The sequence below is a fragment of the Alloalcanivorax marinus genome, from assembly GCF_016906305.1.
Classification (GTDB): Bacteria; Pseudomonadota; Gammaproteobacteria; order Pseudomonadales; family Alcanivoracaceae; genus Alloalcanivorax; species Alloalcanivorax marinus.
Window position 1 is genome coordinate 56,092 of the sequence record NZ_JADDOL010000012.1, and the last position, 56,010, is coordinate 112,101.

At 66.1% G+C, this 56,010-nt stretch carries 54 protein-coding genes and 1 tRNA gene (1 of these 55 only partly in view); 35 read left to right on the top strand and 20 right to left on the bottom strand.

The features are described from left to right. Positions 1–1,003: the 3' portion of a xanthine dehydrogenase family Fe-S subunit gene (locus IM760_RS11570; protein WP_204429428.1), read on the top strand. Its footprint begins 161 nt before the window's first position; 1,003 of the gene's 1,164 nt are visible here — the last part of the coding sequence; its start codon lies off the left edge, out of view; its stop codon occupies positions 1,001–1,003. A 25-nt stretch (positions 1,004–1,028) separates the two neighbouring features. Here the strand turns inward: IM760_RS11570 and rnk are convergent, their stop codons facing one another. Next, positions 1,029–1,409, bottom strand: a complete 381-nt coding sequence (gene rnk, locus IM760_RS11575; protein WP_204429429.1) for a nucleoside diphosphate kinase regulator — start codon at positions 1,407–1,409, stop codon at positions 1,029–1,031. A 321-nt stretch (positions 1,410–1,730) separates the two neighbouring features. Between rnk and IM760_RS11580 the strand changes: the two genes are divergently transcribed. The 4 genes from IM760_RS11580 (at position 1,731) to queF (ending at position 5,046) form a co-directional block, all read left to right on the top strand. Then, on the top strand, positions 1,731–2,405 hold the full coding sequence (locus IM760_RS11580; RefSeq protein WP_204429430.1) for a histidine phosphatase family protein: 675 nt from the start codon (positions 1,731–1,733) through the stop codon (positions 2,403–2,405). A 63-nt stretch (positions 2,406–2,468) separates the two neighbouring features. Next, the gene (locus IM760_RS11585) at positions 2,469–3,416 is read left to right on the top strand and encodes an ABC transporter ATP-binding protein (protein ID WP_204429431.1); all 948 of its coding nucleotides are present in this window, start codon (positions 2,469–2,471) and stop codon (positions 3,414–3,416) included. Then, the gene (locus IM760_RS11590) at positions 3,413–4,186 is read left to right on the top strand and encodes an ABC transporter permease (RefSeq protein WP_204429432.1); all 774 of its coding nucleotides are present in this window, start codon (positions 3,413–3,415) and stop codon (positions 4,184–4,186) included. The genes IM760_RS11585 and IM760_RS11590 overlap by 4 nt, the downstream gene beginning before the upstream one ends. A 20-nt stretch (positions 4,187–4,206) precedes the next feature. After that, positions 4,207–5,046 (top strand): NADPH-dependent 7-cyano-7-deazaguanine reductase QueF, encoded by an 840-nt coding sequence (queF, locus tag IM760_RS11595; protein WP_204429434.1) that lies wholly within the window; start codon positions 4,207–4,209, stop codon positions 5,044–5,046. 39 nt (positions 5,047–5,085) lie between these two features. On the opposite strand, the gene IM760_RS11600 is transcribed toward queF, so the two are convergent. After that, entirely contained in the window at positions 5,086–6,564 is a 1,479-nt protein-coding gene (locus IM760_RS11600) for an AbgT family transporter (protein ID WP_204429436.1), read from the bottom strand. A 16-nt stretch (positions 6,565–6,580) separates the two neighbouring features. Continuing rightward, positions 6,581–8,119: an adenylate/guanylate cyclase domain-containing protein gene (locus IM760_RS11605; RefSeq protein ID WP_204429437.1), complete on the bottom strand. Its 1,539-nt coding sequence runs from the start codon at positions 8,117–8,119 to the stop codon at positions 6,581–6,583. 155 nt (positions 8,120–8,274) lie between these two features. On the opposite strand from IM760_RS11605, the gene IM760_RS11610 reads away from it, so the two are divergent. From IM760_RS11610 to IM760_RS11620, 3 genes are all read left to right on the top strand, one after another. After that, complete coding sequence (locus IM760_RS11610; RefSeq protein WP_204429439.1) at positions 8,275–8,838, top strand: nitroreductase family protein; 564 nt, start codon at positions 8,275–8,277, stop codon at positions 8,836–8,838. Further along, a complete protein-coding gene (locus IM760_RS11615; RefSeq protein ID WP_204429440.1) occupies positions 8,831–9,301 on the top strand; it encodes a YiiD C-terminal domain-containing protein in 471 nt (156 codons plus the stop codon). The genes IM760_RS11610 and IM760_RS11615 overlap by 8 nt, the downstream gene beginning before the upstream one ends. Positions 9,302–9,590: 289 nt before the next feature. Then, positions 9,591–9,678: transfer RNA gene (locus tag IM760_RS11620), tRNA-Ser, on the top strand. A gap of 251 nt (positions 9,679–9,929) precedes the next feature. Here IM760_RS11620 and IM760_RS11625 read toward each other — a convergent pair. From IM760_RS11625 to IM760_RS11655, 7 genes are all read right to left on the bottom strand, one after another. Next, complete coding sequence (locus IM760_RS11625) at positions 9,930–10,280, bottom strand: helix-turn-helix domain-containing protein (protein WP_204429441.1); 351 nt, start codon at positions 10,278–10,280, stop codon at positions 9,930–9,932. After that, positions 10,258–10,524 (bottom strand): type II toxin-antitoxin system RelE family toxin, encoded by a 267-nt coding sequence (locus IM760_RS11630; RefSeq protein WP_204429443.1) that lies wholly within the window; start codon positions 10,522–10,524, stop codon positions 10,258–10,260. Before IM760_RS11630 ends, IM760_RS11625 begins: the two co-directional genes overlap by 23 nt. Before the next feature lie 165 nt (positions 10,525–10,689). After that, positions 10,690–13,080 (bottom strand): TonB-dependent receptor, encoded by a 2,391-nt coding sequence (locus tag IM760_RS11635; protein ID WP_204429445.1) that lies wholly within the window; start codon positions 13,078–13,080, stop codon positions 10,690–10,692. Positions 13,081–13,218: 138 nt separating this feature from the next. Then, entirely contained in the window at positions 13,219–14,157 is a 939-nt protein-coding gene (locus IM760_RS11640) for a FecR family protein (protein ID WP_204429447.1), read from the bottom strand. Positions 14,158–14,178: 21 nt separating this feature from the next. Continuing rightward, a complete protein-coding gene (locus IM760_RS11645) occupies positions 14,179–14,688 on the bottom strand; it encodes an RNA polymerase sigma factor (protein ID WP_204429449.1) in 510 nt (169 codons plus the stop codon). A 32-nt stretch (positions 14,689–14,720) separates the two neighbouring features. Continuing rightward, positions 14,721–15,701, bottom strand: a complete 981-nt coding sequence (locus IM760_RS11650) for a formate/nitrite transporter family protein (RefSeq protein WP_228234852.1) — start codon at positions 15,699–15,701, stop codon at positions 14,721–14,723. Between the two features lie 97 nt (positions 15,702–15,798). Continuing rightward, entirely contained in the window at positions 15,799–16,890 is a 1,092-nt protein-coding gene (locus tag IM760_RS11655; RefSeq protein WP_228234850.1) for a sodium:calcium antiporter, read from the bottom strand. Between the two features lie 110 nt (positions 16,891–17,000). Here IM760_RS11655 and IM760_RS11660 point away from each other — a divergent pair, with 110 nt between their 5' ends. Beyond that, complete coding sequence (locus tag IM760_RS11660; RefSeq protein ID WP_204429451.1) at positions 17,001–17,972, top strand: OmpA family protein; 972 nt, start codon at positions 17,001–17,003, stop codon at positions 17,970–17,972. A gap of 27 nt (positions 17,973–17,999) precedes the next feature. On the opposite strand, the gene IM760_RS11665 is transcribed toward IM760_RS11660, so the two are convergent. Together IM760_RS11665 and IM760_RS11670 are read right to left on the bottom strand one after the other, a co-directional pair. Further along, positions 18,000–18,974 carry an alpha/beta fold hydrolase gene (locus IM760_RS11665; RefSeq protein WP_204429453.1) on the bottom strand — a complete coding sequence of 325 codons (975 nt, stop codon included), beginning with the start codon at positions 18,972–18,974 and terminating at the stop codon, positions 18,000–18,002. An 18-nt stretch (positions 18,975–18,992) separates the two neighbouring features. After that, a complete protein-coding gene (locus IM760_RS11670) occupies positions 18,993–20,624 on the bottom strand; it encodes a long-chain-fatty-acid--CoA ligase (RefSeq protein ID WP_204429454.1) in 1,632 nt (543 codons plus the stop codon). Between the two features lie 792 nt (positions 20,625–21,416). Here IM760_RS11670 and IM760_RS11675 point away from each other — a divergent pair. From IM760_RS11675 to IM760_RS11740, 14 genes are all read left to right on the top strand, one after another. After that, positions 21,417–22,637, top strand: a complete 1,221-nt coding sequence (locus IM760_RS11675) for a branched-chain amino acid ABC transporter substrate-binding protein (RefSeq protein ID WP_204429455.1) — start codon at positions 21,417–21,419, stop codon at positions 22,635–22,637. A 71-nt stretch (positions 22,638–22,708) separates the two neighbouring features. Further along, positions 22,709–23,650 (top strand): branched-chain amino acid ABC transporter permease, encoded by a 942-nt coding sequence (locus tag IM760_RS11680; protein ID WP_204429456.1) that lies wholly within the window; start codon positions 22,709–22,711, stop codon positions 23,648–23,650. 20 nt (positions 23,651–23,670) lie between these two features. Further along, entirely contained in the window at positions 23,671–24,921 is a 1,251-nt protein-coding gene (locus IM760_RS11685; protein ID WP_239549773.1) for a branched-chain amino acid ABC transporter permease, read from the top strand. After that, entirely contained in the window at positions 24,918–25,664 is a 747-nt protein-coding gene (locus tag IM760_RS11690) for an ABC transporter ATP-binding protein (RefSeq protein WP_204429458.1), read from the top strand. The genes IM760_RS11685 and IM760_RS11690 overlap by 4 nt, the downstream gene beginning before the upstream one ends. Then, entirely contained in the window at positions 25,664–26,359 is a 696-nt protein-coding gene (locus IM760_RS11695) for an ABC transporter ATP-binding protein (RefSeq protein WP_204429459.1), read from the top strand. Before IM760_RS11690 ends, IM760_RS11695 begins: the two co-directional genes overlap by 1 nt. 166 nt (positions 26,360–26,525) lie before the next feature. Continuing rightward, on the top strand, positions 26,526–27,749 hold the full coding sequence (locus IM760_RS11700) for a branched-chain amino acid ABC transporter substrate-binding protein (RefSeq protein WP_204429460.1): 1,224 nt from the start codon (positions 26,526–26,528) through the stop codon (positions 27,747–27,749). A 279-nt stretch (positions 27,750–28,028) separates the two neighbouring features. Next, positions 28,029–29,255, top strand: a complete 1,227-nt coding sequence (locus IM760_RS11705; RefSeq protein ID WP_204429462.1) for a branched-chain amino acid ABC transporter substrate-binding protein — start codon at positions 28,029–28,031, stop codon at positions 29,253–29,255. A gap of 66 nt (positions 29,256–29,321) precedes the next feature. Further along, positions 29,322–30,263: a branched-chain amino acid ABC transporter permease gene (locus tag IM760_RS11710; protein ID WP_204429464.1), complete on the top strand. Its 942-nt coding sequence runs from the start codon at positions 29,322–29,324 to the stop codon at positions 30,261–30,263. Next, a complete protein-coding gene (locus IM760_RS11715; protein WP_204429466.1) occupies positions 30,260–31,501 on the top strand; it encodes a branched-chain amino acid ABC transporter permease in 1,242 nt (413 codons plus the stop codon). Before IM760_RS11710 ends, IM760_RS11715 begins: the two co-directional genes overlap by 4 nt. Next, entirely contained in the window at positions 31,498–32,247 is a 750-nt protein-coding gene (locus IM760_RS11720; protein WP_204429468.1) for an ABC transporter ATP-binding protein, read from the top strand. The genes IM760_RS11715 and IM760_RS11720 overlap by 4 nt, the downstream gene beginning before the upstream one ends. Then, complete coding sequence (locus IM760_RS11725; RefSeq protein ID WP_204429470.1) at positions 32,247–32,942, top strand: ABC transporter ATP-binding protein; 696 nt, start codon at positions 32,247–32,249, stop codon at positions 32,940–32,942. The genes IM760_RS11720 and IM760_RS11725 overlap by 1 nt, the downstream gene beginning before the upstream one ends. Continuing rightward, positions 32,927–34,531, top strand: a complete 1,605-nt coding sequence (locus tag IM760_RS11730; RefSeq protein WP_204429471.1) for a carboxylesterase/lipase family protein — start codon at positions 32,927–32,929, stop codon at positions 34,529–34,531. Before IM760_RS11725 ends, IM760_RS11730 begins: the two co-directional genes overlap by 16 nt. Further along, on the top strand, positions 34,528–36,093 hold the full coding sequence (locus IM760_RS11735; RefSeq protein WP_204429472.1) for an AMP-binding protein: 1,566 nt from the start codon (positions 34,528–34,530) through the stop codon (positions 36,091–36,093). Before IM760_RS11730 ends, IM760_RS11735 begins: the two co-directional genes overlap by 4 nt. A 37-nt stretch (positions 36,094–36,130) precedes the next feature. Continuing rightward, entirely contained in the window at positions 36,131–36,859 is a 729-nt protein-coding gene (locus IM760_RS11740; RefSeq protein ID WP_204429473.1) for a TetR/AcrR family transcriptional regulator, read from the top strand. 170 nt (positions 36,860–37,029) lie between these two features. Here the strand turns inward: IM760_RS11740 and IM760_RS11745 are convergent, their stop codons facing one another. From IM760_RS11745 to IM760_RS11765, 5 genes are read right to left on the bottom strand one after another with little or no spacing between them, the layout of a single operon-like run. Further along, the gene (locus tag IM760_RS11745; protein ID WP_204429474.1) at positions 37,030–38,232 is read right to left on the bottom strand and encodes an acetyl-CoA C-acyltransferase; all 1,203 of its coding nucleotides are present in this window, start codon (positions 38,230–38,232) and stop codon (positions 37,030–37,032) included. 20 nt (positions 38,233–38,252) lie between these two features. Beyond that, complete coding sequence (locus IM760_RS11750) at positions 38,253–39,173, bottom strand: SDR family oxidoreductase (RefSeq protein ID WP_204429475.1); 921 nt, start codon at positions 39,171–39,173, stop codon at positions 38,253–38,255. An 11-nt stretch (positions 39,174–39,184) separates the two neighbouring features. Beyond that, positions 39,185–39,652, bottom strand: coding sequence for a MaoC family dehydratase (locus IM760_RS11755; protein WP_204429476.1), 468 nt, complete (start codon positions 39,650–39,652; stop codon positions 39,185–39,187). 24 nt (positions 39,653–39,676) lie between these two features. Next, positions 39,677–40,762: an acyl-CoA dehydrogenase family protein gene (locus IM760_RS11760; RefSeq protein WP_204429484.1), complete on the bottom strand. Its 1,086-nt coding sequence runs from the start codon at positions 40,760–40,762 to the stop codon at positions 39,677–39,679. A 25-nt stretch (positions 40,763–40,787) separates the two neighbouring features. After that, entirely contained in the window at positions 40,788–41,972 is a 1,185-nt protein-coding gene (locus tag IM760_RS11765; protein ID WP_204429492.1) for an acyl-CoA dehydrogenase family protein, read from the bottom strand. Positions 41,973–42,231: 259 nt separating this feature from the next. Here IM760_RS11765 and IM760_RS11770 point away from each other — a divergent pair, with 259 nt between their 5' ends. Then, positions 42,232–42,858 carry a TetR/AcrR family transcriptional regulator gene (locus tag IM760_RS11770; protein WP_204429493.1) on the top strand — a complete coding sequence of 209 codons (627 nt, stop codon included), beginning with the start codon at positions 42,232–42,234 and terminating at the stop codon, positions 42,856–42,858. A 111-nt stretch (positions 42,859–42,969) separates the two neighbouring features. Here the strand turns inward: IM760_RS11770 and IM760_RS11775 are convergent, their stop codons facing one another. Then, entirely contained in the window at positions 42,970–43,743 is a 774-nt protein-coding gene (locus tag IM760_RS11775; RefSeq protein ID WP_204429494.1) for an enoyl-CoA hydratase/isomerase family protein, read from the bottom strand. A gap of 176 nt (positions 43,744–43,919) precedes the next feature. On the opposite strand from IM760_RS11775, the gene IM760_RS11780 reads away from it, so the two are divergent. The 7 genes from IM760_RS11780 (at position 43,920) to IM760_RS11810 (ending at position 50,562) form a co-directional block, all read left to right on the top strand. Continuing rightward, positions 43,920–44,597, top strand: a complete 678-nt coding sequence (locus IM760_RS11780) for a histidine phosphatase family protein (RefSeq protein WP_204429495.1) — start codon at positions 43,920–43,922, stop codon at positions 44,595–44,597. A gap of 49 nt (positions 44,598–44,646) precedes the next feature. Next, on the top strand, positions 44,647–45,855 hold the full coding sequence (locus IM760_RS11785) for an acyl-CoA dehydrogenase family protein (protein WP_204429500.1): 1,209 nt from the start codon (positions 44,647–44,649) through the stop codon (positions 45,853–45,855). Between the two features lie 121 nt (positions 45,856–45,976). Continuing rightward, positions 45,977–47,008 carry a phosphotransferase gene (locus IM760_RS11790; RefSeq protein WP_204429502.1) on the top strand — a complete coding sequence of 344 codons (1,032 nt, stop codon included), beginning with the start codon at positions 45,977–45,979 and terminating at the stop codon, positions 47,006–47,008. A 130-nt stretch (positions 47,009–47,138) separates the two neighbouring features. After that, complete coding sequence (locus IM760_RS11795; RefSeq protein ID WP_204429504.1) at positions 47,139–47,906, top strand: SDR family oxidoreductase; 768 nt, start codon at positions 47,139–47,141, stop codon at positions 47,904–47,906. Positions 47,907–47,928: 22 nt separating this feature from the next. Then, the gene (locus tag IM760_RS11800; protein WP_204429505.1) at positions 47,929–48,708 is read left to right on the top strand and encodes an SDR family NAD(P)-dependent oxidoreductase; all 780 of its coding nucleotides are present in this window, start codon (positions 47,929–47,931) and stop codon (positions 48,706–48,708) included. A gap of 108 nt (positions 48,709–48,816) precedes the next feature. Then, positions 48,817–49,617 (top strand): SDR family NAD(P)-dependent oxidoreductase, encoded by an 801-nt coding sequence (locus IM760_RS11805; protein ID WP_204429506.1) that lies wholly within the window; start codon positions 48,817–48,819, stop codon positions 49,615–49,617. Between the two features lie 24 nt (positions 49,618–49,641). Beyond that, on the top strand, positions 49,642–50,562 hold the full coding sequence (locus tag IM760_RS11810; RefSeq protein WP_204429507.1) for an SMP-30/gluconolactonase/LRE family protein: 921 nt from the start codon (positions 49,642–49,644) through the stop codon (positions 50,560–50,562). A 39-nt stretch (positions 50,563–50,601) separates the two neighbouring features. Here IM760_RS11810 and IM760_RS11815 read toward each other — a convergent pair whose 3' ends face one another. Together IM760_RS11815 and IM760_RS11820 are read right to left on the bottom strand one after the other, a co-directional pair. Continuing rightward, the gene (locus tag IM760_RS11815; protein ID WP_204429508.1) at positions 50,602–51,450 is read right to left on the bottom strand and encodes a crotonase/enoyl-CoA hydratase family protein; all 849 of its coding nucleotides are present in this window, start codon (positions 51,448–51,450) and stop codon (positions 50,602–50,604) included. 13 nt (positions 51,451–51,463) lie between these two features. Continuing rightward, the gene (locus tag IM760_RS11820; protein WP_204429509.1) at positions 51,464–52,891 is read right to left on the bottom strand and encodes an aldehyde dehydrogenase family protein; all 1,428 of its coding nucleotides are present in this window, start codon (positions 52,889–52,891) and stop codon (positions 51,464–51,466) included. 315 nt (positions 52,892–53,206) lie between these two features. Between IM760_RS11820 and IM760_RS11825 the strand changes: the two genes are divergently transcribed. The 4 genes from IM760_RS11825 to IM760_RS11840 all read left to right on the top strand — a co-directional run bounded on the left by IM760_RS11825 (position 53,207) and on the right by IM760_RS11840 (position 55,999). Further along, positions 53,207–53,995 (top strand): SDR family NAD(P)-dependent oxidoreductase, encoded by a 789-nt coding sequence (locus IM760_RS11825; RefSeq protein ID WP_204429510.1) that lies wholly within the window; start codon positions 53,207–53,209, stop codon positions 53,993–53,995. Positions 53,996–54,170: 175 nt separating this feature from the next. Beyond that, complete coding sequence (locus IM760_RS11830; protein WP_204429512.1) at positions 54,171–54,977, top strand: IclR family transcriptional regulator; 807 nt, start codon at positions 54,171–54,173, stop codon at positions 54,975–54,977. 21 nt (positions 54,978–54,998) lie between these two features. Continuing rightward, positions 54,999–55,469 (top strand): PaaI family thioesterase, encoded by a 471-nt coding sequence (locus IM760_RS11835; protein WP_204429514.1) that lies wholly within the window; start codon positions 54,999–55,001, stop codon positions 55,467–55,469. A gap of 101 nt (positions 55,470–55,570) precedes the next feature. Then, positions 55,571–55,999, top strand: a complete 429-nt coding sequence (locus IM760_RS11840; RefSeq protein WP_204429516.1) for a host attachment protein — start codon at positions 55,571–55,573, stop codon at positions 55,997–55,999. Positions 56,000–56,010: the final 11 nt, after the last annotated feature.

Sequence of the window (56,010 nt, forward strand, 5' to 3'; positions counted from 1 at the left end):
CACGGTGGAGATGGACGGCCAGCCGGTGCGCGCCTGCATCACCCTGGCCAAAGCCTGTGAAGGGCGCAGCGTGCGCACCATCGAAGGCGGTGACGACGACCCGCTGATGGGCGCGCTGCAAGACGCCTTCATGGAGTTTCACGGCCTGCAGTGCGGCTTCTGCACACCGGGCATGCTGGTGGCCTGCCGCGACATCATCCTGCGCCACCGGACCTTGACCGACGAACAGATCCGCATCGCCCTGGGCGGCAATATCTGCCGCTGCACCGGCTATGTGGGCATCGTCAACGCGGTGCGCTCGGTGTTCGAGCGCCGCGATCAGCTGCTGGCCGGCGACCAGGCCCAGGTCACGCCGCCGGCCCAGCCGGACTGGAGCGGCGCGCGGCTGGTGACGTTCAAACGCACCGCCGGCCATATGGAGGCGGTGGAAGCGGCGCCGTCCGACGGCGCCGGCGGTGACGACCAGACCCTGCGCGAAACCATCACCGTGGAGAAGCCGGTGGACGAAGTGTGGGCCTTCCTTAGCGATGTGGAACGGGTGGTGCCCTGCGTGCCCGGCGCCCGGCTGCTGTCGGTGAACGGCAACGAGCTGGAAGTGGAGATGGAAATTTCCCTGGGCGCGATCCGTGCGCGCTTTCGCGGCACCGGCCGTTACCGGTTCGACGACGAAAGCCGAAAAGGCCGCATGGAAGGGGAAGGCCGGGACGCGCGCAGCGGCTCCAGCGCCGCCGGCGGCCTGGACTTCGCGGTGATCGGCGACGAGTCCGGCAAGCGCTGTCGCATCGAGTTCGTGGCGTCCTACAGCGTCACCGGGCCGCTGTCCCAGTTCAGCCGGGGCGGCCTGGTGAAGAGCTTCGTCGGCGCCATGGCCCGCATGTTCGCCGACAACGTGCAGCGCGTGCTGTCCGGCGGCCAGGTCTCCGACAAGGGCAGCCGGCTCAGCGTGGTGCAACTGACGCTCAATGTGGTCAAGTCCTGGTTCCGGGCCCTGTTCGGCAAGTAGCGCGGCGGCCTCCCGGCGGCCGGCGTCAGGCCTGCGCCACGCCGGTCAGCCGCAGGTGCAGGGTCTTGCCCTTGCTCGGCCATTCGATGGTGGCGCCCACGCTGAGGCCGAGCAGGGCGGCGCCCACCGGGCTCAGGATCGACAGCCGGTCGTCGCCGGCGCTGGCCTCGGCGGGCATGGAGAGCACCAGCTCATAGGTTTTGCCGCTGTCCTCGTGCAGGAAGCGGGCGCGGCTGTTGAGGCGTACCACGTCGTCGGGCATGGCCTCCGGTTCCAGGAAGCGGGCCCGGTCCAGTTCGTCGTAGAGGTGGTCCACCACCTCCTGGTCGCCGGGGTGTTTTTCCAGCAGCGCATAGAGGCGCTCACGGTCCAGGGTGGAAACGGTAATCGGGGGCAGGGCGGTCATGGCGCGCTCCGTTCAGTATTCAAACAAGGTTCGGGGGAAATCATCGGTGAAACCGGGTGTTCGGGTCGCCGGACCCCCGGGACGATACTGAACGGGATCCGGCGCTAGGCGAGGAAGGCGCGCGGGCGCGCACCGGCGCGCAGGGCGCGGGCCGGAACCGGAAAGCGGGCGGGGTCGCTCGGGCGGCGACGCGTGAAGGGGGTGTCAAACATGCTCTCACCATAGCAGGCCGCGCGGCTTTTGCCAGCGCTTTCCGGCGCCGGGCGGTTGGCATCGGCGTCCCCGCTCCGTAAGATAACCGGGCACTCGAGACGAGTAGACATGGCCCGATTACATCCCCGCCTCCACGACGCGCTGCAATTGCTTCCGGCCGACCGGCCGGCCCATCTGCTGACCCGCCATTCCGTGCGCGAGCTGGCCAAGAACGGTTTCGCCGATTACCGCCTGCCGCTGACGCCGGAAGGGATCACCATGGCGCGGGACTGGGGCGCGCGGCTGGAGCGGCCGGTGTCCGCTTTCTATTCCAGCCCGGTGGGGCGCTGCGTGGACACCGCCCGGGCCATGGCCGAGGGCGCCCGCGAGGCCGGCCTGATCGATCACCAGCCGGACGTGATCACCGACGACACCCTGGTGGAACCGGGCTGCTACGTGGAAGACCTGAACCGGGTCGGCCCCACCTTTCTCAAGATGGGCGCGCTGCGTTTTCTCAACGCCCATCTGCGCGAGCCGTTCGACGGCATGCTGACCCCGGCGGCGGGCCGCGCCAAACTGGCGGGCTACCTGCGGGACCGGGAGCCGGCGCCGGGGGCGCTGGCGGTGCACGTCACCCACGACACCATTCTGGCGGTGCTGGTGGCGGAGCTGGAAGGCCGCGACGCCATCGACGAGGAGCACTGGCCCTGGATGATGGAAGGGCTGTGGCTGTGGTTCGATGAGCGGCATCTCAACTGGGTATGGCGTGGCGAACACGGCCGGCGCCCGTTCTCCGGGGCTTGAAAGCGGGCCCGGCGGCCCCATCTGGGTCGTTTTCTTGACCTTTTTCCGACGGCGAGGTGACTTTTGTCCGCCCTGACCATTCGTAACCTGAAAAAAACCTACGGCAACGGCGTGGAAGCCCTGAAGGGCATCGAGCTGACGGTGGAGAAGGGCGACTTCTTCGCCCTGCTGGGCCCCAACGGCGCCGGCAAGTCCACCACCATCGGCATCATCAGCTCGCTGGTCAACAAGAGCAGCGGTCAGGTGTCGATTCTCGGCCACGATCTGGACACCGAGCGCGCCCTGGCCAAGCAGAAGATCGGCGTGGTGCCCCAGGAGTTCAACTTCGGCCAGTTCGAGAAGGTGTTCGACATCGTCGTCACCCAGGCCGGGTTTTACGGGATTCCCGCCTCGCTGGCCCGCCAGCGGGCGGAAAAGTACCTGCGCCAGCTGGGCCTGTGGGACAAGCGGAGCAACCAGGCCCGCACCCTGTCCGGCGGCATGAAGCGGCGGCTGATGATCGCCCGCGCCCTGGTCCACGAGCCGGACCTGCTGATTCTGGACGAGCCCACCGCCGGGGTGGACATTGAGCTGCGCCGGTCCATGTGGGATTTCCTGATCGGCCTGAACGAAGAAGGCCGCACCATTATTCTCACCACCCACTACCTGGAAGAAGCGGAATCCCTGTGCCGCAACATCGCGATCATCGATCACGGCCAGATCGTCGAGAACACCGACATGAAGTCGCTGCTCGAGAAACTCCAGGTGGAGACCTTCATTCTCGATCTGGCGCGGCCGGTGACGGCGGCGCCGTCTCTGTCCGGGTTCCAGGTGCGGCTGCGTGACGCCACCACCCTGGAGGTGGAGGTGCCCAAGACCGAGAACCTCAACCGGCTGTTCACGGAACTGGCCGAGCAGAATTTTCAGGTGATGAGCATGCGCAACAAGTCCAACCGTCTCGAGGAGCTGTTCGTGCGGCTGGTGGAGCAGAATCTGCCCGGCCAGGCGCAGCCCGCGGAGGCCACCTCATGAGCGGTTATCAGCAATGGGTGGCGTTCTGCACCATCGTGATCAAGGAAATCCGCCGCTTCACGCGCATCTGGCCGCAAACCCTGCTGCCGCCGGCGATCACCATGACCCTGTATTTCGTGATCTTCGGCAATCTGGTGGGCCAGCGCATCGGCGACATGGGCGGCTTCGATTACATGCAGTACATCGTGCCCGGCCTGATCATGATGAGCGTGATCACCAACAGTTATGGCAACGTGGTCAGTTCGTTCTTTTCCACCAAGTTTCAGCACTCCATCGAGGAGATGCTGGTCTCGCCGATGCCCAACTATGTGATTCTCACCGGCTTCGTGGTGGGCGGCATGGCCCGTGGCATGGCGGTGGGGCTGATCGTCAGCCTGCTCAGCCTGTTCTTCACCCACCTGTCGCTGCAGCACCTGTGGATCACCGTGTCGGTGGTGGTGATGACCTCGGCGTTGTTTTCCCTGGGCGGCTTTCTCAATGCGCTGTTCGCCCGCAACTTCGACGACATCAGCATCATCCCCAACTTCGTGCTGACGCCGTTGACTTACCTGGGCGGGGTGTTCTATTCCCTGGATCTGCTGCCGGACTTCTGGCGGGCGGTGACCCTGGTGAACCCCATCGTCTACATGGTCAACGCCTTCCGCTACGGCGTTCTGGGCGTCAGCGACGTCAATGTGTACGCCTCCCTGGGCGCGATTCTGGTGTTCGTGGTGGTATTCTTCGCGCTGTCGCTGTGGTTGCTCAACCGCGGCACCGGCATTCGCAGCTGAGCTGAGAGGAGAGTCGCGTCATGAGTTATCTGAAGGACACGCCGCTGGGCCGCAACAGCGCCTTCATCGACCAGTACACGCCGTCCCTGCTGTGCCCGGTGCCGCGCTGGGACGCCCGCGAATCCCTGGAACTGGACGACACGGCGCTGCCGTTCCACGGCCAGGACATCTGGAACGCCTACGAACTGTCCTGGCTCAACGAGAAGGGCAAGCCGGAGGTGGCGCTGGCGGAACTGGTGGTGCCCTGCACCTCGCCCAATATCATCGAATCCAAGTCGCTGAAGCTGTATCTCAACAGCTTCGCCAACAGCCGCTTTGCCGGCCGCGACCGGGTAGTGGAAACCATCGCCCGGGATCTGGGACAGGTGGCCGGGGCGCCGGTGGACGTGCGGGTCCTGACGCTGCGCGAAGCCCGTCAGCAGCCGCTCTGGGAAGAGCACGTCCGGGAAGAACCGGGCGAGCTGGTGGACAGCCTGGACGTGGCCTTCGAGCACTTCGAATACCGGCCGGAGCTGCTGCTCACCGACCAGGGGCCGGAGCGCACCGGCGTGCTGGTTTCCCATCTGCTGCGCAGCCACTGCCCGGTGACCAACCAGCCGGACTGGGGCACCGTGCAGGTGCGCTACACCGGCCGGCCGATCAGCCCGGCCAGCTTTCTGCGCTACGTGGTGTCCCTGCGCAACCACCAGGGGTTCCATGAGCAGATCGTCGAGCAGATGTTCGTGGATCTGCGCCGCCACTGCGGCCCCCGCCAGCTGTCCGTGTACGGGCGCTTCACCCGCCGGGGCGGGCTCGACATCAACCCGTTCCGCTCCAACTACGAGGACGCGCCGCTCAACGCCCGCACCGTGCGCCAGTAGCAGCGGTCGTGCGACCGCGATTCAGGATGCGGGCCGCCGTCAGGCCCCCAGCGGCCAGCCGAAGCCGATCCACACCGCCAGCAGGATCGACCAGCCGAGCAGCAGCGCCAGGCTGTAGGGCAGCATCAGGGCGATCAGGGTGCCGATGCCGGTGTCCGCCCGGTAGCGGCGCGCGAAGCCCAGCACCAGCGCGAAATAGGGCATCAGCGGCGTGATGATGTTGGTGCTGGAATCGCCCACCCGGTAGGCGGCCTGGGTCGCCTCCGGCGCGATACCCACCAGCATCAGCATGGGCACGAACACCGGCGCCAGGATCGACCACTTGGCTGAGGCGCTGCCGATCATCAAATTGATGGACGCGCTCAGCACCACGAACAGCAGCAGCAACAGCACCGTGGGCAGCTCCAGCCCGCCCAGCCAGGCGGCGCCCTTCACCGCCAGTACCAGACCCAGCTGGCTGTAGCCGAACCAGGCCACGAACTGGGCGGCGAAGAACATCAGCACCAGATAGCCGGACATGGAGGCCATGGTGGTCTCCATTGCCTCGATCACGCCGGCGGCGGAGCGGAAGCCGCCGCTCAGCCGCCCGTAGACCACCCCGCAGGCCGCCGCCAGCAGCGCGATCAGCACCACCAGCGAACTCATGAACGGGGATTGCAGCACGGCGCCGTCGTCGCCGCGCAGGGGCGCGCCGGCGGGTACCACCAGGGCGGCGATGGCGAGCAGGCCCACCCCCAGGGTCGCCAGCGTCCAGCGGGCCGCGCGCCGATCCAGGCGTGGCGCCTGGTCCTCATCGGCCACGTCCTGGTCCGCCGGCGCCACCCGCCGTTCGGTAATCCTCAGCGTGATCAGCGAGACCAGCGTGGTGACCAGCAGGGTGGAAACGATGATGAACCAGTAGTTGCCCGCCGCCGACACGGTGCGCTCGGCGTCCACCAGCCGGGCCGCCTCGGTGGACAGGCCGGCCAGCACCGCGTCCACCGGCCCGAGCAGCAGATTGGCGCTGTAGCCGCCGGAGACGGCGGCGAAGGCGGTGGCGATGCCGGCCAGCGGCGAGCGCCCGGCCAGCTGAAACAGAAAACCGGCCAGCGGAATCAGCACCACATAGCCGGCGTCGAAGGCGATGCTCGACATCACCCCGGCGAAGGCCACCGCCACCACCAGGGTGCGGTGGGAGGCACGGCGCACCAGCGCCGCCAGGCTGGCGCCCAGCAGCCCGGAATGTTCGGCGATACCCAGCCCCAGCATCGCCACCAGCACCACGCCCAGCGGCGCGAAGCCGGTGAAGTTGCCGACCATATGGGTGAACACATAGCGCAGCCCCTCGCCATCCAGCAGCGAGCGCACCGCCACGGTCCGGTCCTCCAGGGGATGCTCGGCGGTGACGCCCAGCACCGCCAGCACCGCGCTCAGCGGCACCATCAACGCGCACAGCCAGACGAACAGCAGGGTGGGGTGGGGCAGGCGGTTGCCGGCGCGCTCCAGCCGGCCCAGCCAGCCGGAAGACGTTTCGTTCATAAGCGTTCCCCTCCGATCACATTCGCACCCGGTCCTGAATCTGCCGCGCCGCCTGGCCCAGCATCTCCACCACCTTCTCCCGGTCGCGCTCGCGCAGACGCTTGTCGTCCATATACAGCGCGAACCCTTCGGTCTCGTACTCCACCGCCGCCGGCTCGGCCTTCTTCAGCTCCGTGGCGCAGCGGGCCAGGGCCTTGAGAATCGCTTTCTTGTCGTAGTTGTGGATGCGTTCCAGGTCCACGTGCAGTCCCAGGCCGGGGCTGTCGAGGGTGACGAAGCGCCGTTTGCTGCCGGCGTTGCGCTTCAGTTCGTGGGCTTCATAGACGGTAATCGGGCGATGGAAGCCCTTGACCTGAATTTCGCCCACGCTGCGGCAGCGCACCCGGTCCTTGACCAGGCCGTAGGTGCTTTCCGAGATCAGCACCTGACCCGGCCGGCAGGCGGATTCCAGCCGGCTGGCCAGGTTCACGTCGGTACCGAGGATGGTGTAATCCATGCGGCTGTCGGTGCCGAAGTTGCCCACGGTGACGAAGCCGGTGTTGATGCCGATGCGGATCTCCAGCTTTTGGTCGATGCCCTCGCGGCGCCAGCGCAGGCGCAGAAAACGCATGTATTCCTGCATCTCCACCGCCATCGCCACGCAGCGGAAGGCGTCTTCCTGGGCGCCGGCGCTTTTCGGATCGCCAAAGAACACCATCACCGCGTCGCCGATGAACTTGTCGATGGTGCCGCCGTAGCGCAGCGCGATGCGCGTCATCTCGCTCAGATAGGTATTGAGCATTCTGGTCAGCGTGTCCAGGGGCAGCTCCTCGGACACGGTGCTGAAGCCGCGGATGTCCGAGAAGAAAATGGTCAAACGTTTGCGGCGGGTTTCCAGCTTGGCGTCGCGCTGGCCGGAAAACAGCGAGCCCCACACCTGGGGCGGCAGATACTTGGCCAGCTTGCGCGACAGCTCCACCGCCTGGCGCTGCTGCTCGCGCACCCGTTCCTGGGTTTGCTGCAGATAGCGGGTCTGCCGGTTGGCGAAGAACGAACTGGCGCCCACGTGCAGCCCCAGCCCCACCAGCGACAGCACCGACAGCGGCAGCGGCACCGTGGTCACCTGCAAGGGGACGCGCAGCAACCACAGCGCCAGGCCGGCGCCGACGGCGGTGCTCAGCAGGTTCAGCAGCCAGGCGCGCAGGCCGCCGTGGCTCACCGAATTGGCGTGCACGATGATCAGCAGCACCAGGCTGGGGATCACCGCGAAATGCAGCAGCGCGCAGGCCACCCCGATCACCGCCGCGTCCAACTGCATCAATACCGGGGCGGCGCGCTCGGTGCGCCGGTCGCGGCGCTCGGCCATCACCAGCAGGGTCTGTACCAGCAGCGGATAGGCCAGCAGTCCGGCCACGCCGAGCAGGTAGGTTTGGGGAAACAGAGACAGGCCGATGCCCGCCAGCAGAATGCCGGCCGCCACCGCGAAGGCGAGGAGGCGAATGGAATTGCTCAGCCGGCGGGCCCGTTCCCTGGGATCCAGGTAAGGGCGCCGGGGGCGATGCTTGCTTGCGGTCATCAACGGCAATCTGGACGTGGCGTTCGAGGGAGCTTACCCAGTTGTGCGTTCAGAAAAAAGACTGATTCGACTTTCGTCGGCGATGCGCCGCAACGGGGGGATTCGTTCGCGCCCGGGCAAGCGGTTACACTGGCGATCCCGAAACAGGAGCCACCATGGACACCCTTACCGCCCTGACCCAGCGCGTTTCCGTGCCCCGCCTCACCGAACCCGGCCCCACGCCGGAGCAAGTGCGTCAGTTGCTGGCCGCGGCGATCCGCGCGCCGGACCACGGCATGTTGCGACCCTGGCGGTTCATCGTCCTGGAAGGGGCGGATCGGGAGCGGCTCGGCGACATCATGGAATGGCGCCTGCTGAAACGGCAGCCGGACGCCGACCGCAAGGCCCGTGACAAGCTGCGCGCCAAGGCCCTGCGCGCGCCCACCCTGATCGTGGCGGTGGCGGAGATCACCGAGCACCACAAGGTGCCGGCCTGGGAGCAGGTGCTGGCGGTGGGCGCGGCGGTGCAGAACATCATGGTGGCCGCCCACGCCCTGGGGCTGGGCGCCATGTGGCGCACCGGCGACCTGGCCAACGACCCCAGCGTCAAGGCCCGGCTGGGCTTCGCCGACAAGGATCAGGTGGTGGGCTTTATCTACCTGGGCACGCCGGCGGTGGAACCCAAGGCGCTGCCCGACGAAACCCCGGAACAGTTTCTCCGCGAGCTGCCCGATGACTGAGCTGGAACACCTGGCCGAGCGGGTGCGCGACGCCATCCCCCTGACCCGGCACCTGGCGTTCCGCTTCACCGGCTTCGACGGTGCCACCCTGACCCTGACGGCGCCGTTGGCCCCCAACCACAACGACAAAGGCACCTTCTTCGCCGGCAGCCAGGCGGCGCTGCTGACCCTGGCCGGCTGGGCCTGCACCACCCTGCTGGCCGAAGCGCTGGTAGCGGAAACCGTGGATATCCAGGGCCCGGTGGACGTGGTGGCGGTGGAAGGCAACCAGAACTACCGCCTGCCGCTGAATCACGACCTCACCGTGCTCGCCACCGTCACCGACGACGACCGCCGACGTTTCCGAGAGCGCCTCGCCCGACGCGGCAAGGCCACCCTGACCGTGCGGGCCGGCGCCTTGAACCCGGCCGGCGACACCGTCTGCGAGTTTGAGGGGCTATACCTGGCCCGCCTGGGTGGCTAGCGCCACCGGTTGTACAAACCGTCGCCACTCGACCCGCTCCCGGCTTGCCTCCGGGCCGACCCTCGGGTACCCTACGCGCCCTCTGTACCGGTCCCAGCCGACCACTAACGGTACGGAGCACAATCAGTTTTGGTGAGGTGTCCGAGTGGCTGACGCCTTGCCGCAGGCAAGCGAACGTTGCTGCGCAGCAGCGACGGCCCCGAAAGGGGTGAGGGCCGCAGGCCCGAATAGCGAGCACGCTTGCGTGCGACTGGCAGAGCAGTCGCAACTGGTAGTGACAATGAGTTTTGGTGAGGTGTCCGAGTGGCTGAAGGAGCACGCCTGGAAAGTGTGTATACGGCAACGTATCGAGGGTTCGAATCCCTCCCTCACCGCCAAATAAAAAACCCCGCTTGCGCGGGGTTTTTTATTTGGCGGTGAGGCAGGCCTTGATAAGAACCCTCCGGTTCGACAAGCCGGCCAGAGGCCGGCGCAGGACGCCGCCGGCAGGCGGCGCCCCGAAGGGGTGAGACGGCGAAGCCGGCGAATCAATCCCTCCCTCACGACGCTGCCGCACAGCACGGCCTCTGATCATGGACTGGCCGGTGAGGCAGGCCTTGATAAGAACCCTCCGGTTCGACAAGCCGGCCTACTCCGTCAACTGCGCCACCTCACACTCCAGCACCCGCGCCCAGGCGCGCAGGGTTTCGATGTGGGGCTTGTTGCCGCGCTTCTCCGCCTGGGCTACGGCGCCCTGGGTGACGCCCAGCTGTTCGGCCAGGCGCGCCTGGGACAGGCCCCGGTATTTGCGCCACGCCGCCATCGGGCTCAGGTCTTTTTCGATCATCAGCGCCACCACGTCATGGGGAAGCGTGACGCGGCTGTCGGCATCCAGCAGCGCCTGATACTCCTCGAACGGCACCACCGCATACAAAGGGTTGCCCTGGTTATCCCGAATAATCTGCGCCTTGTCGGCGTCAGCCTTGGTATGTCCGCTCATCTCGCTTTTTCACCTCTTGCACGGTGAGAATCCGCACACCGTCGTCCACATCGAACAGCACCCGATAACGGCCCACCCGAAGCCGGTAGCCCGCCCGGTGCCCGCGCAGGGCCCTGACACTGGCGGCCCGGGTCGGGCAACGGGCCAGCGCCTTGACCGCGTCAAGAATCGCCGTCCGTTGTTTCGGAGGCTGAATTCCTCGCAGCTGCTTCACCGCCGTTTTCGTCCATTCGATATCGTACATACGCCGTCCATTGGCGAATTTCTAATTAATCGATGAATAATATTAGTTTTATAGGCTTTATGCTAATAAAACGCAAGCAGGAAAAGGGCAAAGAGAGGGTAAAGAGCAAGAGTGCCGCCCTGGGCGGGCGGCACCGGTGGAAGACTCAGGCGAGCAGCCGTGGCATCAGAAATCCACCTCGTAGCCCAGGGTGTACACGCGCCCGCGACCGGTGAAGTAGAAATCGTTGCTGGCCCGGCCGGCCTGGGAGTAGTAGCTCACGTAGTCCTTGTCGAACAGGTTCTCCACGCCGGCCTTGAGGCGGCCCACCGGCAGACGCTGTACCAGGGAGGCGTCCACCAGGGTGTAGCCGTCGAAGTCCAGGTCCGGCTGGTCGAAGCCGCGGTCGAAGTAGTGGTTCAGCTGCACCAGGGAGCGCAGGCCGTCGTTCCAGCGTGCGCTCCAGCGGGCGCCGAGCCGGTTGGGCGCCAGGCTGATGCCGCTCAGGGTGGTGTCCACGGTGCCGTCGCCGTCGGTGTCGGATTTTCCCTTCTGATGGGTGTAGGTGAGCCCCAGTTGGTGGGCCTCGCTGGCGCGCCAGTCCAGGGACGCCTCCACGCCCTTGATCTCCACCTTCTCCCGGTTGACCACGTAGACGCCGTTCTCCTCGCTGAGCCGCTCGCCGTAATCGGAGTCGGATTCGAAGTAGCTGATCTCGAAGCGGGCCCGTTCGCCGGTGAAGCGCAGGCCGGCTTCCCGGTTGTCGGTGACCACCGGCTTCAGGGCCAGCAGGGTGTCCACGTCCTGGCCGGGCTGGTCGATGCCGCGCAGCACCCGGCCCACGTCCGGCATGCCGAAGCCTTCGGAGTAGTTGGCGAACAGCTGCACGTCGTCGGCCACCTTATAGGTGAGACCGAGGTTGTAGAGGGTTTCCTCGAAGTCCGGGTCGCCGCCGTCCACCCGCACGGCGCCGTTGGCGGCCACGGTGCGGTAATCATCGACGTTCAGTTTGGCGTATTCGTGGCGGGCGCCCCCGGAGAAGGCCAGCCGCTCGGTGGGGCGCAGATCCAGCTGCAGGAAGCCGGCGTAGTTGCGGTATTCGGTTTCCGGCACATAGACCCGGTCGGTAAGCACCAGGCTCTGGCGGGTTTCGTCGCTGAGCGCGTCGAAGCCGGCGGCCAGATCCAGATGGTCATCGAACAGGCCACGCCGCTTCAGGGTGAACTGGCTGCCCAGTTTCTCGGACTCGTTGCGGGTCTGGTCCAGCAGCGTGCCCACCGGCGCCAGGGCCGGGTCCTGGAAGGAGCCGGAGCGCAGCGCGCCGAACTGGCCCTCGAAGTCCTGGTGATAGATCTGGGCGTCGATCTGGTTGCCCAGCCAGTTGCCGTGGCTGTAGCTGGCGCGCAGGGTGGTGACCTTGTTGAACATGGGGTCGCCCTCGGCGCCGCCTTTGGTGGCGGTGGTGGGGATGCCGGCGTCCCGGTCGCCGGGCACCGCCCGGTAGTCATGGTTGCCTTCCAGCTCGAAGCGGTTGGCGCTGACCGTGATGTTCTGGTTGTCGTCCAGCCAGTAGCCGGCTTTCAGAAACAGGTCGTGGCTGGTGGAGTCCTGGATCTCGCCGGGGTAGGCGAAGCCGATGATGCGGTCACGGCCGTCGTAGAACAGGCCCCGCTCCTGGCGGCTGGCGGCGGCGACGATGTCCCAGCGTTCGGTCTGGCCGGTGAAGCGGTAGTCCAGCTTGTGGCCCAGGCCGTTGCTCTGCACGTCGTCGTCGGTGGTCAGGCTGACGCCCACGTGCTGCTGGAAGCCGGGCTGTTCCGGGCGACGGGTGACGAAGTTGATGATGCCGCCGGTGGCGCCCAGGCCGTACTCGGCGCTGGCCCCGTGGATCACCTCGATACTCTCGACCATGCTCAGGTCGATGGTGTAGCTGGCGCGGCCGCCGTTGCGTAGCGGGTTGGACTGCGGCACCCCGTCGATCAGAAATTGCGGCGTGCGGCCCCGGAAGGTCTCGCCGGTGTTGGACAGCTTCTGGCGGCTGGGCGAGTAGGAGGGGATCAGGTTGGCCAGCACCGCGCCCGGATCGTCGCTGATCGCCATCTGCTCCTCGATCTGCTGGCGGGAGATCATGGTGATCTTGCGCGGCGATTTGCCGGCCACGGTATAGCTGCGGGCGGCGGACACCACCACGTCGTCCAGTTGGTGGGGGGCGGCGCTGGCGGCGCGGGCCTGGATCAGCCTCACCGTGAGGCGGCCGCCGTCGCGGGCCTCGGCCCGGTAATCCAGGCCGCTGCCGGCCAGCAGCGCGTCCAGGGCGGCGCGCACCGAATAGCGCCCGCGCAGGGCCGGGCTCCGGCGGCCTTCCAGATCCGCGTCACCGATGATCAGGTCGATGCCGGCCTGCTCCGCGAAGCCCGGCAGGGCGGTGCGCAGGGGTTGGGCGGGCAGGTCATAGGTTCGCTCGGCCACGCTGGCCGGCGGCGTGGCCGGGGCCGGGCTCCGGGCCTGTACGGCGGGGGCAATGAGCACCAGGGCAAGCCAGGCGCCGCCCAGGCAGCGCGAAAAATTGCGGGGCATAACCGTTCCATCCTTAGTCCGCGCAAGCGGACAATGAAAATGAGAAGCGTTGTGTTTGACGGCTATGACGTATGGGGCGGGAAAGCGAGTAAATTTTTCCGTCAGGGCCCGGTCCGGCCGGGTTGAGTGAGGGCGGGTTCAGTAGAGCAGCGTCAGTCCGGGCACTTCCAGGGTGCGCAGGCCCAGGCCGTTGGCCAGGGCCGGTACGCCCTGGTCCAGGCTGTCCAGGTGCAGCACGGCGCGCACCGGCGCGCCGGCGCGGGCGCGGTCGAGCAGCACCACCGGCCGCTCGCGGAAGGTGTTGATGCGGCTCAGCGCCTGGTCCAGCGGGACCGCGTCGAACACCAGCACGCCGCGGGCCCAGCCGGCGGCGCGGGCCGGGTCCAGGGTCAGCGGGCGGATCCCCGCCCGGTCGCTGAGGCGGGCGCTGTCGCCACTGGCCAGCAGCCGCTGGCGGCCGTCCGCCAGACGCGCCAGCACCCGGTGCTCCAGCACGCCCACGTGCTGCTCGTCCGCGCTCAGACGCCGTACCCAGAATTGCGTGCCGCGGGCGGTCAGGCGGGCGTCGCCGGCGCGCACCGTGAACGGCCGTGGCTCCGTCCCGGTCACCGGCGCCGGCCGGAACAGCGCCTCCCCGCGCAGCAAGGTCACGGTGCGGGTGCGGTCGTCGTAATCAAGACGCAGGGCCGAGTGGCCGGCCAGGGTGACGCGGCTGCCGTCGCTCAGGGTCAGGGTCTCCACCGCCGCGCCGGTGACCCGGTCCGCCCGAATCTGCCACCACCAGTGCGGTCCGCGCCAGACCAGCACCGCCAGCAGCACGCAGGCGGCGGCCAGCCACGGCGTCACCCGGCGCCGGGCCGGGGCCGGCCTGGCGGTTCGATGGCGGGACGGGCGATGCGCCAGCTCGCCGGCCAGGGCCCATTGCATTTCCACCGCCGCCAGCGCTTCGCCGTGGGCCGGGTCGCGGGCCAGCCAGCGCTCCAGGGCGCGCTCCTCGGCGTCGCTCAGCGGACCGTCCTGGCTACGCAGCCACCACTGCACGGCGTCGGCATGTCGGGAAGAAAAGGACAGTCTCATGGGCGGCGTTCCGTGCGGAGGTCAGTCATCGTCGGTGTGGGTCTGGTCGAGAATATAGCGCATCGCCAGGGCCAGATGTTTCTGCACCGAGCTCACCGACAGGCGCAGGGCGCGGGCCGCTTCGGGATAGGTGTGGCCTTCCACCCGGCACAACTGAAACACGCGCCGCGAGCGGGCCGGAAGCCGGGCCAGCGCGGCCTGGATGTCGTCCACCTTGCGCTGTGTTTCGTAGAGCACGTCCGGGCCGGCGCGGTCGTCGAGCAGGCTGTCCATCTCGTCCGGCGCCAGGGTGCCGGTCCGCCAGGTCTCGTGGCGCCGGCGGTGGTCGGTGAGCAGGTGGCCGGCCAGGGTGTAGAGATAGGGCAGGGGCCGCTCGATGGGCGCGTCGCCGTCGCGGGCCAGCAGTCGGGTGAAGCACTCCTGGGTCAGATCCGCCGCCAGCTCGGTGTCGCCGGTGCGCAGCCAGAGATAGCGCTGGATTTTGCGGGTGTACTCCGCGTACAGAGCCGGCGTCGGCGGTTGCGAGGTCATGGGCGGCCATGCGGGAAAACGAGCCGCAATTGTTATTGATTCTTATTTTTATGTCCAGGTGCGTGCTTGCGGGCAAAGCCCCAGGCGCCCCGGCGGCCCTGGCGCTGGATGTCCATGTCGTTGCGGATCTGCGCATGGCTGATCAGCGCGAAGATAAAGGTGCCGCCGGCGATATTGCCGGCCAGGGTGGGCAGGCCGAAGCGCAGGAAAAAGTCCGCCCAGCCGGTTTCGCCGGCGAACACCAGATAAAGGATCTCGCTGGCGCCGACGATGATGTGCGGAAATTCACCGATGGCCACCGCGTAGGTCATGATCAGGATCACCCAGGCCTTGGCCTGGTCGGCGGAGGGCATCACCCACACCATGGTGGCGATCAGCCAGCCGGCGACGATGCCCTTGGAGAACATTTCGAAGGGGCCGTTCTCCATCACCTTGTGGCCCAGTGACACGAACGATTCGGCCACCGCCGGCGAGAACATGGGCAGGTGCAGAAAGGTGAACGCGGCCAGCCCGGCGCCGACGATGTTGCCGGCCAGCACCACGCCCCACAGGCGCATCAGCCGGCCCAGATTGCCGGCGGTGGGGTGGCTCATGAACGGCAGCACGGCGGTCACCGTGTTTTCGGTGAACAGTTGCTGGCGGGCCAGGATCACGATCAAAAAGCCGAAGGTATAGCCGATGCTGCCCACCAGAAAGCCGGCGTCGCTGTCCGGCAGGTGCGCGTCCAGCAGGCCACGGGCCATGAACGAGGCGCTCATGGAAATGCCCGCGGCCACCGCCGACCACAGCAGCGCCATGGCGTCGCGCTCCAGCTCCTTTTCGCCGGACACCCGCAGCCGTTCGTGCACCGCCGCCGCCTTGGAGGGCAGGTAGCGTTCCTGCTTGTCGTCTTCCTCCTCGTCGTCGTGGTCGCCGTCCCGGGCCGCGTCGCGGCGTTCCCGTTTCACCGCGTCTTCCCAGGGGGTGCTGTCTTCGTCGTGGTGTTCAGGGTCTGAGGGTTGGTCGCGGTTCAAGCTGGCCTCCCGGCGGCGGTGGCGACCGGGCGGCGCCCGATTCCGTCCTCCGACTATAAACCGGACGCCCGGGGGCGATCATAAAAGGCAGGTAAAATCATGCGCCGTGCAGCACCAGGCCGATCCCCGTCGCATAGAGCAGCAGCACGGCGGCGCTTTCGAAGCCGATGCCACCGGGCCCCTGCTCCTCGCGACGGATCATGCCCATCAGCAGGGCGCCGGTCATCAGCACCGACAGCGCCACCCACAGCAGCAGGTCGTCGCCCATGCGCGCATAGATGCTGCCCTCCCGGTAGGCGATGTCGGACGCGGCCGTGAACAGCGTATCGAAGGCGTTGCCGCCGATGATGCCGCCCACCGCCAGGGTCAGTGCCCCCCGGCGCACCGCCGCCACCGAGGTCACCAGTTCCGGCAGCGAGGTCACCGTGGCGGTGAGCAGCAGGCCCACGGTGGTCTGCGCCAGGCCGGTCTGGTCGGCGAGGGCGGCGGCGGCGTTTTCCAGGGCCCAGCCGGACAGGCCGAGCAGGGCGCCCAGGGCGAGGAACAGCAGCACCAGTTTGCCCAGTGACAGGCGCAGGTTCTCTTCGTCGGGCACGTCTTCCCGGGTTTCGCGGGTGCGCGCCGGCCGCCACATGGGCTGAAGGCGGGCGTGGCGGATCAGGCGCAGGCCGTAACCGTACACCGCCAGCAGCACCAGAGTGGCCGGGTGCACGCCCCACACCGTGACCGGCGGCGAATAGGTGCCCACCAGGATCACCGCCATCAGGGTTACCAGCAGGGCACCCTGCATCAGGTTGGCGGCGGAGGCGGCGGCGTGTTCCAGGTTGGCGCGGCGGTAGAACAGGTCCGCCACCGCCAGGAAGGCGGTCTGCACGGCGATGCCGCCGAGGGCGTTGCTCAGCGCCAGGTCCGCGTTGCCTTTCAGGGCAGCGGTCACCGACAGCACGCTGCCGGAGAGGGAGGTGGTGGCGCCCAGCAGCACCGCGCCGGCCAGTGCCTCGCCCAGACGGGTGCGGTCCGCCAGCTCGTCCACCACGCCGGTGATTTTCACGCCGGCGGTGGCGATGACCACCACGCACAGGGCGAACAGGGCCAGACTCAGGCCCAGGGACTGCTGCAGGAACTCGATGGATACCTCCCGTCCGGGTTGCGCGAACGGCCAGTCTACCGGGCCGGGCGGGGGCAACAAGTACAGCGGGTTTACACTTTTTCTACACGCCTTCTACACGCTTTCCACAGTTTCGCCGGCCGCCGCTCGGCATTATGAACAGCAATTAATTTTATGGAGTGGGACGGGATATGCCCTCGGTAAAGCTGTGTTGTCTGGTGGGAGCCGCGATCGGGGCCGGGCTGGCGGTATTGACCTCGCCGGTGGCCCATGCCGACGGCGAACGGGCCGACCCGCGCGGCTGGAACGCCTCCGCCATGGGCGTGTATGTGTTCGAGGACCAGGATCGCAACGACGTGGACTACGGCACCGGGCTGCGCTTCGGTCTGGGCCGCCAGATCGGTGAGCACTGGGACCTGGAGTGGCAGGGCTTCGGCCATTCACTGGAGCGCGACCGGGCCTCGGGCCAGCACTGGCAGTACGGGTTGGGCGCCGACGCCCTGCGCTACCTGTACCGCGAAGGCCCCTCTCCCTATCTGCTGGTGGGCGGTGGCGGCATTTATACCGACTCCAACCGAGGCACCGACACCAATGCTTTTCTGAACGCCGGCGCCGGTCTGCATTTCCGGGACGTGTGGGGCAGCATGGGGCTGCGCATGGAACTGCGCTATGTGCTCGACTTTTCCGACGACGGCAGCGGCAACGAACCCTTCAACGACGTGCGCGCCCTGGTGGGTCTGACCTTCCCGTTGTTCGGCGGCGGCGATTACGAAACGCGCATCATCGAGCGCGAACGGGTGGTGGTGAAGCCGGTGCCGATGGCGCCGCCGGAAGTGCTGCACGGGGTCAACTTCGAGTTCGATTCGGCCCGCCTGACCCCCAACGCCAAGACCGTGCTGCGGGAAGTGGCGGAGCGGCTGCAGGCCTACCCGAACAGTGAAGTGGAGATCGGCGGCCACACCGACTCCACCGGGTCGGCGAGCTACAACCAGGCCTTGTCCGAACGGCGCGCCGCCTCGGTGCGTGATTTTCTGATCGACCAGGGCGTGGACCCGGGCCGCCTCACGGCGGTGGGCTACGGCGCCAGCCGGCCGGTGGACGATAACGGCACCGAGCAGGGCCGGGAGCGTAACCGCCGCATCGAAATGCGGCGGATGAACTGACGCGGATAAGACGCGACGGCGTCCGGCTCAGCCGGCGTCGTCGACCTGACGCAGAAAACGCCCCAGGTGCTCGTTGACGGTGTCGGCGGCTTCCATCTGCACCCAATGGCCGATGTCGTCCAGCATCACCGGCTCGGCGAGATCGTCCATCAGCTCCGGCATCCGCTTGAGCGCGCGGCCGGCGAACTGGATCACCGGGTCTTCCTTGCCGGCCAGGAAAAACGCCGGCGGGTGGATGCGTTCACGGCCGTCGGCGCGTTGCTGCTCCCAGGACAGATCCATGGCCCGGTACCAGTTGATCGGGCCGGTCATGCCGCTGCGTTCAAAGCTGTCCACGTAGACATCCAGATCCGCCTCCGTCATCCAGGACGGCTGCGCACCTTGCGGCGGCTGCAGAATGTCGAGCAGGCCGGTGGCGGTGCCATGGGTGCGGTGTTTCTCCTTCATGCCGGGGCCGGACAAGGCGTGGTACATGCGCCGCAGAAAGTCGCGCAGGTCCGCTTCCAGTTCCCGCTCCGGCACCTCCGGTTGCTGGAAGTACAGCTGGTAGAAAAAGCGGTCACCGAAGGCGGCGCGCATCTGCTCGGTGGGCGGCTTGGGGCCGATGCCCGGGTAGGGCACCGACAGGCCGGCCACGGCCACCACCCGGTCCGGCGCCTGGCGGGCCACCTGCCAGGCCAGGGCGCAGCCCCAATCGTGGCCCACCACCCGCGCCCGGGACGCGCCGAAGGCGTCGAGGATGCCCAGCACATCGCTGACCAGCACATCCTGCCGATAGGCCTCCACCTCCTTGGGCGCGGCGCTGCGGCCGTAGCCGCGCAGGTCCGGTGCCAGGACATGGAAGCCCTGGTCCGCCAGATAGGGCATCTGATAGCGCCAGGAATAGCCGCACTCGGGAAAACCGTGCAGCAGAATCACCGGCGGCGCCGACGGGTCGCCGGCGCTGCGTACCAGAAAGTCCAGGCCGTTGGCCTGCACCCGTTGTTCCTTGATATCCAACATTGAGCGTCCTTTTTTGATTTAGCCGGCGTCGGCCAGATGGCCGCCGAAACGGTCCCGAAGATGGCGTTTGGAGACCTTGCCGGTGGCGGTATGGGGCAGCTCGTCCACGAACAGCACGTCGTCGGGCAGCTGCCATTTGGCGATTTCCCCGGCCATGTGATCGAGCAGCGCCTGCTTGTCGGGCTCGCTGCCCGGGCGCGGTACCACGATCAGCAGCGGTCGTTCGTCCCATTTCGGGTGGGGCACGCCGATCACCGCGCACTCGGCCACGTCCGGGTGGGCGGCGGCCAGGTTTTCCAGATCGATGGAGCTGATCCACTCGCCGCCGGATTTGATCAGGTCCTTGGCCCGGTCGACGATGTGCAGGGTGCCGTCCTCGGTGAGCGAGGCCATGTCGCCGGTGGCGAACCAGCCGTCCTTGTCGAACGCCTTGGCGGTGGCTTCCTCGTTGTTGAAGTAGGCGCTGATCACGGTGGGGCCCTTCACATACAGTTCGCCCACCGCCTGGCCGTCCTGGGGCACTTCCCGGCCGTCGTCGTCCACCAGTTTCATGCGCACGCCGAACAGGCGGCGCCCGGCGCTGCTCTTGATGTCCAGCCGCTCTTCCAGGGGCAGCTGATCCTCGCCCTCCACCAGAATGCCCATGCTGCCGGTGGGGTTCATTTCGGTCATGCCCCAGCCCTGCATGGCTTCGATGCCGTAGTCGTTCTCGAAAGCGCGCAGCATGCTGCGCGGCGGCGCCGACCCGCCGATCAGCACCTGGCGCAGGCGACCGGGTTTGCGGCCGCGCTGTTTCATCTCGGTGAGCAGACCCATCCACACCGTGGGCACGCCCCAGGCGCCGGTCACCTCTTCCCGGTCCATCACATCAAACAGGCTGGCGCCGTCCAGGGCGGCGCCCGGCATGATCAGCGAACAGCCGGTGAGCGGCGCGGCATAGGGCAGCCCCCAGGCGTTGACATGGAACATGGGCACCACCGGCAGAATCCGGTCGCCGACCCGGAACACGCCGTTGGAGCCGGCCAGGGCGAACAGGGCCTGCAGCAAACAGGAACGGTGGGAGTAGAGCGCGCCCTTGGGATTGCCGGTGGTGCCGGAGGTGTAGCACAACGCGCAGGCGGTGTTTTCGTCCAGCGTGGGCCAGTCGTAATGCTCCGGCTGGCCGCCCAGCAGTTCTTCATAGCAGAGCAGGTCGTCGCCCTCCGGCATGTGGGCCCGGTCGGTCATCGCCACATAGCGGGTGTGGGCCGGGAACTGGTCGCGCAGCCCGGTGATCAGCGGGGTAAAGGTGGTGTCGAAGAAGATCAGGGTGTCGTCGGCGTGGTTGACGATGTAGGCCATCTGGTCCGCCGGCAGCCTGGGGTTGATGGTGTGGCAGACCGCGCCGATGCCGGCGATGGCATAGTACAGTTCCAGATGCCGGTAGGTGTTCCAGGCGATGGTGGCCACCCGGTCGCCGGGCTTCACCCCCTGCGCCACCAGAGCGTGGGCGAGCCGCGCCACCCGGCGGCGGGTCTGCCGGTAGTTCTGACGGTGCACGCCGCCTTCCACGGTGGCGGACACCACCTCCGCCTTGGGGTGCACCTGGGCGCCGTAATCGAGCACATCCATCAGGGTCAGCGGGGCGTCCATCATCAAGCCATTGAGCATGGTTCTCTCCCTAAGCGAATCTGTTTGTTTTTTTAAACGTCTGTTTTGAAAATCGTTGTGGAGCAATTCATACCGGCGCGCCAGAAAAGGGTCAAGGCGGTTCGGGAAAATTTCACACGCCGTGTTACCTGGGGTAACAGCACGCGGCGAAGATCAGCAAACAGCATCGCGTTTAAGGCAACAAAGCGCCATTTTTTTTGCCCCGGAAACGGGCATTTTTGGACGCTCGCGGCGCGTGCGGGGACGACGCCAACCGGCGGGAAAGCCGATTTTTCGCGGCCGTCGGGCGGGCAAAGGGGTGGGACGGTGCGCTGGCGTGATTGTCCGGTTGCCCGTCGCAATCGAACATTGCCGTGCCGGGCCGGCGCGTTCATGCTTAAAGCAGCACCACGCTTGGGATAGCGGCGAATTTAAGGAGTACCGGCTTGACCTAAGTGGGGCTTTCCAGCGGCACTTTTCGACCACGCCGTGAGGCGCCGGAAAAGACCGGAAATGTCACTGGACAGGATTATTTTCGTGCGCACATACTAAAAAGTATGTCGCCACCACCGGCGCCGAGGCGAACATCGTCGGCCCGGATTTTGATGACGGACTGATCGCGCAACAAAAACAATTCCTGCGCATGCGGAAAAAATGAGAAAGCGGACACCGGGTCGAGCAGAACGGTGCCCGCAAAAACGGTAAACAAAACGCATCAAGGCGTGCTGCCCCAGGGTGGCCGCCAAGGTGAAATGCCGGTCCGCTTCGCGACACTCGGGCGCCGGCAGAACAACAACAATCGTGGAGAGCGTCATGTTGAAATCCTTTTTCACTCTTATCGCTGCCTCGTTGCTGCTGGTGCAAACCGCCGGCGCCGCCGAGACCGTGAAACTTGCCCTGATCGATCCGCTCACCGGCCCCATGGCCGGCGCCGGCCAGCCGGCCCTGGAGCACCTCAAGTTCGAAGCCAAACGCATCAACGCCAACGGTGGCATCGCCGGCAAACAGCTGGAAATCGTCGGCCTGGACAACAAGGTGAACCCGCAGGAGAGCCTGGTCCAGCTGCAGAAAGCCATCGACGGTGGCATCCAGTACGTCACCCAGGGCAACGGCTCCTCGGTGGCCTCCGCGCTGATCGGCGCCGTTGAGAAGCACAACCAGCGTAACCCGGGTAAGGAAGTGATGTACCTGAACTACGCGGCGGTGGACCCGTCCTTCACCAATGAGCGCTGCTCCTACTGGCATTTCCGGTTCGACGCCAACGCGGACATGAAAATGAATGCGCTGACCAGCTACATCGCCGAGAACAAGGACATCAAGAAGGTGTACCTGATCAACCAGGACTACAGCTTCGGCCATGCGGTTTCCGAGGCGGCGCGCGAAATGCTGAAAGAGAAGCGCCCGGATATCGAAATCGTGGGCAACGACTTCCACCCGCTGGCGAAGGTCAAGGACTTCACCCCCTACATCTCCAAGATCCAGTCCTCCGGCGCCGACGCGGTGATCAGCGGTAACTGGGGCCAGGACATCACCCTGCTGGTGAAAGCCGCCGCCGAGTTTGGTCTGGACGCGCCTTTCTACACCTACTACGGCGCCAGCTCCGGCGTGGTCACCCAGCTGGGCGACAAGGGCGTGGACCGCATCTACCAGATCAACGAGTACTACGGTGACTTCGAAGACGAGGAAATGGCCAAGCGTCAGGTCAACATGTACAAAGAGACCGGCTGGGACTTCTACTACCTGCGTCTGAGCACCCTGCTCGACATGTTCAAGAAAGCCGCTGACAAGGCCGGCTCCACCGATCCGGTGGCGGTCGCCAAGGCGATGGAAGGGCTGAGCCTGGAAACCACCACCGGTGAAGTGGTCATGCGTGCCGAGGATCACCAGATCCAGCTGCCGATGTTCATCTCCGTGATGCAGGACGACATGGAGTATGGCGCCGAAGGCACCGACTACAACTTCCACAAGGTGGCACGCATCGACCGTGATGACGTGACCCTGCCCACCACCTGTCGCATGCGCCGTCCCAAATAACGACGGCCCCGCGACCTTCCGTGATCGTGCAGTAGGGCAGCGGCGTAAGCCGCTGCTCCGGGAGCCTTGTCATGCTCGAACTTGTGATTTTTTCGACCCTGAACGGTGTGTTGTACGGCCTGTTGCTGTTCATGCTGTCCAGCGGTCTGACCCTGATCTTCTCGATGATGGGCGTGCTCAACTTCGCCCATGCCAGCTTCTACATGCTGGGTGCGTATTTCGCCTATACCCTGGGCATGTACACCGGCTTCTGGCCGGCCCTGATTCTCGCTCCGCTGCTGGTGGGCGCGCTCGGTTCGCTGGTGGAGCGTTTCGGCCTGCGTCGCGTGCACGCCAACGGCCACGTGGCGGAGCTGCTGTTCACCTTCGGCCTGGCCTACGTCATCGACGAACTGGTGCAGATGGTGTGGGGCACGGTGGCGGTGGCCTATCGCGAACCGTCCTATATGCGCGAGCCGCTGTTCACGCTGTTCGGCACCGATTATTCGATTTTCCGCGGCGTGGTGATTCTGATCTCCATTCTGATGTTCATCGCGCTCTGGTACCTGCTCAAGAAAACCCGCGTCGGCATGATGATCCGCGCCGCCCTGACCCACGGTGAAATGGTGGGGCATCTGGGCCACAACGTGCCGCGGCTGTTCATGGGCGTGTTCGGGTTCGGTTGCGCGCTGGCGGCGCTGGCCGGCGTGATCGGCGGGCCGCTGCTGGCCACCGAGCCGGGCATGGCCGCCACCCTCGGGCCGATCGTGTTCGTGGTGGTGGTGGTGGGCGGCATGGGGTCGCTGCAAGGGGCCTTCTATGCGTCGTTGCTGATCGGCCTGCTGCAGACTTTCTTCGTCGCCATCGACGCCTCCCTGGCGGACGTGTTCAACGCCCTGGGCGCCAACCTGGACCCCTATGGCGAGGTGGGCCGTATTTCCCTGGCCACCCTGGCGCCGATGACGCCCTTTATCCTGCTGGTACTGATCCTGATCTTCCGGCCCCGCGGTTTGATGGGGGAACTTGAACCATGAGCCAGGACATTATCGCACCCATGCAACGTACAAAATCCCGCACCTCCCTGCGCGGTCTGGTGCCCTGGGTGGTGTTCGCCGCGGTGTTGCTGCTGTTGCCGGTGTTCTTTCAGGGCAACAGCACCGCCTTCACCCTGCTCAACGTGATCGGTATCAATATCGTGTTCGCGTTGTCCTACAACATGCTGCTCGGTCAGGGGGGCATGCTGTCCTTCGGCCACGCGGTGTTCTTCGGCCTCGGCAGCTACGCCGCCATGCACGCCATGATCGCCATCGACGAGGCGTCCTACGCCGGCGAGGGCTTCTGGGCCCATGTGCCGGTGCTGGGCATGCCGCTGGTGGGCATGATCGCCGGCGGGTTGGTGGCGCTGGTGCTGGGCTGGCCGTTCTGTCGCCGGGCCGGCACCGCCTTCGCCATGATCACCCTGGGTCTCGGCGAAATGGTGGCCGCGGCCGGTCAGATGTTCCCGTCGCTGTTCGGCGGCGAGGCCGGTATCTATGGCAACCGCATGGTCGGGCCGCAGTGGTTCGGCCTGGAGCTGGCGCAGTCCTCGGACGTGTACTGGTTCATCGCCTTCTGGACCTTCGCCGGGGTGTTCGCCATGTGGGCCTTTACCCGCACGCCGCTGGGGCGCATGTCCAACGCGGTGCGCGATAACCCGGACCGTCTGCAGTTCATCGGCTACCCGCCGCGCAACGTGCGTTTCATGATCTTTATCGCCGCCGGTTCCTTCGGTGGCCTGGCCGGCGGCATGGCGGCGGTGAACTACGAGATTATCACCCCGGAAGCCCTGGGTCTGATCCCGTCCGGCCTGGCGCTGCTGATGGCCGCGGTGGGCGGGCTCGGCGTGTTCTACGGGCCGATCGTGGGCGCCGTGGTGGTGACGCTGATGAACTCCATGCTCAGCGACTATACCGACGCCTCGATCCTGTACGTGGGGTTGGTGTTCCTGGCCATCGTGATGTTCGCGCCGCGCGGTCTGGGCGGCGGCATCGAGCAGGTGCGCGTGGCCTGGCGGGACGGCGATCTGGGCCGGCGCCTGCCGGGCTGGCTGAGCGGCGCCCTGGCGGTGGGTCTGATCATCGTCGGCCTGGTGGTTCTGATCGAACTGGCGTTCCAGGCCACCCATGGCAGTGACGAGTTCGCCCATGTGTTCGGCGTGGACTTCGACGCCGCGGGCCCCTGGGGCTGGCTCACCGTGGTGGTGCTGCTGGTGGCCGGCGGCCTGATCAAGCGTGCCACCAACAAGCTGCGGGAGGACCAGGCATGAGCGCACTGTCGATCAAGGGGCTGACCAAGAGCTTCGGCCCGGCGGAAGTGATCTGCGGCGTCGACCTGGACGTGGCGGAGAATGAAGTACACGCGGTGATCGGCCCCAACGGGGCCGGCAAATCCACCTTCTTCAACCTGCTCTCCGGGGCGTTCGCGCCCACCAGCGGGGAGATTTACCTGCACGGCGACAAGATCAACGGGCTGAGCCCGGACAAGATCCAGCAGCGCGGGCTGTCCCGGTCGTTCCAGGTCAGCAACGTGTTCGGCAACCTGTCGGTGTTCGAGAATCTGCGCTGCGCCTGCTTCAAGCAGGCCCATGCCGGCTATGTGTTCTGGCGGCCGGCGGCGCGGGTGCGCGAGGCCAACCGGCGCGCCGAGGAAGTGCTGGAGATGATCGGCCTGCAGGCGTTGCGCGATGTGCCGGCGGGGGCCTTGCCCTATGCCAGCCAGCGCGCGCTGGAAATCGGCATGACCATCGCCTGCGACGCCAAGGTGGTGCTGCTCGACGAGCCCACCGCCGGCATGAGCAATACCGAAACCACCCAGGCGATCAATCTGATCCGCCAGGTGGCCGAGGGCCGCACGCTGATGATCGTGGAGCACGATATGGGCGTGGTGTTCGAACTGGCCGACCGCATTTCGGTGCTGGTCTACGGCAAGATCATCGCCACCGGCACGCCGGAGGAAATCCGCAACGATCCGCGGGTGAAGGAAGCGTATCTCGGGGAGGAGGCGGCGTGATGCTGGAAGTCAACGATTTACACGCTTACTACGGGAAGAGCCACATCCTCAACGGGGTGAATTTCTCCATGAAGGAAGGCGAGGTGGTGGCGCTGCTGGGCCGCAACGGCGTGGGCCGCTCCACCACCGTCAAGGCGATCATGGGGGAAGTGCCCCCGCAGGGTTCGATCCGCTTTCGCGGGGAGGAGATCGCCGGCCTGCCCAACCATCGCATCGCCCGCAAGGGGCTGGGCTATGTGCCGGAAAACCGGGACATCTTTCCCACCCTGTCGGTGCGTCAGAACCTGGAGCTGGGCATCAAGAACACCCGCCGGCCGGGCAAGTGGAAGGTGGAGCAGTTTCTGGAGATGTTCCCCAATCTGGCCCAGCGGGCGGATTCACCGGCGGGCGTGCTGTCCGGCGGCGAGAAGCAGATGCTGACCATCAGCCGCACGCTGATGGGCGATCCGGAGCTGATCATGATCGACGAGCCCACCGAAGGGCTGGCGCCGTTGATCGTCAAGCAGATCGGCGAGTTGATCTCGGAGATCGCCCGGGCCGGCGTGTCGATTCTGCTGGTGGAACAGAAGCTGTCCATCGCCATGGACATTTCCCATCGCGTGCTGGTGATGGGGCACGGGCAGATCGTGTTCGAAGGAACACCCCAGGAGCTGCGCGCGGATGAGGCGATCCGCAAGGAGTGGCTGGAGGTATAGAAAGGTTTTGGTTCCATCGTCAATGGGCTGGCCCGCTTCGGCGGGCCTTTTTTATGCGTCCGGCGCCGGCGCCGGTTGCCGGAGGGTCCGTTCACGCTCGGGCGACGGCGGCGACGCCACCCTGGGCACTAAACATGCAACTCAGAACAACAATCAGGAGAGCCCCATGTTGAAAACACTGCTATCCACGCTCGCCACCACCGTTTTGCTGGTCGGCACGGTCAGTGCGGACACCGTTCGCATTGCCCTGATCGATCCGCTCACCGGGCCCATGGCCGCCGCCGGCCAGTCGGCGCTCGACCATCTGAATTTTCACGCCAGAACCATCAATGCCAACGGCGGCATCAACGGCGACAAGATCGAAATCGTCGGCATGGACAACAAGGTCAATCCCCAGGAAAGCCTGGTACAGTTCCAGAAAGCCGTGGATGACGGCATCCGCTATGTGACCCAGGGCATGGGGTCCTCCGTGGGCTCCGCCTTGCTGACCGCGGTGAACAAACACAATGCCCGCAACCCGGGCAAGGAAGTGCTCTACCTGAATATGGCGGCGGTGGATCCGGCCTTCACCAATGAGCGCTGCTCGTTCTGGCATTTCCGTTTCGATGCCCATGTGGACATGAAAATGAACGCCATGACCAGCTGGATTGAAGGGCGCGACGACATCAAGAAGGTCTATCTGATCAACCAGGACTACAGCTTCGGGCGGGCGGTGGCCGAGGCCGCCACCAGGATGCTCAAGGAGAAACGTCCGGACATCGAAATCGTCGGCCAGGATTTCCACCCGCTGGCCAAGGTGAAGGACTTCACCCCCTATGTGTCCAAGATTCAGTCCTCCGGCGCCGACGCGGTGATCACGGGGAACTGGGGCCAGGACATCACCCTGCTGGTCAAGGCCGCCGCGGACTATGGCGTGGATCTGCCGTTCCTGACCTACTACGGCGCCATGGCCGGTGTCGTGACCCAGGTCGGAGAAGCCGGCGTGGACCGCATCTACCAGGTCAACGAGTACTACGGTGATTTTGACGACCCGGACATGGCCAGCCAGCAAGTGGCCATGTACGAGCAGACCGGTTGGGACTACTACTGGCTGCGCCTGTCCACCATGCTCGACATGCTCCAGAAAGCCGCCGAAAAAGCGGGCAGCACGGATCCGGTGCAGGTGGCCTTCGCCATGGAAGGGCTTGGCGTGGAGACGCCCACCGGTAAAGTGCTGATGCGCAAGGAAGACCATCAGATGCAACTGCCGCTGTTCATCTCCGTGCTCAAGGACGATATGAAATACGGCGCCGAAGGCACCGACTTCAATTTCCACAAGATCGCGGAGATCAGCCGCGACCAGGTGAGCCTGCCGACCACCTGCAAGATGCGCCGGCCGGACAACGCCTGACCGCCGCCGTTTCCGGGCCGGCGCCCGGCAGGTGTTACCAGAGGTAACCTTTGCCGGCGACCGTCCCGGGACGATACCGCCCGGCGCCCCCAACGGGGTCGCGGCGGACCTCCGCAGAGTCTTGATTCCAAAGGGTTTATAGCGCCTTGCGATGAACAGTATGGACAGTTCCGTTCTCTGAATTTTATTATCTCACACGTGAGTGAATGAATGGCGGCGGCCTCACGGTCGTCCGGTTCACTCCGTTCGAGCGATAAAATAACAACCTTGGAGAGCACCATGCTGAAAGCCGTTTTCAAGCTGTTCGCCGTGTCCCTGTGTCTGTTGTCGGGCCTGGCCCGGGCGGCGGAGGCGGAGCCGGTTCGATTCGCGTTGATTGATCCGCTCACCGGTCCCATGTCGGTGGTCGGGCAGCCGGCGCTGGCGCAGCTGCAGTTCACCGCCGAACGTCTCAACAAAGAAGGCGGTATGGACGGCCATCCGATCGAGATCGTCGGCTACGACAACAAGATCAATCCCCAGGAAAGCCTGGTGCAATTGCAGAAGGCGATTGACGACGGTATCCGCTACATCATCCAGGGCAACGGGTCCTCGGTGGGCTCGGCGTTGCTGAGCGCCATCAACAAGCACAACCAGCGCAACCCGGACGACCGGGTGCTGTATCTGAACTACGCGGCCATCGAGCCGTCGTTCACCAACGAGCGCTGCTCGTTCTGGCATTTCCGCTTCGATGCCCACGTGGACATGAAGATGAACATGCTCACCGACTGGATCGCGGAGAACCCGGATTTCAAAAAGGTGTTCCTGATCAACCAGGACTACAGCTTCGGGCACACCGTTTCCGAGTCCGCCATGCGCATGCTCAAGGAGAAGCGCCCGGACATCGAGATCGTCGGCAACACCTTCCACCCGCTCGGCAAGGTGAAGGATTTCTCCCCTTACATTTCCAAGATCAAATCGTCCGGTGCCGACGTGGTGATCACCGGTAACTGGGGCCAGGACATCAACCTGCTGATCAAATCCGCCGCCGAATACGGCGTGGACGTGCCGTTCCTGACCTACTACGGCAGCACGCCGGGCACCATCACCCAGGTGGGCGACAAGGGCGTGGACCGGGTGTACCTGATCGCCGAATACCACGGTGATTTCACCGATCCGGAGATCGCCGAACGCCAGGTCGCTCTCTACAAGGAAAAAGGCTGGGACTACTACCCGCGCGTGGCCGCCATGCTGGAGATGATGAAAGCCGCCGGGGATAAGGCCGGCAGCATCGAGCCGCTGGCCGTGGCGAAAACCCTGGAAGGGCTGGAATACGACGCCGCCGCCGGCCACCTGACCATGCGCGCCGAGGACCACCAGCTGCAGATGCCGCTGTACCTGTCCGTGCTCAAGGACAACATGAAGCACGGCGCCGAAGGCACCGATTACAACTTCCATCAGATCGCGCGCTTCGACGCCGACCAGGCCACGCTGCCCACCACCTGCCGCATGCGGCGTCCGGACTGACCCAAGACGAAACCGTTCCGAGGATAACTAGGGGCGGCGGCGATCCGCCGCCCCGGGAGTCGTTTGATGCTCGAAATAATCGTCTTTTCCACGCTTAACGGACTGCTGTACGGCTTGCTGCTGTTCATGCTGTCCAGTGGTCTGACGCTGATTTTCTCAATGATGGGCGTGCTCAACTTCGCCCACGCCAGTTTCTATATGCTCGGTGCCTATTTCGCCTACGCGCTGGGCCTGCACGTGGGCTTCTGGCCCGCCTTGCTGCTGTCGCCGTTACTGGTGGCGGGCCTGGGCGCGGTGGTGGAACGGTTCGGTCTGCGGCGCGTGCACGAGCACGGCCACGTGGCGGAATTGCTGTTCACCTTTGGTCTCGCCTATGTGATCGATGAGACGGTGCATCTGCTGTGGGGCTCGATCCCGGTGTCCTATACCGCGCCGGAATACCTGCGCGCGCCGTTGTTCAGCCTGTTCGGCACCGATTATTCGATCTATCGGGGCGTGACCATGATGATCGCGGTGCTGATGTTCGTGGCGCTCTGGTATCTGCTCAGGAAGACGCGGGTGGGCATGATGATCCGCGCCGCCCTGACCCATGGCGCCATGGTCGGCCACCTCGGCCATAACGTGCCGCGTCTGTTCATGGGCGTGTTCGCCTTCGGCTGCGCCCTGGCGGCGCTGGCCGGCGTGATCGGCGGGCCGCTGCTGAGTACCGAGCCCGGCATGGCCCAGGCACTCGGGCCGGTGGTGTTCGTGGTGGTGGTGGTCGGCGGCATGGGCTCGCTGCTCGGCGCCTTCTACGCCTCCCTGCTGATCGGGTTGGTGCAGACCTTTTTCGTCGCCCTGGATGTGTCCATCGGCGATCTGCTTAACGCGGTGGGGTTCGGCGTCGATCCCTATGGTGAGGTCACCGGGATCACCCTGGCGTCCATCGCGCCGATGACACCCTTCATTCTGCTGGTGCTGATTCTGATTTTCCGCCCGCGTGGCCTGATGGGAGAGCTGGAACCATGAGTCTTCGAGTTTCTCCGTGGCGCGCCCTGGCGCCCTGGCTGATCAGCCTGCTGGTACTGCTGGTGATTCCGATGCTGGTGAGCGGCAACGGCACCTTCAGCATCATCAATCTGATCGCCATCAATATCGTGTTCGCGCTGTCCTACAACATGCTGCTCGGCCAGGGCGGGATGCTGTCCTTCGGCCACGCGGTGTTCTTCGGGCTGGGCGCCTACGGCGCCATTCATGGGATGAACCTGATCGGCGACGCCGGCTACGACGGCCAGGGCTTCTGGGCGCACTTTCCGGTATACCTGCTGCCGCTGGTGGGCTTCGCCACCGGCGCCCTGGCGGCGCTGCTGGTGGGCTGGCCGTTCTGCCGACGCGCCGGCACCGCCTTCGCCATGATCACCCTGGGGCTGGGCGAGCTGGTGGCCGCCGGCTCGCAAATGTTTCCCACCGTCTTCGGTGGCGAGGCTGGGGTGTTCAGCAACCGCATGGTGGGCCCGGTATGGTTCGGCCTGGAGCTGGCCCAGCCCGCCGATGTGTACTGGTTCTCCGCGTTCTGGGTGCTGCTGGCGGTGTTCGCCATGTGGGCTTTTACGCGCACGCCGCTGGGCCGTCTGTCCAACGCCGTGCGTGATAACGCCGAGCGGCTTCAGTTCATCGGCTACCCGCCGCGCAATCTGCGCTTCCTGGTGTTCATCGCCGCCGGCGGTTTCGCCGGCCTGGGCGGTGGCATGGCGGCGGTGAACTACGAGATCGTCACCCCGGAATCCCTGGGCCTGCTGACCTCCGGTCTGGCCCTGCTGATGGCGGCGGTGGGCGGTCTCGGCGTGTTCTACGGCCCCATTGTCGGCGCCATTCTGGTGACGGTGATGAACTCGCTGCTCAGCGACTACACCGACGCCTCGATCCTCTATGTGGGGCTGGTGTTTCTGGCGGTGGTGATGTTCGCGCCCTCCGGGCTGGGCGGTGGCATCGAGCAGGTGCGCCAGGCCTGGCGGCGCGGTGATCTGGCCGCTCATCTGCCCGGCTGGCTGGGCGGTGCCCTGGCGGTGGTGCTGATCGCGCTGGGCCTGGTGGGCACCATCGAGCTGGTGTACCAGCTCAGCCACGGCCGCGACAAACTGGCCCAGGTGCTGGGGCTGCAACCGGATCCCTCGTCACCGCTGGTATGGCTGGGCGTGGTGGCGCTGTTCGCCGCCGGCTTCGGCGTGGCGCGGGCCAGTAAGAACTATCGGGAGGCACGGTCATGAGTCACGCCCTGGTAATCGACGATCTGAAAAAAAGTTTTGGGCCCGCCGAGGTGATTCGCGGCGTCAACCTGCGGGTGGAGAAGGGCGAAGTCCACGCCGTGATCGGCCCCAATGGCGCCGGCAAATCCACCTTCTTCAATCTGGTGTCCGGCGCCTTCGCGCCCACCAGCGGCGAGGTGCGCCTGCACGGCCAGCGCATCGATGGCCTGGCCCCGGAAAAGATCCAGCAGCGCGGGCTGGCCCGCTCGTTCCAGGTCAGCAATGTGTTCGGCAATCTTTCGGTGTTCGAGAATCTGCGCTGCGCCTGCTTCAAGCAAAGCGCGGCGGGCTACACCTTCTGGCGACCGGCGGGCTCGGTGAAACGCGCCAACCGGCGCGCCGAGGAGGTGCTGGCGATGATCGGCCTGGCGGAACTGCGCGACAGCCCCGCCGGCGCCTTGCCCTACGCCAGCCAGCGGGCGCTGGAAATCGGCATGACCATTGCCGGCGAGGCCGACGTGGTGTTGCTGGACGAACCCACCGCCGGCATGAGCAACACCGAAACCACCCAGGCCATCGAGCTGATCCGCCAGGTGGCCGAGGGCCGTACCCTGATGATCGTGGAGCACGATATGGGTGTGGTGTTCGAATTGGCCGACCGTATCTCGGTGCTGGTGTACGGCGAGATCATCGCCACCGGCACCCCGGAGGCGATTCGCAACGATCCCCGTGTCAAGGAAGCCTATCTGGGCGAGGAGGCGGCGTGATGCTGGAAGTGCGCGATCTGCATGCCTATTACGGCAAGAGTCATATTCTCAACGGCGTGGACCTGTCCATCGGCGAAGGGGAGGTGGTGTCGCTGCTGGGCCGCAACGGCGTGGGCCGCTCCACCACCGTCAAGGCGATCATGGGCGAGGTGCCGCCGCAGGGTTCGGTGCGCTTTCGCGGCGAGGAAATCGCCGGCCTGCCCAACCATCGCATCGCCCGCAAGGGGCTCGGCTACGTGCCGGAACACCGGGACATCTTCCCGACGCTCACGGTGCGCCAGAACCTGGAGCTGGGCATCAAGAACACCCGCAAGCCGGGGCCCTGGAAAGTGCAGCAGTTTCTCGACATGTTCCCCAACCTGGCGCGGCGCGCCGACGCCCCGGCGGGCGTGCTGTCCGGTGGCGAAAAGCAGATGCTGACCATCAGCCGCACCCTGACGGGCGACCCCAAGCTGATCATGATCGACGAGCCCACCGAGGGGTTGGCGCCGCTGATCGTCAAGCAGATCGGTGAGCTGATCTCGGAAATCGCCCGCGCCGGCGTGTCGATCCTGCTGGTGGAACAGAAGCTGTCCATCGCCATGGACATTTCCCACCGGGTGCTGGTGATGGGGCACGGTCGCATCGTCTTCGAAGGCACGCCGGCGGCCCTGCGCGACGACGAGGCGGTGCGCCGCGAATGGCTGGAGGTGTGAAGGCCGCGCCCGGCCAGGGCGAGGTGCGCGTCAATGCCCCCGCCGGCGCCCTGCGCGGGTACCGGGAAGACGGACTGCGGGTGTTCAAAGGCGTGCCCTACGCCCGGCCGCCGGTGGGCGAGTATCGCTGGCGGCCGCCGGCGCCGATGCCGATCTGGTCCGGGGTGCGCGACGCCACCCGGTTCGGGCCGGCCTGCCCGCAGCCGCCGTCCCGGCCCGGCAGCCTGTACGCCCCGGCGCTGCCGGGTCAGCACGAGGATTGCCTGACCCTCAACATCTGGACGCCGGAGGCGGCCCGCCGGGCGCCGGTGTTCGTTTATCTCCACGGTGGTGCCCTGAACACCGGCGGCGCCGCCGAGCCGATGCTGGACGGCGCCGCCCTGGCGCGCCGCGGGCTGGTGGTGGTGACCCTCAATTATCGTCTGGCGGTGCTGGGCTATCTGGCGCATCCGGCCCTGAGCGCGGAATCCCCGCAGGGCGTGTCGGGCAATTACGGGCTGCTCGACCAGATCGCCGCCCTGCGCTGGGTGCGCGACAACATCAGCGCCTTCGGCGGCGACCCGGACGCGGTGACCGTGGCCGGCGAATCCGCCGGCGCGCTCAGCGTGCTGTATCTGCTGGCGTCGCCCCTGGCCCGCGGGCTGTTTCACCGGGCGGTGGCGCAGAGCGCCTATCTGATTTCCCATCCGGCCCTGTCCCGGGCCGAGTGCGGCGAGCCGCCCGCCGAAGAAATCGGTGAACGGTTGGTTCATGCTCTGGGCGCGCGCGACCTGGACGCCCTGCGGGCACTGGACGCGCACACCCTGACCCGGGCGGCGGCCGAGGCCGGTTACGCGCCTCTGGGCACCGTGGACGGCCAGGTGCTGCCCCGCCAGTTGCTGGACGTGTTCGAGCGTGGCGAGCAGGCGCCGGTGCCGGTGCTGGCCGGCTTCAACAGCGGTGAGGTGCGTTCGCTGCGCTTTTTGCTGCCGCCGCCGCCGGCCGATTCCGGCGCCTATGAAGCGGCGGTGCGGCGAGGGTATGGCGATCTGGCGGAGGACTTTCTGCGGCTGTACCCGGCCGCCGACGGTGAGGAGGGCCGGCTGGCGGCCCTGCGCGACGCGCTCTACGGCTGGACCGCCGACCGGCTCGGGCGCGCCTGCGCTGCCCTCGGCCAGGACGCCTGGCTGTACCTGTTCGACCACGGCTATCCGGCGGCCAGCGAACGGGGCCTGCACGGCTTCCACGCCGCCGAGATTCCCTATGTGTTCGGCACTGCCGCGCGCACCACGCCCCTGTGGCCACGCATCCCCGACCGGGAGGAGGAACGCCGGCTGTCCCGGGCGCTGGGGGACTATTGGGCGGCGTTCGCCCGGGACGGCCGGCCCGCCGCCGACGGCCAGCCGCGCTGGCCGGCCTACGCCGAACACCCGGGCGGCCGCTGGCTGCGGGTGGCCGCCGCGCCGACCCCGATGGTGGACCCGCTGCCCGGTCATTTTGCCCTGCACGACACCCTGGTGCGGCGCCGGCGACGGGCCGGTGACACCCCCTGGAACTGGAACATCGGCTGCGCGGCGCCGCCGCTGGCCGGCACTTCGGAGACCCCATGAACGACGGCACCATGCAGCCCTACCGGCTGACCCTGGATAAGTTTCTCGACCACGCCGCCAAGTGGCACGCCGGCGCCACCGTGGCCACCGCCGCCGACGACGGCGCCGTGGCGCACGCCGACTACGCCACGTTGCGCCGCCAGGCCCGGCGGGTCTCGGCCTGGCTGACGGGGCTGGGCGTCACCCGCGGCGATTCGGTGGCGACCCTGGCCTGGAACAGCGGCGCCCATCTGGCGGCCTGGTACGGCATCCTGGGCCTGGGGGCGATCTGCCACACCCTGAATCCACGCCTCACTGATGCTCAGAGCGCCGACATGGTGACCCGGTCCGGCGCCCGGGTGCTGATCGCCAGCGCCGACCTGGCGCCCCTGGCCCGACGCATCGCCGCCGCCGCGCCGATGGTCACCGAACTGTTCCTGATCGACGGGGAAGGGGACCTGCCGGCGCTGGAACCGGCCCTGGACGGCGTGGACGCGTCCGCCGTGCGCTGGGGCGAGTTCGACGAGCACAGCCCCGCCGGGCTCTGTTTCACCTCCGGGACCACCGGCGCGCCCAAGGGCGTGCTCTATACCCACCGCTCCGGCCATCTGCACACGCTGCGGTCGCTGCAGGCCGACGTGCTTGGGCTGGGCGCCCACGACGTGGTGCTGACGGCGGTGCCCATGTTCCACGCCAACGCCTGGGGTCTGCCGTTCGCGGCCCCGGCGGTGGGCGCGCGGCTGGTGTTGCCGGGCCGCCATCTGGACGGCGCCAGCCTGGCGACGCTGATCAACGGCGAGGGGGTGACCCTGGCCGCCGGGGTGCCCACCGTCTGGCTGGGGTTGCTCAACCATGTGGAAGCGGAAGGCCTGGCGCTGCCGACGCTGAAGCGCATCATGGTGGGCGGGGCGCCCATGTCGGCGGCGCTGATGGAGCGGCTGGAGCAGCGCCTGGGCGTGGTGGTGCAGACCAGCTGGGGCATGACCGAACTGTCGCCGCTGGGCACCATCATGCCCGCCGGCGAACCCCGCCGCGACGCCGCCTCGGCGGGGCGGGTGTCGGTGGGCGTCGACCTGCTGCTCACCGATGACCAGGGCGCGCCGCTGCCTCAACAGCGCAACGCCGAGGGCCATCTGTGGGTGCGCGGCCCGGCGGTGGTGGCCCGCTATCTGGGTCAGACGGACAGCGCGCTGGACGCGGACGGCTGGTTCGCCACCGGCGACCTGGCGCGGCTCGATGACCAGGGCCGTCTGTTCATCACCGGCCGCGCCAAGGATCTGATCAAATCCGGTGGCGAATGGATCAACCCGGCGGAACTGGAGGCCATCGTCGGCGCTCTGCCACGGGTGGCGCAGGCGGCGGTGATCGCCCGGCCCGATGCGCGCTGGGGCGAGCGACCGCTGCTGATCGTGGAAATCAAGGACGGTCAGAGCATCGAGGATGGGGAAATACTGGACGCCATGCGGGGGCGCGTGGCTTCATGGTGGCTGCCCGACGCGGTGGTGCGGGTGGACAGCATGCCGCTGGCGGCCACCGGAAAAATCGACAAGAAACGCCTGCGCGCGGAGTACGGCCAAGCCTGAACGATCCGCGCCGGCCGACGACGAGTTTTTATCGACCATGACAGCCCGAGAAAAGCCGGCCGGCAAGCCGTCGGCGACGCCCCGCCGCAAAGGCCCGAGCCGCGCCGAACGGCGCGCCGAAATGACCGAACGGATCATGGACGCGGCGGAGTACCTGTTTTCCAAGCACGGCCTGTACGGCGTGACGCTGAAGGACGTGGCCAAGCGCATCGACGTGCACCACACCCTGATCAACTACTACTTCGACGACAAGAAGCAGCTGTTCGACGCGGTGTTCGCGCGGCGCGCCGTGGAAACCAGCGGCCGGCGCATGGCGGCGCTGGATGACTACGAGCGCGCCTGCCAGGGCCGGCCCACGGTGGAAGGCGCCCTGCACGCCTATCTGGACACGGACCTGGACACCTACATTCAGGGCGGCGAGGGCTGGCGCAACTACGCGGCGTTCGCCGCCCAGGTGGCGAACACGCCGGAATGGGGCGCGGAAATGATGGACCGCCATTTCGATCCGGTGGTGCTGCGGCTCATCGATCTGCTCAAGAAGGCGCTGCCGGAAGCCGCCGAGGAAGACGTGTTCTGGGGCTATCACTTCGTCACCGGGGCGCTGGTGCTGACCCTGGCGCGCACCGGCCGCATCGACAAGTTGTCCGGCGGGCTCTGCCGGTCGGACGATTTCGAGGCGGTAAAGCAGCGCATGGCGCGCTTCATGGCCGCCGGCATGGTCGAGATCTGCGAGGACCGGGCCCGCCAACGTTCGTCCGACCAATAAAAAGGCCGCGTCAGCGGCCCTCGTGCGGTGAAGATACTTGGGAAGGGGCGCCGGTTGGCGCGATCATCACCTCGATAATGGCCGGCGCATTTGGGGTACACCGGCCTGCTGACGCGGCAAAGCGTTGCCGGGCCCGAAAGGGGACGGGCCCGGCGATTCGGTGAAGCCGCTTAGAAAACTTCGAACAGACCGGCGGCGCCGATGCCGCCGCCCACGCACATGGTCACCACCACGTACTTGACGCCGCGGCGCTTGCCTTCGATCAGCGCGTGGCCGGTCATGCGCGCACCGGACATGCCGTAGGGGTGGCCGATGGAGATGGCGCCGCCATTGACGTTGTACTTCTCCGGGTCGATGCCCAGCTTGTCACGGCTGTACAGACACTGGCTGGCGAACGCTTCGTTGAGTTCCCACAGGCCGATGTCGTCCACGGTCAGGCCGAAGCGCTTGAGCAGTTTCGGCACCGCGAACACCGGGCCGATGCCCATTTCGTCCGGGTCGCAACCGGCCACGGCCATGCCGCGGTAGGCGCCCAGGGGCTGCAGGCCGAGACGCTCGGCTTCCTTGGCTTCCATCAGCACGCAGGCGCTGGCGCCGTCGGACAGCTGGGAGGCGTTGCCGGCGGTGATGAATTTGCCTTCCTGGATTTCCAGGCCGTCCTTGAACACCGGCTTCAGGCTTTGCAGGCCTTCCAGGGTGGTTTCCGGGCGGTTGCCTTCGTCCTTGGCCAGGGTCACTTCCTTATCGGAAATTTCCTTGGTCTCTTTGTTCATCACCTTCATGGTGGTGGTCAGCGGCACGATCTCGTCGTCGAACTTGCCTTCCTGCTGGGCCTTGGCGGTGCGCATCTGGGACTGGTAGGCGTATTCGTCCTGGGCGTCGCGGGACACGTTGTAGCGGTCGGCGACCACTTCCGCGGTTTCCAGCATGCTCATGTAGATGTCCGGACGGTTCGCCTTGAGCCAGGGGTCGCGGGCGCGGAAGGTGTTCATCTTGTCGTTCTGCACCAGGGAGATCGACTCCAGGCCGCCGGCGACCGCCACGTCCATGTTGTCGACGATGATTTCCTTGGCGGCGGTGGCGATGGCCATCAGACCGGAGGCGCACTGGCGGTCGATGGTCATGCCGGCCACGGAGGTGGGCAGGCCGCCGCGCAGAGCGCACTGGCGGGCGGTGTTGCCGCTGGTGGAGCCCTGCTGCAGGGCGGCACCCATGATCACGTCCTGGATGGTTTCCGGATCGATTTTGGCGCGCTCCACGGCGTGCTTGATCACGTGACCACCCAGCTCCTGGGCCTGGGTGTCGTTAAAGGCACCGCGATAGGCCTTGCCGATCGGGGTACGGGCGGTGGAAACAATGACGGCTTCTCTCATGATGGCCTCGCTCTCTACGTTTAATTCAGTTTGATGCCCTTGGCGTGGGCGGCTTTGGTCAGAATCTTGGAAACATGGTCACCGCCGTTCTGCATTTCCTTGGCGTTGCTCATGTCGCTGAGCTGGTCGAAGTGGGCGGCGATGGCGTCCGGCGTGCGTTCGCTTTCATCCAGATAGATGCCGTCGCTTTCCATCAGCCGCACCATGGCGTAACAGCCGGCGCCGGCCAGCACGATGCGGCGGTTGGGGGCCTGGTCACTGGCCAGGAACAGCACCGCGGGGGTGATTTCCGAGGGCTCCAGCAGGGCCAGCACTTCCTTGGGCATCAGGTCCTCGGTCATGCGGGTGGCGGCGGTGGGGGCGATGCAGTTGACCTTGATGTCGTACTTGCCGCCTTCCAGGCACAGGGTGTTCATCAGGCCGGCCACCGCCATCTTGGCGGCGCCGTAGTTGGCCTGGCCGAAGTTGCCGTACAGGCCGGAGGTGGAGGTGGTCATGACGATGCGGCCGTAGCCCTGATCGCGCATGATCGGCCATACCGCGCGGCTGCAGTTGGCGGAACCGGTGAGGTGCACGGCCACTACCTTGTCCCACTCGTCGTCGCTCATCTTGACGAAACTTTTGTCGCGCAGGATGCCGGCGTTGTTGATGAGAACGTCGATGCGGCCCCACTTGTCCATCACCGCCTGGATCATGGCCTGGACCTGTTCGCGGTTGGCCACGTCGGCGCCATCGGCCATCGCTTCGCCGCCGGCGGCGGTGATTTCCGCCACCACTTTCTCGGCGGCCTCGCTGGAACCGCCGCTGCCGTCCCGGGCCCCGCCGAAGTCGTTGACCACCACCTTGGCGCCAAGACGGGCCAGCTCCAGGGCGTGGCATTTGCCGAGGCCGTTACCGGCCCCGGTGACGATGGCCACGCGGCCTTCAAAATTGATACTCATGAATCTCTCCTTCAGCCCAGCACCGTCAGGCCCAGCCATTCGCAGGCGATGGCCGGCTTCTCGACGCCGTCGATTTCCACGCTGACCGCGTAGCGGATCAGGTAGCGATTGTCGCCACGGGGTTCGATGCCGGCCAGTTTGAAATGGCCGCGCACTTTCGAGCCTGAGCGCACCGGGTTGAGAAAGCGCACCTTGTCGAGGCCGTAGTTGATGCCCATTACCGCGCCTTCCAGGCGCGGCACCACGTCGATGGACATGGCGGACAGCAGGGACAGGCTCAGGAAACCGTGGGCGATGGTGCCGCCGAACGGCGTTTCCTTGGCGGCCCGCTCCGGGTCCACGTGGATCCACTGGGGATCCTCGGTGAGATCCGCGAAGGCGTCGATGCGCGCCTGGTCCACCGGGAACCAGCGGGAGGTGCCCAGGTCTTCACCGACCTTGGCTTGCAGTTGTTCGAGGCTGAGCGTGTTGTTGGACATTGTGGTGCTCTCCGAATCCGTGAATCAATAACCGCGCAGGGCCGCGAAGCGGTCGGCGCAGTAGTTGGCGTCGCCCAGGGTTTCACCCCCGGCGCGGGCGCGCTTGAGGAAGAAGCCGATGTCGAATTCATCGGTCATGCCGATGCCGCCGTGCATCTGCACCGCTTCCTGGCCGGCCAGCAGCGCCACCCGGGCGGCCTTGGCCTTGGCGGCCAGCACCTGCTGGTCGGCGTCGTCGGCGCCCCGGTCACAGGCATCCAGCGCCTGCATCGCCAGCGCTTCGCTCATGGCCACTTCGCCGCTGAGCTGGGCGGCCCGGTGCTGCAGGGCCTGGAAGGTACCGATCAGACGGCCGAACTGCTTGCGCTCTTTCAGGTAGCCCAGGGTACGCTCGAACGCTTCCAGGGCCAGCCCGGACAGTTCCGCGGCCAGCACCGCGCGGCCGGCGCGCAGGGCGGTGGCCAGGGCGGCGGCGCCGTCGGCCATGGCTTCCGCCGGTACACCGTCAAAGCGGATGCGCGCGGCGTTGCGGCTGTCCGCCATCACGGTGCGCTCGACGGTCACGCCGTCGGCCTTGGGGTCCACCAGATACAGGGCCGCCTGGTCGCCTTCGCCGGCGGCCACCAGCAGCAGGTCGGCCACATGGCCGTCCAGTACCAGCCGCTTTTCGCCGCTCAGGGTGCCGCCTTCAACGCGGGCTTGCAGGCGTTCCGGGCGGTGCTTGGCGCCGTCGTCCACGGCCAGCGCGATGATCGCGGTGCCCTCGGCGATGGCCGGCAGCCATTTGGCTTTCTGCTCGTCGCTGCCGCCGGCGCTCAGGGCGGCGGCGCCCAGTACCGCGGTGGACAGGAACGGGGTGACCGACAGGTTGCGGCCGATTTCCCGGGCCACCAGACCGGCGCCCACCAGGCCGAAGCCGATGCCGCCGTGTTCCTCGGGCACCAGGATACCGGTCAGGCCGGCTTCCACCATGGCCTGCCAGAGCGGCTCATCGTAACCCTTGTCATGGTGTTCGTCGCGCAATTGGCGCAGGTGGGACACCGGGCCCTTGTCGGCCATCAGCCGGGCCACGGAGTCCTGCAGCATCTGTTGTTCGTCGTTCAATTTCATATTCTCTCTCCCGGAACGGGACGCCTCAGGCGTCCGGCAGGCCCAGCAGGCGTTTGGAAACGATGCCCAGCATCACCTCGGAGGTGCCGCCTTCGATGGAGTTGCCCTTGGAACGCAGCCACTCACGGGCGAACAGGCCGCCCTGGGTGCGCTCGCTGTCCCACTCCAGGCCTTCGCTGCCCAGGGCGTCCATCATCAGTTCGTAGCGGCGCTTGTTGAGCTCGGTGCCGTAATACTTGAGCACCGCGGACTGGGCGCCGACGCCCTGGCCGGCTTCCGCTTCGGCGCGGATCTTGCCGACCAGCGCCTGGAACGCCATATGGTCGATTTCCAGGTCGGCGATGTCGGCGCGCAGACCGGCGTCGGCCAGCTTGCCGTGCTCGGTGCCCACGTATTCCGCCGCCAGCGGGCCCAGGGCCCGGCCCTTGAGAAAGCCCGGCGGTTCGCCGCCGATGTTGTTGCGCTCATGGGTGAGCAGGTACTTGGCCACGTCCCAGCCACGGTTGAGCTCGCCGACCACCTGGTGTTTGTCCACCTTGACGTCGTCGAAGAAGGTTTCGCAGAACGGGGACTCGCCGGAAATCAGCTCGATGGGGCGGGTGGAAACGCCTTCGCTTTCCATATCGAACAGCACGAAGGAAATGCCGTTGTGCTTGGTGGCCTGGGGATCGGTGCGCACCAGGCAGAAGATCCAGTCCGCCTTGTCCGCGTAGGAGGTCCAGATTTTCTGGCCGTTGACCACGAAGTGGTCGCCTTTGTCCTCGGCGCGGGTTTGCAGGCTGGCCAGGTCGGAGCCCGCATTGGGTTCCGAGTAGCCCTGGCACCAGCGGATCTCGCCGCGGCAGATGGGCGGCAGATGCTCGCGTTTGAGCTCCTCGCTGCCGAATTTGAGCAGCGCCGGGCCGAGCATCCAGAAGCCGAAGTTGCTCACCGGGGTGCGCGCGTTGATGCGCTTCATTTCCTCGGCGAGGACCTCCGCCTCTTCCTGGCTCAGGCCGCCGCCGCCGTATTCCTTGGGCCACTGGGGTGCGGTCCAGCCCTTGTCCGCCATGCGTTCCATCCAGACTTTCTGGGCTTCGGACTGGAACTGCCATTTGCGGCCGCCCCAGCAGTGCTCGGCCTGGCTTTTCAGGGGTTGGCGCATTTCCTCGGGGCAATTGGCTTCCAGCCAGGCCCGGGTCTCCGCGCGGAACTGTTCGAGATCCGACATCTTGGGTCCTCCCGAGCTGTTATGAAACAGCTTTTCATTTATTGGGCAAATCGGCCCCAAAGTATGTTGGCCCCATATCGGGGCGTCCAGTGTGAAAAGCGGCAAGGATCGCGGCGGTAATGACATGATTGACCATGCCGTGTGCAAAAGCGGCTCATCACCGGCCACACGGCCACATCGGAGAGGGGGCCGTCCGTGCTACATTTGCGCCTCAACGACGATGCGCTTCGGACCCCGCCAGGCAGAAAGAGGACTTTGCATGACATCCCCCCGGGCAGGGCTGGATACCAGCCCCCGCGATACCATTCTGGATGCGGCGGCACGCGCCTTCATGGAGCGTGGTTTCAAGGCCACCAGCATCGATGACATCGCCCGCCGGCTGGGTGCCACCAAGGGCATGGTCTACCACTATTTCGATTCCAAGACCGATCTGTTCTTCGAGATCCATCAGCGCGGCATGGACGCGCTGTTTGAAGCCATCGAGCCGGAACTGAAGCGCGACCTGCCCGCCGCCCAGCGCTTGCACGCCATGGCGCGGCGCCATGTGGCCACCCTGATCGAGACCCAGCACTTCCAGCGTGCCGTGGCCGAGGGGGTGCAGATGCACCTGCGCCTGAGCACCACCGAGGCCCAGCGCCGCCAGCTGACCCGACTTCAGAACCGGCGGCGCCGCTACGAGCAGGTGTTTCTGGAAGTGCTGTGCGAGGGCATCCGGCAGGGCGACCTGCGCGCCGGCGAGCCGCGTCTGGCGATCAAGCCGGTGCTGGGGGCGCTCAACTCGGTGATCAACTGGTATCACGAGCGCTACGACACCGGCCCCGGCGCCCTGGACGCCCTGATCGAGGAGGTCACCACCGTGGCCCTGCAGGGGCTGGTGGCGCGTTGAAGCGGCCGTTGGCCGCGATACAGGTTACAGGATGCAGGATACAGGGGGCGGCACGGCGCCCGCCCTTCAACCTGTATCCTGCATCCTGTATCGAGGCCGTCAGGCCGCTGTCTATTTTTTGTTCAAGAACTTATCAAAGATCGCCCGGGTCTCGTCGCTGAACATGCGCTCGCCAAACAGCACCGATTCCTTTTTGATCTGCTCGCGGATGGCGTCGGCGCCGTGGCGGGTGAGCTGCTTGGTGTAGCGCATGGCCTGGGGCGGCTTGGCGGCCAGCTTGCCGCCCAGTTCCAGGGCTTTCTCACGCAGTTCATCGTCGCCGCAGCGGTAGGCCACCAGCCCCATGCGCAGGGCCTCGTCGGCGCTCAGGCTGTCGCCAGCCAGCAGCAGCCGGTTGGCGTTCTGGCGCCCCACCAGGCCGGGCAGGATCAGGCTGGAGCCGGCTTCCGGCACCAGGCCCAGATTGATGAAGGCGGTGTAGAAGCGGGCGCTGTCGGCGGCGATCACCAGGTCACAGTGCAGCAGCAGGGTGGTGCCGATGCCGGTGGCGTTGCCGTGCACCGCGGCCAACACCGGCTTGTCCAGCTCCAGCAGCCGGTGCACCAGCTGCATGGCGGCGCTCAGCTCGCCGTTGCGGCGCGCTTCCGGGTCGGCGTTGAGAAAGTCACCGATGTCGTTGCCGGCGGTAAAGGCCCGGCCGTTGGCGTCGATCAGCAGGGCGTGCAGGTCGTCGCGGTCGCGGAAATGGTCCACCGCCCGGCCCAGGTCCAGATACATCTCCGTGCTCAGGGCGTTCAGCTTGTCCGGCCGGTCCAGAGTCACCTCCAGCAGGGCGCCGTGTTCGGTGACGGCCACGAAGCCGCTCTTCAGATCCAGGCTGTTCATCTTGTTGTCTCCCAGTCTCGCCAACGATAAAGCCACGAAAATATCGGAATAGGGTTTCGCAATAAAGCCTTTCTTCCCCATAAGCCCGGCTTATTCTCCAGGATGCAAAATATCAATTTCACTAACTTAGGGGCCTGCTCTAGGCTGTTTCCATCAATGCGAGGGCACCCTATCTCATGGCCGAGTTTTACCTGGTCCGTCACGGGCAGGCCTCCTTCGGGGCCGATAACTACGACAAACTGTCCCAGCTGGGTCACCAGCAGGCGCGCTGGCTGGGCGAGTACTACCGGGAACGGGGGCTCGACTTCGACGCCCTGGTAACCGGCGACCTGGTCCGTCACGTGGAAACCGGCGAGGGCATTCTGGAGGGGTTGGGCACGCACCTGGCCGCGGATGTGCAGCCGGGCCTCAACGAATTCGATTTTCACAGCATCGTCGATGCCTACCTGAGCGCCCACCCGGACCAGGCGCCGCCGGAGGGCGCCCCCATCGCCGCCTTCTACCGGGTGCTCAAACGGGCCATGCAGCGCTGGCAGGCGGACGGCCTGGAAGGCGCGCTGCCGGAACGCTGGGCGGGTTTCCAGGCGCGGGTGGCCGGCGCCATGGCCCACATCCAGGAGCGCTACGCGGACCGCCGGCGGGTGCTGGTGGTCAGCTCCGGTGGCGCCATCGCCATGTGGATGCGCCATATGCTCGACACCGCGGACGACACCGTGGTGGAGCTCAATCTGCAGATTCGGAACACCGGCGTTACCCAGGGTTTCTTCAACGACAAGGTGTTCCGCCTTTCGGTGTTCAACCAGGTGCCGCACCTGGACCGGCAAGACCGCAGCGATTCCATCACTTACAGCTGATCCCGATCATCCACAGCCGGGAGCCCGCGGGTTCCCAACGGAGACCACAATGGATTTTCAATATTCGGAAAAGACCCAGGACCTGATCAACCAGGTTCGCACCTTCATCAACAACGAAGTGCTGCCCGCCGAGCACACCTACCACGAGCAGCTGCAAAAGAGCCCCTGGGAAACCCCGGCGGTGGTCCACGAGCTCAAGGAAAAAGCCCGCGCCAAGGGGCTGTGGAACCTGTTCCTGCCCAAGGAGCACGGTGAGTGGAGCCCGGGCCTGAGCAACCTGGAATACGCGCCCCTGGCCGAGGAAATGGGCCGCAACCATTTCGCCGCCGAGGTGTTCAACTGCTCGGCGCCGGACACCGGCAACATGGAGGTGCTGGCCAAGTACGGCAACGAGCAGCAGAAAGAGCAATGGCTCAAGCCGCTGCTGGACGGCAAGATCCGCTCCGCCTTCGCCATGACCGAGCCGGAAGTGGCCTCCTCCGACGCCACCAACATCGAAACCTCGATCAAGCGCGACGGCGACGACTACGTGATCAACGGCCGCAAGTTCTATATTTCCGGCGCCATGCGCAAGAGCTGCGAGATCATGATCGTGATGGGCAAGACCGACCCGGACAACCCCAATCGCCATCAGCAGCAATCGCAGATTCTGGTGCCGGTGAACACCCCCGGCGTCACCGTCAAGCGCCCGATGTACGTGCTCGGCTCCCCGGATGCCCCGGAAGGCCATGCGGAAGTCATTTTTGACAATGTACGGGTGCCCGCCGGAAACATTATTCTCGGTGAAGGTCGCGGCTTCGAGATCGCCCAGGGTCGCCTCGGCCCGGGCCGTATTCACCACTGCATGCGTCTGATCGGCGCCGCCCAGCGTGCCCTGGAACTGATGTGCGAGCGCGCCAACACCCGCGTGGCCTTCGGCCAGCCGCTGATCAAGCAGGGCTCCGTGCGCGAGGACATCGCCAAGAGCTACTGCGAGATCGAACAGGCCCGTCTGATGACCCTGAAGGCCGCCGATCACATGGACCGCTACGGCAACAAGGAAGCCAAGGATCTGATCGCCATGATCAAGATCGTGGCGCCGAGCATGGCGTTCCGGGTGGTGGACCGCGCCATTCAGATCCACGGCGCCGTGGGCCTCAGCCAGGACACGCCGCTGGCCGGCTTCTTCGCCTACGCCCGGACCGTGCGTCTGGCGGACGGTCCGGACCAGGTGCACATGTCCCAGCTGGGCCGCAATCTGGCGAAGCGCTTCGAATAAACGCGGCGTTGACAAGAACACATCGTAGGAGCGGCTTCAGCCGCGAAGGCCGGGCGTCGATGATGGCGCCGGCGATTCGCGGCCGAAGCCGCTCCTACAGCCATTTCTAAGGAGGAGTGTCATGTCCCAGGTGGATACCCTGGATACCGACCGTCTCACGGCGTATCTGGAAGAGCATGTGCCCGGCTTCAAGGGGCCGATGAGCGCGGAGAAATTCGAGGGCGGCCAGTCCAACCCCACCTTCCGCATCAAGGCGGCCTCCGGAGAATACGTGCTGCGCCGGCAACCGCCGGGCAAATTGCTCAAGTCCGCCCATGCGGTGGACCGGGAATTCCGGGTAATGAACGCCCTGCGCGACAGCGACGTGCCGGTGCCGCGCATGTACCACCTGTGCGAGGACCGGGACGTGATCGGCTCCATGTTCTACGTGATGGAGTTCTGTCAGGGCCGCATCTTCTGGGACGCGGCCATTCCGGAAGTGGACAACGCCGCCCGCACCGCCATGTACACGGAAATGAACCGGGTGCTGGCGGCGCTGCACGACGTGGACCTGGACGCGGTGGGGCTCACCGATTACGGCAAGCCGGGCAGCTACTTCGAACGGCAGCTGGGCCGCTGGACCAAGCAATACCGCGCGTCCGAGATCAACCCGATCCAGGCCATGGAAGACCTGATGGCCTGGCTGGAGCAAAACCAGCCCGCCGACGACGGCCAGGTGTCCCTGGTGCACGGCGACTACCGCCTGGACAACATGATGTGGCACCCCACCGAGCCGAAGGTGATCGCCGTGCTCGATTGGGAACTGTCCACGCTCGGCCATCCGCTGGCGGACCTGGCCTACCAGTGCATGCAGCTGCGCATGCCCCCGGAGGGCGGCAATCTGTCCGGCCTGCAGGGCAAGGACCGGCACGCGCTGGGCATCCCCACCGAGCAGGAATACGTGGCCATGTACTGTGAGCGGCGCGGCATCGACCGCATCGACCATTGGGTATTCTATCTGGCGTTCAGCTTTTTTCGGCTGGCGGCCATCGCCCAGGGCGTGGCCAAACGGGCCCAGGAAGGCAATGCCTCCAGCAAACGCGCCGGCTGGGCCGCCCAGGTGGTGGAACCGCTGGCCGCCATGGCCATGAAAATCGTCCGCGAGGGCGCATAAAGAACAGAAGAAAGTTAAAAGTTGAAAGTTAAAAGGCGGGTCGGGCGCGGGTGCCGGAATAGGGCGCCGCACGGCACGGTTCGCGTTTCAACTTTTCACTTTTAACTTTCAACTTTTTCAGGAGAGTTTTATGAGCACCAACCTGTTTGATCTGAACGGCAAGATCGCCCTGGTCACCGGCGCCAGCCGGGGCATTGGCGAGGAAATCGCCAAACTGCTGGCGGAGCAGGGCGCCCACGTGATCGTCTCCAGCCGCAAGATCGACGGCTGCCAGGCGGTGGCGGACGCCATCACCGACGCCGGCGGCAGCGCCGAGGCGTTCGCCTGCCACATCGGTGAGATGGCGCAGATCGAAGCGCTCTTCGAGCACATCAAAGGGGCCCACGGAGGCAAGCTGGACATCCTGGTCAACAACGCCGCCGCCAATCCCTACTTCGGTCATATCCTGGACACCCCGGTGGCGGCCTTCGACAAAACCGTGGACGTGAACCTGCGCGGCTATTTCTACATGTCCGTGGAAGGGGCCAAGCTGATGCGTGAAAACGGCGGCGGCGCCATCGTCAACACCGCCTCCATCAACGGCCTGTCGCCGGGCAACATGCAGGGCATCTACTCGATCTCCAAGGCGGCGGTGATCAGCATGACCAAGTCCTTCGCCCAGGAATGCGCCGAGTTCAACATCCGCGTCAACGCGCTGCTGCCCGGTCTCACCAAGACCAAGTTCGCCGGCGCCCTGTTCGAACAGGAAGCCATCTACAAAAGCGCCATCGCGCAGATTCCCATGCACCGCCACGCCGAGCCCCGCGAGATGGCCGGCACGGTGCTGTATCTGGTGTCCGATGCGTCCAGCTATGTGACCGGCGAGTGTGTGGTGGTGGACGGTGGGTTCACCATCTGAAAGCAGTTGAGAGAGAGGTCCTATGGATCCCATACTGGATTTCACCGGCAAGGTGGCGCTGATCACCGGCGCCGCCAGTGGCTTTGGTGCTTTGCTGGCGCGGGAGCTGGGGCGGCGCGGGGCGCGGTTGGTGCTCGGCGACCTGAATATGGACGCCCTGGACAAGCTGGTGGCGGACCTGGAAGGCGAGGGCGTGACGGCCCTGGCGCGGCGCTGTGACGTGTCCAGCGAGGCGGATTGCAAGGCGCTGGTGGACACCGCCCTGGAGCACCACGGCCGCCTCGATCTGGCCGCCAACAACGCCGGCATCGCCCACGGTTTTCTGGGCATGGAAGAACTCACCGGCGAGCTGCTCGATCAGCAGATGAACGTCAATGTGAAAGGCGTGATGTTCGGCATGAAGTACCAGATCCCCGCCCTGCGCCAGGGCGGTGGCGGCGCCATTCTCAATACCAGCTCCATGGCCGGCATCGGCGGCGGGCCCAAGATCGGTGCCTACGCCGCCTCCAAACACGCGGTGATCGGTCTGACCCGCACCGCCGCCGTGGAGTGCGGTCGTAAGAACATCCGCGTCAATGCCATCTGTCCCTACTACACGCGCACGCCCATGCTGGAAGGCGAGGGGCTGGCCGGTGGCGACCAGGCGGATCAGACACTGGCGATGATGGCCGCCGGCAGCCCCATGAAGCGCATCGGCGAGCCCGAGGAAATCGTCGCGGTGATGCTGATGCTGCTGTCGCCGGCCAATACCTATATGAACGGTCAGGCCATCGCCGTGGACGGCGGTGTCTCGGCCTATTAATGAACAGTTGAAAGTTACAAGTTGAAAGTGAAAAGGGGAGCAACCTGGCCACCTTTCAACTTTTAACTTTGAACTTTCGACTTGTCGCTTTTTATTCGGAGAACAACCATGACGAATCGTTTGGCGGACAAGATTACCATCATCACCGGCGCCACCTCCGGCATCGGCGAGGCCACCGCGCGGCGTTTTATCGAGGAAGGCGCCACCGTGGTGCTGGCCGGCCGCTCCGAGGACAAGGGCGAGGCCCTGGCCAGGGAGCTGGGTGAGCGCGCCGTGTACAAGCGCACCGACATCATGAACGAGGACGACATCGCCGCCCTGGTGGATTTCACCGTGGACCGGTTCGGGCGCCTGGATTGCCTGTTCAACAACGCCGGCGCCGGCGACCGTACCGGCGTGGATACCTTCGACGAAGCCGAATTCGCGCGCATCATGCGCCTGCTGATCGGCGCGCCGGCGTTCGGCATCAAGCATGCCGCCCGGGTGATGAAGGAAACCGGCGGCGGCAGCATCATCAACAACGCCAGCATCGCCGGGCACCGCCTCAACCAGGGCGGCTACCTGTATTCCGGCGCCAAGGCGGCGGTGGCGCACATGACCCGCCTGGCCGGCGCCGAACTGGGCGAATTCAATATCCGCGTCAACGCCATTTCCCCCGGCGCCGTGGCCACGCCGATCTTCTGGGGCGGCTCCCAGCGCGCGCAGAGCCTCAGCGACGAGGAAAACCAGCGCAAGATGGAGAAGCTGCAGGCCAATCTGGCCAAGGCCACGCCGCTGCCGCGCTCCGGCCTGGCGGACGATATCGCCTTCGCGGCGGTGTTCCTGGCCAGCGACGAAGGCAGCTTCATCAACAGCCATGATCTGGTGGTGGACGGCGGGCGTATCGCCATGTTCAACGAGAAAGGCTGATGATGGCTGAATAAGGAGAACAAAATGTCCAACTACACAGTCATCACCGACGGGCTCCTTTTCCCGGAGGGGCCCATCGCCATGCCCGACGGCACTTTCATCGTGGTGGAAATCGCCGCCGGCCGGTTGACCCGGGTGCACCCGGATGGCCGCAAGGAAACCATCGCCGAGCCCGGTGGTGGCCCCAATGGCGCGGCCATCGGGCCGGACGGCGCCTGCTACGTGTGCAACAACGGTGGCATGCAGTTCCACGAGAAGGACGGGCTGCTGTTGCCCGGCGATATGCCCGAGGATTATTCCGGCGGGCGCATCGAGCGCATCGACCTGGACACCGGCAAGGTGGAGGTGCTGTACACGGAAGTGAACGGTGAGCCGCTCAAGGGCCCCAACGACATCGTGTTCGATAAACAGGGCGGTTTCTGGTTCACCGACCTGGGCAAGGGCCGGGGCCGCAGCCAGGACCGGGGCGGTTTGTACTACGCCCGCATCGACGGTTCCTTTATCCGTGAAGCGGTGTTTCCAATTCCCACCGCCAACGGCGTCGGGCTGTCGCCGGACGAGAAGACCGTGTACGTGGCCGATACCCTGCCGGGCCGGCTGTGGGCCATGGACATCATCGGTGAAGGGGAGGTGGCGCGCCCGCCGGGGCCGCGCCGGCCGGGGCGCCTGGTGGGGCAGCCCTCGGAGTTCTGTTACTTCGATTCCCTGGCGGTGGACGCCGACGGCAACATCTGCGTGGCCACCATCTACCATTCCGGCATCACCATCTTCTCGCCGGACGGGGCCAGCATCCGCCATGTGCCCACCGACGATCTGGTGACCACCAACATCTGCTTCGGCGGCGCCGATCTGCGCACCGCCTTCATTACCCTGTCCAGCGCCGGCAAACTGGTATCCATGCCCTGGGAGCGGCCGGGGCTGCCGCTGAACTTTCTGAACGTCTGAACGGCGAGGCATCGCGGCGTCGGCCGCGATGCCGTCGTTTCAGACGCCGCCCTTCACTTCACCGGCCAGCGGTGGCAGCGGTGTGAAGTCGCCCTCGCCACCCTGCTTGCCGGCCTCGATGGCGGCCTGCACTTCTTCCACGTGCAGCATGCCGGCGTTCCAGGTCACCACATAATCCAGAGCATCGGCGGTGTTGTGGTCGCGGGCGTAGGTGATCATGCGCTTGCAACCGTGCACCGCCAGCGGCGACTTGCCGGCGATCTCCCGGGCCACCGCCAGCGCTTTCTCCAGGGCCGCCTCGCGGTCGTCCAGCACCGCGTTGAACAAGCCCCGGCGTTCCGCTTCCGCGGCGTCCATGCGCCGGCCGGTGTAGGCCAGCTCGCGGACGATGCCCTCCGGCAGCAGCTTGCACAGCCGTGGGAAGGTGCCCACGTCGGCGGTCAGCCCCACGTTGATTTCGTAGATGGTGAGAAAGGCGTCGGCGCTGGCGTAGCGCAGGTCGCAGGCACTGATCAGGTCCACGCCGCCGCCGATGCAGCCGCCGTGCAGCGCGGCGATCACCGGCACGCGGCAGTCCTCCAGGGCGCTGAAGCTTTGCTGCATCAGCGCCGTGTGCTGGCGGAAGCGCGCCGCTTTCTGTACCCGGGCGGTGCGGTCCGCCGGGTCCGGCGGCGCGCCGAACATGCCCAGGTCCAGGCCAGCGGTAAAGTGCTTGCCGTTGGCGTTGATGACGATGGCGCGCACGCCACCGTCACCGTCCAGGGCACGCACCGCCGCCGGCAGTTCGTTCCAGAAGTCCGCGTTCATGGCGTTGAGCTGATCGGGCCGGTCCAGGGTGATCAGCGCCACGCCCCGGTCCACGGACACGGTCAGGGTCTGGTAGGTCATGCTCACCTCACGCTCAGGGATGGAACACGGACTTCACTTCCAGGAATTCCTCCAGCCCGTACACGCCCCATTCCCGGCCCACGCCGGAATGCTTGTAACCACCGAACGGGGCCGGCAGGTCCAGCTGCGCGCCGTTCAGGTGGACCATGCCGGTGCGCAGCCGCGCGGCCACCTCGGCGGCGTCTTCCACGGTGGCGCCGTACACATAGCCGGACAGGCCGTAGTCGGAGTCGTTGGCGATGGCCACCGCCTGGTCCACGTCGTCGTAGGGCATCATCACCAGCACCGGGCCGAAGATTTCCTCCCGGGCGATCAGCATCTGGTTATTCACCTGGCTGAACACCGTGGGCCGGGCGAAGAAGCCCTGCTCCAGACCGTCCGGTTTGCCCGGTCCGCCGCACACCAGCTTGGCGCCTTCCTCGATGCCTTTCTCGATCAGCGATTGCACGCGCTTGAACTGGCGCTCATTGGCGATCGGACCCAGTTTGGTGCTCTCGTCCCGGGGATCGCCCACGGTCAGTTTTTCGCATACCTGGGCGGCGATGGCTTCCGCTTCGGCCAGCTTGTCCGCCGGCACCAGCATCCGCGAAGGCGCATTACAGCTCTGCCCGGTGTTGTTCATCATCGACTGCACGCCGTGGCCCACCGCCTTCTGAAAGTCGGCGTCCGGCAGGATGATGTTGGCGGACTTGCCGCCCAGTTCCAGGGACACACGCTTGAAGGTGTCGGCGGCTTCCTTGCTCACCGAGGCGCCGGCACGGGTGGAACCGGTCAGCGACACCATGTCCACGCGCGGGTCCGAGGACAGCATCGGGCCCACTTCGGCGCCGTCGCCATAGATCATATTGAAGACGCCGGCGGGCAGGCCGGCTTCGTCGATGATCTCGGCCAGCACCCGGGCGGACAGGGGCGCGAATTCGCTGGGCTTGAGCACCATGGTGCAGCCGGCGGCGATGGCCGGGGCCACCTTGCAGAGCACCTGGTTCATGGGCCAGTTCCAGGGTGTGATCAGGGCGGCCACGCCGGCCGGCTCGCGGCGCACGGTGGCGCGGCCCAGGGTCTGTTCGAACTCGAAGTCGCGGGCGGCTTCCAGGGTCGCCTTGATGTGGCCCAGGCCCATGGGGGCCTGCACCTTGGCGGCCAGGCCGTGGCGGGGCGCGCCCATTTCCCGGCTGATGGCGTCGGCCATGTCGTCCAGACGGGCCTGATAGGCGGCCATCAGGCGCTCGAGCATCGCCAGCCGCTCGTCCAGCGGCAGGGCGGCGAAGCCGTCGAAGGCGTCACGGGCGGCCTGGATGGCCGCGTCCACGTCACTCCGGCCGGCCAGATACACCTTGCCCTCGCTGGCCTCGGTGGCCGGGTTGATCACGTCGAACGGTTTGGCGTCGGCGCCGGGCGCGACCCAGCCGCCATTGATGTAGAACTGTTCCAGATGACTCATGGATATTCTCCCTGGGAAACGAGTGACAAGTTGAAAGTTGAAAGTTGAAAGTTGAAAGTTAAAAGTTAAAAGTTGAAAGGGCGGTTCTCGTCGTAGGCTTTCCTTTGAGCGCGGGCAGGGCGGTTCCGTTCATCTGGTCCTGGTTCGCGTTAACTTTTAACTTTGAACTTTCAACTTCTTTAGAGACCGCCCAACGTGCCACATCCTGACGAATCTGCCTAGTTCATTTTTGGAATGGCATTCCAAAATCTTGACCGCCCCCCGCGCCCGTGTCATCTTGCTGGAAAAACAGAATAGCGATTCGAGGAGAGCACCATGCAGCGTTTCCAGGAGCGTACCGTGTTGATCACCGGGGCGGCGAGCGGTATTGGCCGGGCGGCGGCCCGCCGGTTCGCGGAGGAGGGCGCCTTTGTGGTGCTGGTGGATCGCAACGAGGCCGGGCTGGCGGAAACCCGCGAGGCCCTGCCGGCGGGCAGCGAAGCGCTGCTGCGCACCGTGGACGTGTCCGACGAGCACGCCGTGGACGCCCTGGTGGCGGAGGTGATCGAAGCCCGCGGCCGTATTCACGCGCTGTGCAACAACGCCGGCATCGCCGGCGGCGACTACAGTGGCATCACCGAGACCGACACCGACACCTGGCGCAACATCCTCAACGTGAACCTGCTGGGGCCGGTGTTCTTCACCCGCGCGGTGGGCCGCCATATGCGCGAGCAGGGCGGCGGCGCCATCGTCAATACCGCCTCCGTGGCGGGCATCCGCTCCGGCGCCGGCGGCAACGCCTACAGCGCTTCCAAGGCGGCGGTGATCAACCTGACCAAGACCGCCGCCTGCGACCTGGGCCAGTACAACGTGCGCGTCAACGCCATCTGCCCGGGGCTGATCGAGACCGGCATGACCAAGCCGGTGTTCGACTACGCCCGTGAGCGCAATAAGGAAGAAAAGCTCGGCAGCCGCTGCGAGCTGCGCCGCTACGGCCGTCCCCACGAGATCGCCGCGGCCATGGCCTTTCTGGCCAGCGACGACGCCAGCTACATCACCGGCCAGGCGCTGGCGGTGGACGGCGGCAACACCGCCTCCCTGAACCTGCCGGGAATGAAACACTGACTGTTCCACGGGATGGACATTTTGGCGCCGGGGAGCCGTCGGGCTCCTCGGTGAAACGGCTTTTTGATATATTTGCCCGATTTATACACAACCATAAACGCGACGAATAAAAACACACACGCGAAACAAACGGGGCCCGACCCCGATCCCGAAGCCTGATTGAGGAAACAACACCATGCGACGAGCCGCTCTTGGCAAAGACGGAGCCGCGGAGAAGGACCGTAATTTTGTCACCGCCCTGGCCCGCGGTCTGGATATCCTGCGCTGTTTCGGCCCTTCCGACGAATACCTGGGCAACGCGGAGCTGGCCAAACGCACCAATATCCCGCGCCCCACGGTGTCGCGGATGACCGCCACCCTGACCCAGCTCGGCTACCTGCGCTACGCCGAGAATCTGGAGAAGTACCGGTTGGGGCCGGGGGTGCTGGATCTGGGTTACCGCTATCTGGCCAGCGAAGGGGTGCGCGACATCGCCCGGCCGTTCATGCAGGAGCTGGCCGACGCCACCGATTGCATGGTGGCCATCGCCGCGCCGGACGGCGCCTCCATGACCTATATCCAGGTGTGCCAGGGCTCCGGGCCGCTGGTGTTGCGTCTGTCCGTGGGCTCGCGGGTGGCCACCGGCACCTCGGCGGCCGGCCGCGCCCTGCTGGCGGCGCTGCCGGAAAACGAGCGGGAGCCCTATTACGAAGCCATTCGCGCCCAGAACCCGGACGCCTGGCCGGAAGTGCAGCGCGGGCTGCAGCGGGCGATCAAGGAATACCAGCAGTACGGCTTCGTCACCTCCGACGGAGAATGGAACCGGGACGTGAGCGCCGTGGGCGTGCCGCTGGTCCTGGACAACGGCGGCCAGGTAGTGCCGTTCAATTGTGGCGGTTCGTCCCTGCGACTGAGCCGCCGGATCCTGATCGAGAATCTCGGCCCGCGCCTCAAGGAAGTGGTGGATCAGGTGCGCCAGATGGTGCAGGGCCGGGAAGTCTGACCCGATAACGAGAGAACCGCGATGAGCCCCGACACCGACCCCTCCGCGCCGCTGCCCCTGGACGCCGCCAACCGTAAGTTCAACCACGGTTTTCCGGCGCTGCTCGGCTTTGAATTTCTGGAATGGCGCGAGGGTCGGGCGGTGCTCGGTCTGCAGGTCACCGACCGCCACCTGAACCTGGCGGGGCTGATTCACGGCGGCGTGCTGGCCACGCTGCTGGACGTGGCCGGCGCCTGCGCCGGCACCTTCTGCCCCTACCCGGACCGGGTGCGCAAGGCGATTACCCTGTCCATGACCACCACCTTCACCGGTCAGAGCGGCAAGGGCTACATCCGCGCCATCGGCACCAAACGTGCCGGTGGCAGCCGCATCTTCAATTCCACCGTGGACGTCTACGACGCCGAGGAGCGCCTGCTGATCATCGGCGAGGGCACCTTCAGACTGCGCAGCGGTTCCGAGGATGTGCGCGGGCAACCCATGGACGAGCGCTGATTTAAAGGCTTTTTACCGGTTTCGCGCCGCGGCGGGTTGAAGTGCGGTCGGTTTGGCTCAAGGCTGGGTAACAGGATCACAGTCAATGGAAAGGAGCCACTATGACCACCTACATCATCGCCAGCAACGCCGCCCACGCCCGGGTGTTCGCCCACCAGGTCGGCCGCATTCGTGAAATCGAGCAGCTCGACCATCCGGAAAGCCAGGCCCACGTGGGCGATCTGCGCACCGGCGAGGGTGGCAAGGAAGGCAGCGGCGCGATGCACGGCAACCCCCGCGCCACCGGCAATCAGCAGGCTACCTCCGACAAGCATTCCGCGATGTTCGCCAAGGAGCTGGCGGAATACATGAAGGCGGCCCACGACAAGGGCGGCGTGGACGATTTTATCGTGATCGCCGAACCGCGCTTTCTGGGTGCCCTGCGCGACAAGATGGATGACCCCACCCGTCGCGCCGTGATCCGCGAAGTGGACAAGGACCTGACCAAGCAGAACGTGGACGACATCAAGAAGGCCGCCGGCATTGTTTGAGATTGGCGGCG

Bases quoted from the DNA above. Each gene is read 5' to 3' on its own strand.
- rnk (WP_204429429.1), bottom strand. From the start codon at position 1,409: ATGACCGCCCTGCCCCCGATTACCGTTTCCACCCTGGACCGTGAGCGC.
- IM760_RS11580 (WP_204429430.1), top strand. From the start codon at position 1,731: ATGGCCCGATTACATCCCCGCCTCCACGACGCGCTGCAATTGCTTCCG.
- IM760_RS11590 (WP_204429432.1), top strand. From the start codon at position 3,413: ATGAGCGGTTATCAGCAATGGGTGGCGTTCTGCACCATCGTGATCAAG.
- queF (WP_204429434.1), top strand. From the start codon at position 4,207: ATGAGTTATCTGAAGGACACGCCGCTGGGCCGCAACAGCGCCTTCATC.
- IM760_RS11600 (WP_204429436.1), bottom strand. From the start codon at position 6,564: ATGAACGAAACGTCTTCCGGCTGGCTGGGCCGGCTGGAGCGCGCCGGC.
- IM760_RS11605 (WP_204429437.1), bottom strand. From the start codon at position 8,119: ATGACCGCAAGCAAGCATCGCCCCCGGCGCCCTTACCTGGATCCCAGG.
- IM760_RS11610 (WP_204429439.1), top strand. From the start codon at position 8,275: ATGGACACCCTTACCGCCCTGACCCAGCGCGTTTCCGTGCCCCGCCTC.
- IM760_RS11615 (WP_204429440.1), top strand. From the start codon at position 8,831: ATGACTGAGCTGGAACACCTGGCCGAGCGGGTGCGCGACGCCATCCCC.
- IM760_RS11625 (WP_204429441.1), bottom strand. From the start codon at position 10,280: ATGAGCGGACATACCAAGGCTGACGCCGACAAGGCGCAGATTATTCGG.
- IM760_RS11630 (WP_204429443.1), bottom strand. From the start codon at position 10,524: ATGTACGATATCGAATGGACGAAAACGGCGGTGAAGCAGCTGCGAGGA.
- IM760_RS11635 (WP_204429445.1), bottom strand. From the start codon at position 13,080: ATGCCCCGCAATTTTTCGCGCTGCCTGGGCGGCGCCTGGCTTGCCCTG.
- IM760_RS11640 (WP_204429447.1), bottom strand. From the start codon at position 14,157: ATGAGACTGTCCTTTTCTTCCCGACATGCCGACGCCGTGCAGTGGTGG.
- IM760_RS11645 (WP_204429449.1), bottom strand. From the start codon at position 14,688: ATGACCTCGCAACCGCCGACGCCGGCTCTGTACGCGGAGTACACCCGC.
- IM760_RS11660 (WP_204429451.1), top strand. From the start codon at position 17,001: ATGCCCTCGGTAAAGCTGTGTTGTCTGGTGGGAGCCGCGATCGGGGCC.
- IM760_RS11665 (WP_204429453.1), bottom strand. From the start codon at position 18,974: ATGTTGGATATCAAGGAACAACGGGTGCAGGCCAACGGCCTGGACTTT.
- IM760_RS11670 (WP_204429454.1), bottom strand. From the start codon at position 20,624: ATGCTCAATGGCTTGATGATGGACGCCCCGCTGACCCTGATGGATGTG.
- IM760_RS11675 (WP_204429455.1), top strand. From the start codon at position 21,417: ATGTTGAAATCCTTTTTCACTCTTATCGCTGCCTCGTTGCTGCTGGTG.
- IM760_RS11680 (WP_204429456.1), top strand. From the start codon at position 22,709: ATGCTCGAACTTGTGATTTTTTCGACCCTGAACGGTGTGTTGTACGGC.
- IM760_RS11685 (WP_239549773.1), top strand. From the start codon at position 23,671: ATGCAACGTACAAAATCCCGCACCTCCCTGCGCGGTCTGGTGCCCTGG.
- IM760_RS11690 (WP_204429458.1), top strand. From the start codon at position 24,918: ATGAGCGCACTGTCGATCAAGGGGCTGACCAAGAGCTTCGGCCCGGCG.
- IM760_RS11695 (WP_204429459.1), top strand. From the start codon at position 25,664: ATGCTGGAAGTCAACGATTTACACGCTTACTACGGGAAGAGCCACATC.
- IM760_RS11700 (WP_204429460.1), top strand. From the start codon at position 26,526: ATGTTGAAAACACTGCTATCCACGCTCGCCACCACCGTTTTGCTGGTC.
- IM760_RS11705 (WP_204429462.1), top strand. From the start codon at position 28,029: ATGCTGAAAGCCGTTTTCAAGCTGTTCGCCGTGTCCCTGTGTCTGTTG.
- IM760_RS11710 (WP_204429464.1), top strand. From the start codon at position 29,322: ATGCTCGAAATAATCGTCTTTTCCACGCTTAACGGACTGCTGTACGGC.
- IM760_RS11715 (WP_204429466.1), top strand. From the start codon at position 30,260: ATGAGTCTTCGAGTTTCTCCGTGGCGCGCCCTGGCGCCCTGGCTGATC.
- IM760_RS11720 (WP_204429468.1), top strand. From the start codon at position 31,498: ATGAGTCACGCCCTGGTAATCGACGATCTGAAAAAAAGTTTTGGGCCC.
- IM760_RS11725 (WP_204429470.1), top strand. From the start codon at position 32,247: ATGCTGGAAGTGCGCGATCTGCATGCCTATTACGGCAAGAGTCATATT.
- IM760_RS11730 (WP_204429471.1), top strand. From the start codon at position 32,927: ATGGCTGGAGGTGTGAAGGCCGCGCCCGGCCAGGGCGAGGTGCGCGTC.
- IM760_RS11735 (WP_204429472.1), top strand. From the start codon at position 34,528: ATGAACGACGGCACCATGCAGCCCTACCGGCTGACCCTGGATAAGTTT.
- IM760_RS11740 (WP_204429473.1), top strand. From the start codon at position 36,131: ATGACAGCCCGAGAAAAGCCGGCCGGCAAGCCGTCGGCGACGCCCCGC.
- IM760_RS11745 (WP_204429474.1), bottom strand. From the start codon at position 38,232: ATGAGAGAAGCCGTCATTGTTTCCACCGCCCGTACCCCGATCGGCAAG.
- IM760_RS11750 (WP_204429475.1), bottom strand. From the start codon at position 39,173: ATGAGTATCAATTTTGAAGGCCGCGTGGCCATCGTCACCGGGGCCGGT.
- IM760_RS11755 (WP_204429476.1), bottom strand. From the start codon at position 39,652: ATGTCCAACAACACGCTCAGCCTCGAACAACTGCAAGCCAAGGTCGGT.
- IM760_RS11760 (WP_204429484.1), bottom strand. From the start codon at position 40,762: ATGAAATTGAACGACGAACAACAGATGCTGCAGGACTCCGTGGCCCGG.
- IM760_RS11765 (WP_204429492.1), bottom strand. From the start codon at position 41,972: ATGTCGGATCTCGAACAGTTCCGCGCGGAGACCCGGGCCTGGCTGGAA.
- IM760_RS11770 (WP_204429493.1), top strand. From the start codon at position 42,232: ATGACATCCCCCCGGGCAGGGCTGGATACCAGCCCCCGCGATACCATT.
- IM760_RS11775 (WP_204429494.1), bottom strand. From the start codon at position 43,743: ATGAACAGCCTGGATCTGAAGAGCGGCTTCGTGGCCGTCACCGAACAC.
- IM760_RS11780 (WP_204429495.1), top strand. From the start codon at position 43,920: ATGGCCGAGTTTTACCTGGTCCGTCACGGGCAGGCCTCCTTCGGGGCC.
- IM760_RS11785 (WP_204429500.1), top strand. From the start codon at position 44,647: ATGGATTTTCAATATTCGGAAAAGACCCAGGACCTGATCAACCAGGTT.
- IM760_RS11790 (WP_204429502.1), top strand. From the start codon at position 45,977: ATGTCCCAGGTGGATACCCTGGATACCGACCGTCTCACGGCGTATCTG.
- IM760_RS11795 (WP_204429504.1), top strand. From the start codon at position 47,139: ATGAGCACCAACCTGTTTGATCTGAACGGCAAGATCGCCCTGGTCACC.
- IM760_RS11800 (WP_204429505.1), top strand. From the start codon at position 47,929: ATGGATCCCATACTGGATTTCACCGGCAAGGTGGCGCTGATCACCGGC.
- IM760_RS11805 (WP_204429506.1), top strand. From the start codon at position 48,817: ATGACGAATCGTTTGGCGGACAAGATTACCATCATCACCGGCGCCACC.
- IM760_RS11810 (WP_204429507.1), top strand. From the start codon at position 49,642: ATGTCCAACTACACAGTCATCACCGACGGGCTCCTTTTCCCGGAGGGG.
- IM760_RS11815 (WP_204429508.1), bottom strand. From the start codon at position 51,450: ATGACCTACCAGACCCTGACCGTGTCCGTGGACCGGGGCGTGGCGCTG.
- IM760_RS11820 (WP_204429509.1), bottom strand. From the start codon at position 52,891: ATGAGTCATCTGGAACAGTTCTACATCAATGGCGGCTGGGTCGCGCCC.
- IM760_RS11825 (WP_204429510.1), top strand. From the start codon at position 53,207: ATGCAGCGTTTCCAGGAGCGTACCGTGTTGATCACCGGGGCGGCGAGC.
- IM760_RS11830 (WP_204429512.1), top strand. From the start codon at position 54,171: ATGCGACGAGCCGCTCTTGGCAAAGACGGAGCCGCGGAGAAGGACCGT.
- IM760_RS11835 (WP_204429514.1), top strand. From the start codon at position 54,999: ATGAGCCCCGACACCGACCCCTCCGCGCCGCTGCCCCTGGACGCCGCC.
- IM760_RS11840 (WP_204429516.1), top strand. From the start codon at position 55,571: ATGACCACCTACATCATCGCCAGCAACGCCGCCCACGCCCGGGTGTTC.